This window comes from Archangium violaceum Cb vi76 (assembly GCF_000733295.1).
Lineage (GTDB): Bacteria > Myxococcota > Myxococcia > Myxococcales > Myxococcaceae > Archangium > Archangium violaceum.
In genome coordinates this window covers 56,542-111,443 of the sequence record NZ_JPMI01000079.1, presented here as the reverse complement: position 1 = coordinate 111,443, position 54,902 = coordinate 56,542, and the positions used below count along the sequence as shown (strand labels likewise).

Below are 54,902 nucleotides of genomic sequence, written 5' to 3'. Positions count from 1 at the left end.
CGAGCGGGACGCGCCGGGAGATGCGCCCCAACTGGTGCGGCAGCAGCGGCGCGTCGGTGGCCACCAGCACGATGATGGAGCCCATGCCCTCGGGGAGGGGGGGCGTGTCGAGGCTGGCGCTCTGGGCGCACGGGCGCATGTTGCCGATGAGCGGTGACGAGGGGGCCTCTCGGCCCGTGTAACAGGCCTGGAGGTCGCGGATCTCCTCGCCCACCGGAACGCCCTCCACCGAGAAGAGGCGCCGGCTGCCGTAGTTGCACTGCACCAGTACACCCAGCGTGTAGCCGCCCTGGGAATCGGGCAGCTTGCGCGAGGCCGTGCCGATGCCGCCCTTGAAACCGTGGCACATCATCCCCGTCCCGCCTCCCACGTTCCCCTCGGCCACCGGGCCGCCGCGCGCACCGTCGATGGTCTTCAGGGCGTGCTCCGGCTTGACGTGAAAGCCATAGATGTCGTTGAGGAAGCCGTCCCAGGTCTCCGCCACCACCGGCAGGCCGAGCTCCCACCCGAGGCCGCGCCGGGCCCCCCAGTCCACCACCGCGTCACGCACCACGCCCACGCTGGAGGTGTTGGTCAGCATGACGGGACCATTGAGCAGGCCCGACTCACCCACCCAGAGGGTGCCAGTCACCTCGCCATTGCCATTGAGCGCGTAGGAGGCGGCGAAGACGGGCTCGGCCATGCGCTCGCGTCCGCGAGGCAGCACCGCGGTGACGCCCGTGCGCACCGGCCCCTTGCCCACCGCGAGCTTGCCCTCTCCGGAGATGAGCGTCGTGTGGCCCACCTCCACCCCGGGCACGTCGGTGATGGCATTGGCGGGACCGGCCTTCCCTCCAAAGGTGATGCCCAGGCCGCGCGCGGCGGGGCTTCGCCAGGTCGGGCGTCACCGGAGCGGACGCCGCGGGGGTGGGCTTCGCGGGAGCGGAGGCGAGGGAGGGAGCAGCCTGGGACGACGCGGCGCAGCCCACCCCGGGGAGACAGAGGAGGAGCGCGGAGAGGAAGCGGGCAGGAAGGAAGGGTCTCATAGCGGGCGGAGGTACTCGGGTCCGGCGGGGAAGGAAAATCCCCCGGAAAATACCCCGTCAGGAATCCCGGGGCGTGGCGTCTCTTCACCATGAAAGGAGCGGTGACGATGCGGACGACGACGATGAAGCCGGGAATGATGAATCCGAAGCAGCCCAACAGCCATACCGGTTTCCACGACGTGCGCGTCAGTGCCTTGCCGGTCCCCTCCTCGCAGTCGCGGTATCGCCAGTACGGCGTGCCATACCCGAGCCTCTTTTGATGCTCCGCCTCCAGACGTGAGGCGGCGCGACGGAGGCCGGGCTCCCGAAAGGGTTCCCGGCCTCTCGCATTTCCAGCCTCACACCTCTGGGGACGTAGAGCGTTACGGAGACGCGCCGGCCTGTAGAGCCGGAGCCCTTGGCCCGCTGGGTTCGACTCCCAGCGTCCCCACTCGCAGTTCGCAGCTCTCTGACAACTGAATCGCAGTGGTGAAGCGCCGTCTGCCCTCACGAGAGGCGGCACACGCCTCCGTAGCTCATCGGTAGAGCACCCGCCTCTTAAGCGGGTGGCGAGGGTTCGAATCCCTCCGGAGGTACTCACGCGGGTGTCGTCCAGTGGCAGGACGCCGGTCTCCCATACCGGAAACACGGGTTCGAATCCCGTCACCCGCTCCACTTCATTCCGGGATGGTCCAATTGGCAGGGCAGCGGGCTCTGACCCCGCAGACGCAGGTTCGAACCCTGCTCCCGGATCTCTTCAATGCAACACTTCATGCAACACATTCCACAGTAGCTCAAGGGAAGAGCGGGCGCCTGTTAAGCGTCAGGTTGGGGGTTCGAATCCCTCCTGTGGAGCTTCCTCGGGATGTAGCTCAGCCTGGACGAGAGCGCGTGCTTGGGGTGCACGAGGCCGTCGGTTCGAATCCGGCCATCCCGACTCAGTCTGTCGCAGTGGTGATTGTCTTTCCTGGGTGTGGCTCAACTTGGTAGAGCGCGCGGTTCGGGTCCGCGAGGTTGCAGGTTCAAATCCTGTCACCCAGATGTGTCATGTTGGCTGAAGGCAAAGGGTGAGCCACCGGTCTGTGAATCCGGTTCCAGAGGGTTCGAGTCCCTCCAGCCGACCTTGAATGAATTGTCTGGCTCCGTAGCTCAGTTGGATGCAGAGCGCCCGGCTACGAACCGGGAGGCCGCAGGTTCGAGTCCTGCCGGAGCCGCTACTTCTTTCCGCCCCCGTAGCTCAGTTGGAGCAGAGCGCTCGGTTCCGAACCGAGAGGCCGCAGGTTCGAGTCCTGCCGGGGGCAACCGTTTCGATGCGGAGTGGGACCGGACGTCCCACCGGGCCTCATAAGCCTGGGCCGCAGGGTTCGACTCCCTGCTCCGCAACTGTCTCAAGCCGTCCTGGCGTAGGTGGTCCGCGCGCCCGTCTGAAGAGCGGGAGGACCAGGTTCGATTCCTGGGGCCGGCACTCGCAGCACCCGTTTTGCCCCTGTAGCTCAGCTGGCAGCAGCACCGGTTTCGTAAACCGGGGGTCGTCGGTTCGATCCCGACCGGGGGCACTCCTCACCTTCTTCACCCTTTCTCTTGCACGCCGAGCCAGCTGGAGACGGCACTGGTCCCACACACCAGGTCTGCTGGGTTCGATCCCCAGGGCGTGTACTGCAACAGGCTCCCCAACACGTCCGCGTGGCCCAATCGGGAGAGGCGGCTGGCTCAAACCCAGCTCACGTGCGAGTTCGACTCTCGCCGCGGACATACCCCCAAGAAGGACAACCGAGTCATGGAGACGCTGGTCCTCAACCAGTCGTATGAGCCCGTGGCACGGATCTCCTGGCAGCGCGCGATGATGCTGCTGTGGCAGGGGAAGGTCGAGGTGGTCGAGGAGTACGACGACCGCCTCGTCCGCTCCGTCACCCTGGAGATCCGCATGCCCTCTGTCATCCGCTTCCTGCGCGGCGAGCGGCGCAAGGGGCGCGGCATCAAGTTCAGCCGCGACAACGTGTACATGCGCGATGGCTGCAAGTGCCAGTACTGCGGCCGGAAGGTGTCGCGCCCCGAGGCCACGTATGACCACGTGGTGCCCCGGGCCCAGGGGGGCCGCACGACCTGGGAGAACATCGTGATCGCGTGTGTCCCCTGCAACCAGAAGAAGGGGGGCCGCACGCCGGTGCAGGCGGGGCTCAAGCTGCTCTCCACGCCGGAGAAGCCGCGCAAGCTCCCCGGCTCGGTGCAGCTGACGTTCGCCTACGAGAAGGGCATGCCCATCTCCTGGCGCAAGTTCCTCCGTGACGTCGCGTACTGGCACACGGAGCTCGAGGAGTGAGCGGCGGGTAGACGGGGGCCTCCAGAGGGGGCTCCCGGGCCCCGCTCCGTCACAGGAGCGGGTGCATGAACGGGGAGGCCAGAGGCGTCCCCGGCCCGTACGCCCCGCGCGCCGGCAGGCGGGAGCTGCTGCCGGCACATTTGCCTTCCGTATTCCGTCTCTCCTGGAAGTGTGAACTGGCGATGGCGCCAGGCCCCGTTGCTAGCGGGTGCGGACCGGTCGCCGGTCTGGGGTTCGAGTCCTCCGCCTTCCGTTCTGTAAAGAGCCCGTAAACCGTGAAAAGTTGGGGACCCGTCATTCCACCTCGCCGCTGACGCGCGGCGTAGTGATTCGACAGGGGCAGAAGGCGCATGGATGCGCGTTCACACCATCCCCACAGGGAGGAAGCCCATGGAATGGCTCGAGTTCGATCGTTTGTCTCCGGAGGTGGAGCAGCTCCTGGCGAACCAGGCCGCGCGCCTGAGCGCCACGGTGCCGCACCCCCTCCCGCCGAAGCAGGAAAGCGCCAGTACCCGGGCCCAGCGGCTCGAGGTCCTGCTGCGTCAGTGCCCCGCCTCCAACCCCTGGGGGCACCCGGTCGCGGAGTGCTGAGTCCAGCACGGGCGGCCAGGAACGGAAGGCCGGGGTCCACCACTGCGGTTCAGCACGTTAGAGTGCGGCCGCGCCCCTGAGGCGTTCCCGACCATGGCCACCAGGAAGAGCGAGGACAACGAGAGGCTCATCGACCGGGACCTGACCGCGCTGGCACGGGAGGGGAAGCTCCCGGCCGCGCACGGCGTGGACGGTCCGGTGATGGAGGTGCTGGGCCTCCTGACGCGAGGGGGCAAGCACCCGTTGCTCTCCGGCGATCCGGGCGTGGGCAAGTCCGCCCTGGTGCAGGAGGTGGCGCGGCGCATCATCGAGGGCCGCGTGGACGCGGAGCTCGCCAACGCGCGGATGGTGGAGGTGTCCGTCGCCAACATCCTGGCGCGCAGCACCCAGCGCCAGGCGGCCGAGAGCTTCGAGGAGCTGCTGGCCTGGCTCAGCCGTCACCCCTGCCCCATCGTGTACATCCGGGACCTGCCCGCGGTCATCGGCGGGCCGCTGGCCCCGGTGGCCTTCCGGGCCCTGCGCACGGGGGGCATCCGCTTCATCTTCGAGACCGAGCCCAAGCGCGTGCAGGAGCTGCTGCGCGCGGACGAGGCCTTCTCCGAGCGGCTCCACCTGGTGCCGCTCCAGGAGCCGCCGGCCGAGCGGGCCCGGTGGATACTGGGCCGGGTGGCCGAGGAGCTGGAGCGCGAGCTGCGCCTGCCCATCGATCCAGCGGCATGCGACCTGACGCTGCGGCTGGCCTCCAAGTTCCTGTTGGCCCAGAGGCTGCCGCGCAAGGCGATTGAATTGCTCAAGGAGACGGCCGCCGAGGCCTCCGGAGGAGCCAAGGACCGCGTGGGTCCCGAGGACGTCCTCACCCGCTTCTGCGCCACCACCCGGCTGCCGCGCTTCGTGGTGGACGACGCGATGGCGCTGGACCTGGAGGAGACGGAGCGCTTCTTCGGCGAGCGGCTGCTCGGGCAGACGGACGCGGTGCAGGCGGTGCTGCGCTCGGTGGCATTGCTCAAGGCGGGGTTGAACGATCCGCGCCGGCCGCTGGGCGTGTTCCTCTTCGCCGGACCCACGGGCGTGGGCAAGACGCAGCTCGCCAAGCTGCTGGCCGAGTACCTCTTCGGCTCGCAGGACAGGCTGGTCCGGCTCAACATGGCGGACTTCCCCAACGACGGCGACGAGAGCGTGCCCTTTGGTGCCTCGTGGGCGCCCGCGGTGGAGACGAAGCGCGGCGAGCTGACGGCGCTGCTGGAGGGGAAGGTGTTCACCGTGCTGCTGCTCGACGAGTTCGAGAAGGCCGCGCGGAGTGTGCACGACCGCTTCCTGCAGCTCTTCGACGAGGGCACCTTCGTGAACGGGGCGGGAGAAACCATCTCCTGCAACAACACGGTCATCGTGGCCACGTCGAACGTGGGCGCCGAGGTGTACCGGGAGCCGGCCATCGGCTTCATGGGCTCTCGCCGTCCCGAGGAACTCATCTCCGAGGTGGACCGGCGCATCGCCGAGGCCTTCCGCCCCGAGTTCCTCAACCGGTTCGACGCCATCTGCCACTTCCAGCCACTGACGAAGGTGGAGATCCGGAAGATCGCCCAGCGCGAAGTGGGCCGGGTGCTGGAGCGCGAGGGTATCCGTGCCCGCGGGCTGGACGTGGAGGTGACGCCAGCGGTGGTGGACCTGCTGGTGGACCGGGGCTACTCGCCGCAGTTCGGCGCGCGCTACCTGCAGCGGGAGATCGAGAAGACGCTGACCGCGGCGCTGGCGGTGGAGATCGCCCGCCGGCCGCTGCCGCCGGGAGCACCGGTGCGCGTGGAGACGCGGCCAGGCGGCAAGGTGGTGGCGGTGGCCGAGCTCTCCCCGCGCCCGCGTGAGGAGACGGCCCAGCTCGCACTGCCCACGGAGAAGTCGGTGTCGGCGGTGAAGCGGCGGCTGGACAAGAAGTCGCTGCTCAACGAGATGGACCGGCTGGTGGGACGGGCGCGGGCGCTGTCGGTGTCGGCGGACCGGCCGAGGCTGGAGGAGCGGCGCGCGGAGCTGCTGGCGGCGACGCAGGCGCCCAATTTGTGGGACGACCCGCAGCGCGCGGCGTCGACGCTGAGGGCATTCCGCTCGGTGGAGGCGCAGCTCAACGAGCTGGACCGGATGGAGGAGCGGACCACGTTCGCGCGGCGGCTGGTGCGCGAGGCGAAGGGCGAGGCACAGCTCGCGTCCGCGGCGAAGCAGGTGGAGGAGGTCGCGCGCGAGGTGCAGATGGCCGAGGTGCTCGGCGCCGCGGGGACGACGGACCACGGCGACGAGGCGCTGGTGGACATCTGCGCGAGCGAGACGGGCGAGGGCCAGGACGCATGGGTGCAGGAGCTGGCGACCATGTACCTGGGCTGGGCGGAGCGTCGCGGCTACGAGGCAATGGCGGTGGCGGAGGCGGAGGAGCCCTTCCGCGTGGTGGTGCGGATTGCCGGACCCGGGGCCTACGGCTACCTGGCGGGCGAGGCGGGGCTGCACCGGCGCATCGACGAGGAGAAGCGCCAGCGGGCCTACGTGCGGGTGCACCGGGGCGGACCGGTGGAGGAAGAGGAGAGCCTGGACGTGGAGGGCCGCGAGGTGAGGCGGCACGAGGGCACCTACGTCGCACGGGTGAAGACGGAAGTGACGGTGAAGGACGAGACCACGGGCCGGATGATGACGCTGGCGGGCGCGGGCGAGCTGGGCGAGATGAAGGACATCGCCTCGCGGGTGGTGAAGGGCCAGGGCGGCAGCAACACGGCGGACGAGGCCCGGCGCTACCACCTGGGCCGTGGCGCTCGGGTGGAGGACCCGCGCACGGGCGCTGGTACGCCACGCGTGAAGGACGTGCTGCGCGGCGAGCTGGACGTCTTCATCGCCGCGTGGATCTCCCGTCCGCCCACCTCGGGCCCCACGAGCGCCGTGAGCTGATTCCGAAGCACGAACACGGGAGAGCCTGCCGGACGCGAGCTCGTAAAACTTGTCCAACTGTTGGACAAGTTCGTGAAGAGCGCGACCGGGAGGTCCTCCGGCACCTCGGCCCGAGGCTCACGTAAGCTCGAGCACATGAGCCTTCCTTCCTATTCACTGCCGGGATGCGCTTCCTGGAGTCTGGCGGGCGTGATGGTAGCCCTGGCCCTACTGAGTGGCTGCCGCACCGTTCCCGTCCAGGTGTCTCCCCAGGCCCCCGAGCTGCGCTTCGGTGGCCGCGTGGACCGAGGAGACCCGAGTGGTCCCCGTCTCTCCTGGGGTGGCACGTCCCTGACCGTGCGATTCACCGGCACCTCCCTCGGGCTGCGTCTGCTCGACCTGCCCAAGGTCGAGGAGCTCGCCCCCAACCGCTTCCGCTTCAGCGTGGATGGTGCGCCCTTCCGTGACCTCTACGTCGGTGAGGGCCGCATGCTCTACCGCATCGCCGAGGGGCTCCCCGAGGGCGAGCACGTGCTGCGCCTGGAGAAGGAGACCGAGCCCGCGGTCGGAGAGACCCAGTTCCTCGGGCTCGAGCTCGACCCGGGGGCCCGGCTGCTACCCGCGCCTCCCGCCCCCACGCGCCGCATCGAGTTCGTCGGCGACTCGGGACTCACCGGCTTCGGCGTCGAGGGCAAGAACGAGCAGTGCAGCTTCAACGTGGAGACCCAGCGCAGCTCCCTCACCTGGCCCGCCCTCACCTCGCAAGCCCTCGGCGCCGAGGCCTCCATCGTCGCGTTCTCCGGCAAGGGTGTGGCCATCAACTTCGCCAACGACCCCACCCCCACCCTGCCCCAGCTCTACCTGCGCACCCTTCCCCATCGGGAGGACAGCCGCTGGGACTTCACCTCCTGGATACCCGATGCCGTGGTCATCCAGCTCGGCGCCAATGACTTCTGGAAGGAGCACCCCGGCGAGGAGCGTTTCCGCGATGCCTACCGCGCCCTCGTGGACGGCATCCGCGGCCGCTACCCCAGTGCCCACATCGTCTGCGTCCTGGCCTCCGGCATCACCGACACCCATCCCAAGGACGTCAAGGCGCGCAAGCACGCCCGTACCCTCATCTCCGGCGTGGTGGAGACCCTGCGCCAATCCGGAGACTCCCGCGTGCACTTCGCCGAGGTACCGCCCAACCTCGGCGACGAGGGACTCGGCTGTCTCTGGCATCCCAGCCGGAAGACCCACCAGCGGACCGCCGAGCAGATGACGCCCCTGCTGCGCGACCTGCTCGGCTGGAAGTAGCCCCAGCCCTCACGGAGCCGGCGGCGCGGGCGGCACGGCCGGCGAGGAGCCCGGGGTCATCAACGAGCCGCACATCGAGCCAGCCATCCACTGGCGCTCGCAGGCCTCGCGGATGAGCGGCTCGCGGAACTGCCAGAGCACCACGAAGACGATGAGGAGCCCGATGAGCAGCCACATGCCCGGCGAGCGCGGCTCCTCCTCGTCGTCCTCGCGCGCCGTCGCCAGGACCGACTGCAACACGTCCGTCCGGTCCACCTTCGCGTTCTTCGGCAGCCTCGGCCGGCGGGTGATGATCGCCGCCAGGCTCCGCGTGAGCATCAACCGGTCATTCAGCGCCCAGCCCGAGCCCTCCAGCAGCAGCGCCAGGTTGCGCTTGCGCAGCTTGAGCCACCCCAACAACCCCGAGGGCAGCATCACCGCGGCGGCCAGGATCATCGCCGCCGAGATGACGTCGAACACGGTGAGCGACCTCACCTGCGACACGATGAACGCCAGGGACGAGCCCACCGCCGCGAACGCGATGCCCGTCGCCGCGATGAAGCCACCCGGACCCGCCGCCGGAGCCGCCGCGGGCGCTGCCGGAGCCGGCGCTACCGGCGCCGCCTGCGTCCCCTGCGCGTATCCCTTCTCCAGCGACTCATCGAGCGTCTTCTCTCCGGCCGCCGCCATCCCCTCGATCTTGCTGGAGATGAACTTGCCGATCCGCCCGAAGGGCATCGTCATCGCCTCCCACAGGGACACGGGCTGACGGATGACCTGCGTCACCACGGCGTCGTACTCGCGGCCCTCCACGTCGTAGAAGACGCCGCGCTTGCCCACCGCCAGCCCATCGCTCCGCCCTCGCGTGGCGGGCACCGCCACCTCGTAGCTCGCCTCTCCATCCTTCGCCGCCACCTGCACGTAGAGCGTGCACGTGGTGCCCTGGCTCGTCAGCGCCGCGTGCGCCGCCCGGTTCGTCACCAGCACCGACAGCCTGTACCTCCGCCCCCCGAGGATGAGCGTCCCCTTCTCCATCAGCGCCCGCCGCTTCATCTGGTACAGGTCCGGCATGCTGATGAAGTTGTTGGCGAACGTCAGCAGCCAGCGCTGGTAGAGGATCAACCGCTCCAGCTCGTCCACCGCGTCCAGCTTCTCTTTCAGCGCCAGGTCCGCCCGGCACGCCGCCTCCAGCGCCTCGAGCTCGGACTCGGGGATGCCCGCCAGGCCGTCCACCAGTCCGCGCAACGGGCTCGCCTCCAGCCGCGCCTGCCACGCCAGGATGGCGTCGGCCTTCGTGAGCAGCTCGCGCCACGCCGAGTCCGCCAGCGTCGCCAGGTCCCCCGTGAGCGGCACCGCCACGTCCTTCCGGAACGCCTCGAGCCGCTCGAAGGCCTGGCCCCGGTACAACCGCGACCAACGCAACGCGCCCCCAGGCTCGGGAGGCGCCACCGGCAGCTCCGACACCACCCGCGCCAGCGCCTGCGTGTCCCCGAGCGACTCCTGCACCCGCCCCGGCTCCAGCTTGAGGCTCGAGACGGCCTCCGGCTGCGCCGCCACCAGCCGGCACTGCAGGTAGTACGTGTCCAGCAGCGGCCGGATCTCCTGGATGCGCCGCGCGTGCTCCACGCTCCGCTCGCCCCACACCAGCACGAATCCCTTCTGCGCCAGGTGCGCCAGCAGCGCGCTCCGCTCCTCGCGGAAGTGCTGGAGCATGGGCAGGTCCACCCCCGCCTGCCCCGCTCGATTCTTCACCTCGGGGAAGCAGGCCATGAGCTTCACGGCCAGAGCGCGCGACGGCTCGGGCAGGAAGGCCGGGGCGACAATCCCATCCCCGTTCTGCCCCGCCTCCTGTAGCGCCTTCTCGCTGGTGCGCACCTGCTCCAACGTGATGCGCGTCCGGTCCCCCGCCTTCAGCGTCTCCAGCAGGATGCCCGCCACGTCCCGCGGCTTCGTGCCCGCCTCGGAGAGCGCGTCCAGCGCGAGCACGTCGCTCGCCGTATCCGCTCCCTGGTACGACTTCAGCATCTTCGCCGTGAACTCGACGGCGGCGCGCAGCTCGTGCACCCGGATGCGCTTGTTCCCATCCGTGTCGACGAACGCGAGGAACCTCGGGTCACACTGGAGTCCCTCGAGTGGACAGGCCGTGGCCAGCCACTGGGTCTCCGGAATCTTCACGGCATCCACCAGCACTTCGAAGGAGGGAATGGAGACCTGCAGCGAGCCGCCATACCGGCGATACACGAGGGGGCGCGTCATGACGTCCACCAGAACACAGCTGCCCGCCTGGTGGGGAAGCGGTTTCAACCCGAGCGCGGACTGTTCGCTCTCCTGCTCCCTCGCTCCCCCGCCATGCCTCGACCTCCTTGCATCTCGTCCCCGCACGGGGCATGTCTCAGGGTGTGAGCCAAGAGCACCAGCAGACCGGGCCAGGTGGCGCGAACGCGGCACAGGACGAGGGCATCTTCAGCGCCTATTCGAAGCAGGAGCCTCGGCGCCCCAAGCGCCTGCTGCTGCTATACCCCGCCGCGGCGCTGTTCCTCTTCCTGGCGGGCAAGTGGTTCGTGGCCATGCAACCCGCGGCCACCCCCTACCGCGTGGATACGGCCTGGGGTCTCCGGCAGGTGAACAAGGGCATGTCGCCGCAGGAGGTCTCCGGCCTCCTCGGCCAGCCCACCAGCAAGGAGCGCCGCGGCAACCAGGAGTGCTACCAATACGGGAAGCCCACCATCCAGGAGCCCTCCTTCGTCCTGCACGTCGTCTGCTACGAGGACGGCAAGCTCATCGAGGTGTCCCAGAAGCGCTACAACTCCTGGGTCGTCACGCAGGACATGGCCATCTCCCCCGCCCCGCTCGAGTACGAGCTCCCGGTCGAGGAGGAGAAGCCCGCCACCCCGGCCCCCCCGCACGCCGGCCGTCGCCGACCAGAAGCCGCTGTAACCGCTCGCGCCGCCGGCTCGGCGCTTGTTCCACCCTGCGTCACCCGCCGTGCGATGATGGGAACCCTCCTCCAACCCACCGGAGCAGGGTGACATGCGCTGGCTCCACTCGGTGCTCTTCTGGTCGTTCTTCGTGGCGAGCTCCGCCGTCCTCTTCTGCGTGGCGCTCGTCCTCTTCCTGGTGACGTGGCCCTTCGACCGCGACGGGCGCGTGCTGCACCTGTTCTCCTGCGGCTGGGCGCAGCTCTACTTCTGGGTGAACCCCGGCTGGCGGCTGCGCATCCAGGGCCGTGAGCGCCTGCCCTGGCACGGGCCCGCGGTGCTGGTGTCCAACCACCAGTCCCTGGGCGACATCCTCGTGCTCTTCGGCCTCTACCGGCCCTTCAAGTGGGTCTCCAAGGCCAGCAACTTCAAGCTGCCGTTCCTCGGCTGGAACATGTACCTCAACCGCTACGTGGGGCTGGTGCGCGGGGACAAGGAGAGCATCGCGAGGATGATGGCCGGGTGCGAGCGCTGGTTGGAGCGGGGCATCCCGGTGCTCCTCTTCCCCGAGGGCACGCGCTCGCCGGACAACCAGATGCGGCCCTTCAAGGACGGCGCCTTCCGGCTGGCTCATGCCAAGGGCTGCCCGCTCATCCCCATGGTCCTCACCGGCACGGGTGACACCCTGCCCAAGCACGGGCTGCTCCTCCGCTTCCGGGCGGACTGCGAGGTGAGCGTCCTCGAGCCCGTGGACCCGCGCGCCTTCCCCGACCCGGCCGCGCTGCGCGACCACGTGTACGGCCTCATGCAGCGGGAGAAGGACCGCCTCGAGTCCGGGGCCCCCGCCCCCGGTTAGAGCTCCCTGGGGAGCCGGCGCGCCACCTCGAGCAGCAGGACGCGGTGGCTCTCGTGGTCCACCTCGTAGACCGCGATCGCGTCATCCACCACCACCGAGGGCGCGGAGACCGGGCGCCCGGCCACCCTCACCGTTTCGGAGCGGCCCGGGTGAAGTCCCTTGGCGAGGGCCGTGGCGACTGCATCCAGTTCATCCCGGATGCGCCGGTATGTCTCCAGCGACAGGTGGGCGAGCTGATTCCACGCGGAGGGGCTGATTTCGACGGTGTACACGGTGCGAAGACCTGTGGGTTTATCCTCCCTATATTATTTGAGCACCAACAAGGCCAGTCCACTTCCGGAGAAGTCCAGCGCGGATGAGAGGGGAGTTCAGGGGTGAACGCTCCTGGCTCCAGGCGATGGGCACTGGAAGTTTCCATTCTCCTTGGCGCGCGGGTGGACCCGCACCAGGGGTGGCACCCACCGGGAAGCGTCGTGACACCCACCCCCCCGAAGACGGGGGCGCCTGCCGGATGAAGTACACTTCCCTCATGCATCATCCGGCAGCGGACGTACGGGCAATCCCAGCCACCGTGTCCGACTGAGCCGGGGTGAGGCACCCGCTACAGCTTGGCGCCGCATCTCACGGGAGGCGGCGGTCCTCCCCACCGGACTGGAGCGTGCGCCATGCGTATCGATGCTCTTCGGGCACTGACCTGCCTGCTGCTGCTGTGGGGCTGTACCGAAGTGGGGCACCCCCCCGCGAGCCTCCCCTGGCGACAAGTGGAAGCGGCCGCGGTGCCCGCCCGTTTCACGGACACGCTCGTCACCGATGAGCTCGACGCGGCGACGTCCATGGCCATCGCACCGGATGGGCGCCTCTTCGTCTGCGAGCAGGACGGCCGGCTCCTGCTCATCCAGGACGGGAAGCTGCTGAGCGTGCCCTTCCTCACGGTGGACACGGATGACAACGGCGAGCGGGGCCTGCTCGGCGTGGCGTTCGATCCGGACTTCCCCAGCCAGCCGTACGTGTATGTCTATTACACGGCCACCACGCCCCAGAAGCACAACCGCGTCAGCCGCTTCACCGCCAATGGCAACCAGGCCGTGCCCGGCAGCGAGCGCATCCTGTTCGAGCTCCCGCCCCTGGGAGCCAGCAACCACAACGGGGGCGCCCTCCACTTCGGGCCCGGCGGCAAGCTCTACGTGGCCGTGGGGGACAACACGCGCTCGGAGCTGGCGCCGAGGCTCGACTCGTTGATGGGCAAGGTGCTGCGGCTGGAGAAGGACGGCAGCATCCCCACGGACAACCCCTTCTTCACGCGCACCACGGGCAGCAACCGGGCCATCTGGGCCATCGGCCTGCGCAACCCCTTCAGCCTCGCCGTGCAACCGGGCACCGGCCGCATCTTCATCAACGACGTGGGGGCCGGCGACTGGGAGGAGATCAACGACGGCATCGCCGGCTCCAACTATGGCTGGCCGGACACCGAGGGACCCACCCCGGACCCGCGCTACCGCACCCCGCTGTTCGCCTACCGGCACGGCTCGGGCACCAGCAACGGCTGCGCCATCACCGCGGGCGTCTTCTACAACCCGGCCCAACGCCAGTTCCCCACGGAGTACACGGGACGCTACTTCTTCTCCGACTACTGCAACGGGTGGATCCGCACGTATGACCCCAAGGATGGCGCCGTCGCCGTCTTCGCCACGGGCCTGGATGCGCCCGTGGACCTCGACGTGGGGCCGGACGGCAGCCTCTACTACCTGGACCGCGCGGAGGACGAGGTGCGCCGCATCCGCTACACGGCCACCAACGAGGCGCCCACCCTCACGAGCCAGCCCACGAGCCTGACGCTACAGCCAGGCAAGCCCGCCACCTTCACGGTGGGAGCCTCCGGAACGCCGCCGCTGCGCTACCAGTGGCTGCGCAATGACGCCAATCTCCCGGGAGCCACGGCCGCGAGCCTCGCGCTGCCCGCGGTGGCACTGTCGGACTCGGGGGCCCGCTTCCGGGTGCGGGTAGCCAACGACTTCGGCTCGGTGCTGAGCAACGAGGTCACCCTCACCGTGAGGAGCAACACCACGCCCGTGGCCACCTTCCTCCAGCCCACGGACGGGACGCTCTACAGCGCGGGGAACGTCATCACCTACGAGGGCCGGGGCACCGACGCCGAGGACGGGACGCTGCCGGACAGCGCCTTCACCTGGCAGGTGGACTTCCACCATGACGAGCACATGCACCCCTTCGTGCCGGCCACGCGCGGGGTGAGGAGTGGACGGTTCACCGTGCCGGACCGGGGCGAGACGGCCGCCAACGTGTGGTACCGCATCCACCTGCGGGTGGAGGACTCCGGCGGGGCCGTCCATGAGCTCTTCCGGGACATACGGCCCCGGAAGGTGAAGCTGCGGATGAACACCGAGCCCGCGGGGCTGCGGGTGACGCTCGACGGGCAACCCCAGCCCACGCCGCTGGAGGTGGAGACGGTGGCGGGCGTGGTGCGCGCCCTCGGGGCCGTCTCGCCCCAGGAGAAGGACGGGAAGACGTACGTCTTCGACCGCTGGAGCCACGGAGGGGACGCGAGCCAGGAGGTCCGGCCCACGGTGGACTCGCGGTACACGGCGGTGTTCCGGGAGTCGAGCGCCCCCGCCAACGGCCTGCGGGCGCAGTACTTCGACACGGCCGACTTCAAGGACCTGAAGCTGGAGCGGGTGGACCCCACCGTGGACTTCCGCTGGTACGAGGACTCGCCGGACCCGGCCCTGGACACCGACACCTTCTCGGTGCGCTGGACGGGGAGTGTGCTGCCCCTGTACTCGGAGACCTACACCTTCTACACCCAGTCCAATGACGGGGTCCGGCTCTGGGTGGATGGCAAGCTGCTCATCGACGACTGGACGGTCCACGTCACCACCGAGAACCGGGGCACCGTGACGCTGCAGGCCGGCCGGGCCCATGCGATCCAGCTGGAGTTCTTCGAGCAGATGGGCGTGGCCCTCATGCGGCTGCACTGGGCGAGCCCCAGCCAGGACAAGCAGATCATCCCCCCGGAGCGGCTCCGGCCGGGGGCTCCCTAGCCGGGGAGCGGGCGGACGGGCATCTCTCCCATTGATTCGCGCCCCGGATTGCGGCACCAAGCGCCTTTCTCCTCGCAGCGAGGTACCGCCATTCCCAGCACGCACCTGACCTTCCCGTCCGCCGACGCCCACCGGAGCTGGCTGGAGCACCAGTCCGCCCTGCCGCGCGGCTTCCGCGTCGGTCGCACGCGCCTCGAGTTCATGCCCGCCGAGGTGGCCAGGCCGGCGAAGATGAACCTCACGCTGCTGGTGCTCGACGAGCCGACGCCCTCGTTCGCGGCGGTGTTCACGAAGAACGCCTTCCCGGGAGCGCCGGTGCGCATCGGCCGCGAGCGGCTGGAGGAGCCCACGCTGGGCGCGGTGGTGGTGAACAACAAGGTGAGCAACGTGTGCGCGCCCGGAGGCGTCGAGGCCTCCGAGCGGCTGTGCGCGGCGGTGGCCGGCAAGCTGGGGCTGAGCGCCTCGCAGGTGCTGCCCTGCTCGACGGGCGTCATCGGCTGGCGGCTGCCGGTGGATGCCCTGGTGGACGCGGTGCCCCAGGCCGTCTCGTCGCTCGCGGGCGGCTCTGTGCTGCCCGCCGCCGAGGGCATCATGACGACGGACCTGTACGCCAAGGTCCGCCGGGCCCAGGTGGGCAGCGGGAGCATCGTGGGCATCGCCAAGGGCGCGGGGATGATCGAGCCCAACCTGGCCACCATGCTCGTCTTCCTGATGACGGACGTGGACGTGCCGCGAGACGCCCTGCGCGCGGCGCTGCGCTCGGTGTCCGCCAGGACGTTCGGCTGCATCAGCGTGGACAGCGACACGAGCACCTCGGACACGGTGGCGCTGCTGTCGTCGCGCAAGGTGCCCTGCCCCAGCCTGAAGGAGTTCGAGGCCGCGCTGGAGCAGGTGTGCGCCGACCTGGCCGAGGACATCGTGCGCAACGGCGAGGGCGTGCACCACGTCATGCGCGTGCACGTGCACGGCGCGCCGGGCGAGGACGTGGCCCGGGGCATCGGCAAGTCGGTGGTGAACTCACCGCTGTTCCAGTGCGCGGTGAACGGGAACGACCCGAACGTGGGCCGGCTGGTGGCGGCGATCGGCAAGTACGTGGGCGCGCACCACCCCGAGGTGGACCTGTCGCGCTGCACCCTGCGCATGGGAGGCCGCGTCATCATGGAGCACGGCGCCTTCCGGCTCGACAACGAGACGGAGAAGGCCCTGGTGGCGCACATGAAGGGCGCCGAGCTCTATACGAGCGTGCCGCCCGCGGATGGGCTCACCTTCCGCCCGCCGGTGACGTTCCCTCCGCACGAGCAGTCAGTGGAGATCGACGTGGACCTGGGTGTTGGCACGGCGGCGTGCACGGTGCTCGGCGCGGACCGCAGCCACGAGTACATCAGCGAGAACGCGGACTACCGCAGCTGAGCCGCCCCGCCTACGCGGCCCACCCGACTTCCTTCTCGCTCCAGGCCCACAGCCGCTCCGCGGACTCGCGGTCCTGGGCCTTCTTCGACACGGGCGCGCGCTTCTTCCTGTAGAAGTACTCACCCGAGACGGAAGCCACCTCGTCACTCGCCGCCAGATACACGGATGTCTCGGCGCCCTGCTCCGGCGTCAGGAAGAAGTGCCCGAGGAACGCCATGACGGACCTGCCGAACCCCGTCCGCCGATCCACCCCGAAGTTGGACCCCACCGCTCCCGGGTGCAGGCAGTTGGCGGTGACGGCCGTGCCCCGGAGCCGCTCCGCGAGCGCCTTCGTGAACAGGATGTTGGCGAGCTTGGACTGCGAATAGGCCCTCCACACACCGAAGTTCCGCGTCAGGTGCGGATCCTCCCAGTGGATGGACCCCACCTTGTGCGCGCCCGAGGACACATTGATGATCCGCCCCTGCGGTGCCCGGCGCAGCTGCTCCAGCAACAGGTTCGTCAGCAGGAAGTGGCCGAGGTGATTGACCCCCAGCTGCGACTCGAACCCGTCCCGCGTCGTCTCCCGCTTCACGGTGATGACGCCCGCGTTGTTGACCAACACCTCCACCACGGGGTGCCGGCCCTGGAGCTCGCGAGCGAAATTCCGGATGCTCTCCAACGAGCCCAGGTCGCACAGCATGAGCTCGAGCTTGTCCGAGCCACTGTGCTGCCTGGCCTCCTTCAGCGCCTGCTCGCCGCGCGAGGCACTGCGGCAGGCCATGACGACGGTGGCACCCCTTCGGGCCAGCTCCGTCGCGGTGGCGAGCCCCACGCCCGAATTGGCACCGGTCACGACAACGGTCTTCTCTTTCATCTGGCGGTCCCGCCTCCCTCGCGGCTTCACCGGTGGGCTCCATCCACCGGCGCCGGGGGAGGCGAGTCTTGGAGGGGAAAGGGGGCAGGCGCAAGCCGTGCCGCCCGCCGCCTACTGCATGGAAGGAGCGGACGGTTGCGCCTCGCGCCGCGCGTAGTCAGCCATGCCCTCGAAATCCAACAGCAGGCAGGTCTCGCTCCCCATCACCCACGCATCATGCCCGGGTGGGATGTAGGCCACGTCCCCCGCGGTGAGCAGGGCCCGGGTACCATCATCCATGACGACCTCCATGCTCCCGGAGACGACGTAACAGGAGTGGGCGGACTGGCAGCTCCGCGTCCCCGCGATGGGCTGGACGTCCTTCGACCACTTCCACCCCGGCTCGAACACCCCCATCCCGATGTTGCTGCCACCGAGGTGGAGCAGATCCAGATGCCCGTGCCCGAGGAAGGGCCGCCGTTCATCGGGCTGAGCGAACTTCTTGATGACGAGTGAACTCATGGCGTGTGCCTCCTCGGGAGAAGATGGGGTCGCCTCCTGGCTGCACGCAGGAGCCAGGGAAGCTAGGGTGAGGCCCCATGGACGAGCTCGTCATCACCAACGGCCTCTTCTTCGATGGACATGGCAGTCCGCCCCGCGTGCGGCACCTGGGCATCCGTGACGGACGGGTGACGGCCATCAGCGAGTCTCCCCTGCCCTCGGGGCCGGACACGCGCGTCATCGACGCCACGGGCCGCTGGGTGATGCCCGGCTTCATCGACCTGCACACCCACTACGACGCCGAGGTGGAGCTGGCCCCCTCGCTCTCCGAGTCCGTGCGCCATGGCATCACCTCGGTGATGGTGGGCAGTTGCTCGCTGAGCCTCGCCGTGGGCACGCCCGAGGACCTCGCCGACCAGTTCTGCCGGGTGGAGGCCATCCCCTACGACACGGTGCGCTCACTGCTCGAGCGCAAGAAGGACTGGGAGACGCTCGGCGAGTACTTCACGCACCTGGACCAGCTGCCGCTGGGACCCAACGTGGGCTCCTTCGTGGGCCACTCGGCCATCCGAGCGCACGCCATGGGGCTGGAGCGCAGCCTGGATGACACGGTGAAGCCCTCGTCCGGAGAGCTGGCGCGGATGGAGGCCCTGCTGCGCGAGGGGCTCGACGAGGGCTACGCCGGGCTCTCCATCATGACGCTGCCGTGGGACAAGATTGGCGGCAGCCGGAGCATCCGCAGCCGTCCCCTGCCCTCCACCTTCGCGAGCTGGTCCGAGTACCGCCGCTTCACGCGCATCCTCCGTGAGCGCAACCGCGTCTTCCAGGGCGTGCCCAACATCACCACCAAGGTGAACGTCCTCCTCTTCCTGTGGGAGAGCGTGGGGCTGCTACGCCAGCCGCTGAAGACGACGGTCATCTCCATGATGGACACGCGCGCCACCCGGGGCCTGCACCGGCAGATCGGCCTGCTGTCGCGCTTCTTCAACCGGATTCTCAAGGCGGACTTCCGCTGGCAGGCACTGCCGGAGATCTTCGACCTGTGGTCGGACGGAATCGATCTGGTGGTCTTCGAGGAGTTCGGCGCGGGAGCGGCGGCGCTGCACCTCCAGGACGCGGTGGAGCGCAGGCGGTTGTTGGAGGACGCGAAGTACCGGGAGTGGTTCAAGCGGCAGTGGAAGAGCCGGCTGCTGCCCAAGGTGTTCCACCGGGATTTCAACCAGTCCCGGGTGCTGAAGGCGCCGGACGCGTCGCTGGTGGGCCGCTCGTTCATGGACATCGCCCGGGAGCGGGGACAGGACGTGGTGGACACCTTCCTGGACCTGGTGGCGCGCCACGGCACGGAGCTGCGGTGGTACACGGTGATGGCCAATGACCGGCCGCGCGAGCTGGAGTCCATCGTGAGCCACCCGGACGTGCTCATCGGCTTCTCGGACGCGGGGGCCCACCTGCGCAACATGGCGCACTACAACTTCCCGCTGCGGATGCTGCGGCTGGTGCGCGAGGCGGAACGGCGCGGCGAGCCGGTGATGCCGATGGAGCGCGCGGTGCACCGGCTCACGGGGGAGATCGCCGACTGGCTGGGGTTGGACGCCGGGAGGCTCGCACCGGGCAAGAGGGCCGACGTGGTGGTGGTGGACCCGGAGCGGCTCGGAGAAGGGCTGGACGTCCCCCAGGAGTCCTCGATGGAGGGCTTCGACGGCTTCGTGCGGCTGGTGAACCAGAACGGGGGCGCCGTGGAGACGGTGCTCATCAACGGCCGGCTCGCGGTGGACGGAGGCGCGGCCACGCCCGCGCTGGGCAGGGAGCGGGGCTTCGGGCGCGTGCTGCGCGTTCAGTAGCCGAAGACCTGCTTGTCCTTGCCCCTGGCGAGCAGTGCGTCTTCCTCGCGCTGCTTCTGCTGGACCTGGCCCTGCCCCTTGGCCCACTCCGCGTCGAGCTCGGCGGAGATCTCCGCCCAGTCCGGGGTCTTCTTGGAGTAGGCCTTGATGGTGCGAATCAGCTCTCCGGCATGCTCACGCGCCAGGGGATGGCCGAGCAGCTCGGCACGGCGCATCGCGCGGATGGCGAGGTTCTTGTGGCCACTCCACGCCAGCGAGATGCCCAGGCTGAACCACAGGTGCGGGCTCTTGTCGCCACTGCCGAAGCGGATGATCCCCACGAGCCCTTGCAGGACGTCCTTGGGGAGCTCGGGACGCTCCTTCCGCGGAGCGGTCTTCTTCGGATTCATGACGAAGAGGTAGCGGTCCGGCTCGAGCGGAAGGCCGAGGAATTCCTCCTTCTGGATGAGCTCGGGAGTCGCGGCCAGCCGCTGCAGATACTCGATGGCCTTCACCTGGTATTTCTCGCGGCCGAAGTGGGCGTCCGGGTTGAGGACCAGGGCGCGGCGCAACTCCTCGAGTGCGCGCGGGTAGTCGCCCGCGTGGGCATGAAAGGTCCCGAGGTTGGCCACCGTCGTGTACAGGCCGGGGAAGCGCTTCTCCTTGGCCTCCATGGTCGCGATGGCCTCCTGGGTGCGGCCGAGCTTCTCGTAGGCCACCGCGAGGTCATCGTACCGCTCGGGCTTCACGTCCTCCCGCTCCAGCAGCGGGAGCGTGTAGGCCACCTTGCGCTCATAGAAGGTGGCCGAGTGCTTGAGGATCTTCCCACGCACTACGGCGGCCACCTCATCGAGACCGATGGACTCTTCCTTGAGGGTGTCGCTGTCCCACAGGCACGCGAGGGCCGGCGGCACGAACAACAGGAGGACGGCGGGGACGACAAGGAGCGAACAAGCGAACTTCATGATGAATCCTCCCAGCTGAGCCCTATCCCCTCTCCCCTCGGGAGAGGGTCAGGGTGAGGGTATCTGTCCCCGTTCTTCAACCCGTGGCCCACATTGTGAACAGGGAGTTCAACCCGGGATTCGAGGCACCCTCACCCCGTCCCTCTCCCGGAGGGCGAGGGGAAATGGCCGCGTTGTCCCTGAAGGGGGTTAGATCTTCCGCATCCGGACGCGGCGCACCCGGTGGTCCGGGCCCTTCACGAGGATGAGCCGCGCGCGTGAGCGGGTGGGCGCGATGTTCTGCGCCAGATTGGGACCGTTGATCTCCCCCCACACGGACTCGGCGCGGGCGATGGCCTGCTCCTCGGTGAGCTCGGCGAAACGCCGGAAGAAGGAGCGCTCGTCGCGGAACGCCGTCTGCCTCAGGTTGAGGAACCGGTCCACGTACCAGCGGCGGATGTCCTGCTCGTGCGCGTCCACGTAGATGGAGAAGTCGAAGAAGTCCGACAGGAAGGTGTGCGGCAGCTTCCCGCCCTCCACCGGCCCCGTCTGCAGCACGTTGAGCCCCTCGAGGATGACGATGTCCGGCCGGCGCAGCTTCACCGCCCCGTCGGGGACGATGTCGTAGACGAGGTGCGAGTACACGGGCGCGAACACCTCGCTCCGGCCGGACTTGAGCTCGGCGACGAAGCGCACCAGGGCGCGCCGGTCGTAGCTCTCCGGGAAGCCCTTGCGGTGCATGAGGTTGCGCTCGGTGAGCACGCGGTTGGGGTACAGGAACCCATCCGTGGTGACGAGCTCCACGTGCGGATGGTCCGGCCACCGGGACAGCAGCGCCTGGAGGATGCGCGCCGTGGTGCTCTTGCCCACCGCGACGCTGCCCGCGATGCCGATGATGAAGGGCACCTTCTGGGTGAAGCCGCCGAGGAACGCATGCTGCGCCGCCCAGAGGCTCTGCGTCGCGGCCACGTGCAGGTTGAGCAGCCGGGACAGCGGCAGGTAGACGTCCGCCACCTCCTCGAGGTCCAGGTGCTCCCCGAGCCCGCGCAGGCCCTCGACCTCCTCCGCGCTGAGGGGCAGCGGCGTCGCGGCGCGCAGGGCCCGCCACGCCTCGCGCTCGAAGTCGACGAACATGGACGCGCTCTGGTGCTTGGGTGCGGACATGGGGCCGTCCTCCCTGACGGCATCTCCATCCTAACCAGGCGTCGGGCGCAGGACGGAATCCTCGTGAACTGTCCGCCCCTCTACCTCTGGAACATCCCGGAGTGACTGTTGAGCAACACGGTGGCGAATCGGTCTTACGCGAATTACCCGGATAGCTGCATTTAAGACCAAGGCCGGTTTCCGAAAGCACCCGGCCACCACAGCGGAGGGGACGATGGAAACCACAGTGACCCGGGGGGCATACGCCCTCCGTCGAAGCGCCTCGGTGCTGCTGTTGCTCGCCGCCATGGCCTGCGGCCCGGTGGACGAAGTTCCCGAGCCCCAGGAAGAGCCCGCCCGCCAGCAGTGGGCGCTCGAGACCACCAATGGGGAGACGCTCAACGGACTGGCCTTCAATGGCCTCGCCTTCAACGGACTGGCCTTCAATGGCCTCGCCATCAACGGGCTGAACAGCCCCGAGTTCTCGTCGTGGTTCGACCAGGACGACACGCTGGCCGCGATGGTGATGCACTACGTGGTCGCCTGTGCCATGCACGGAGGCGAGACACGCACGTACACGGACAGCAAGGGGACAACATATGTCTGGGAGGGCTCGCTGGGGCTGACACCGGCCTGGGCCAGCGGACAGCCAGCGACGATGACCGAGCAGCAGCTCATCTCCGCGTGCCTGGCCGCCCACGTCAACAAGTTCGGGCGCAGCGTGACCATCTCCGTGCAGGGCAGGAACGCACTGGGAGAACCCATCGCCACCACGCCGGCGGAGTTGCAGGAGTTCTCGCAGCGGGAGGGCTGCTTCTTCGGCAACCTCTTCACGGACGAGGGCGTCTTCGCTGGCAACGACGACACGCCGCTGGGCAGCAACGAGAGCAGCGTGCGGGCGTGTGCCCTGGGCAAGCCCGGAGACTGCACGCCCATCGTCCAGGCCGGCAGCTGCGCCGCGAGCTGCACGCGCGACCCCACGGACACGTACTACACGCAGTGCACGCGCAACGGCATCACCTACGCCCCCATCACCACCCGCATCCACCCCCAGGACATCTACACGTGCGGTGACCTCGAGTGCCAGTTCACCGAGACCTGTGGCGCCGGCCTCACCACCACGCATTGCGCCCTGGATTGCGGCATCTGTCTGCGCTGAGTCCCGCGCGCCGCCTCGCACCTGTGGCACAGTCGTGCACGTGAACCGCTCGACGCTCCTCCTGTGGCTGCTCCTGTCCTGTGCCGTGGCCTGCTCGCGCAAGACGGAGCTCAATGCGCTCGGACTCCAATACGAGCCCCCCTCGGGCATGGCCCTGCGCGCCGAGGAGCCGGGTCCACCGGCCGTGGCCCGCTTCGAGGCAGGCCTGGAGCTGCGCTCGGTACAGGGCACGCCGCCCAAGGTGGACGCGCCGCCGGAGGAGGTGCTGGGGGCCGCGGGCATTCCCGTGCCGGACAAGCGGCTGAACGCCACGAGCGGCACGCTCCCCGCGGGCCCGGTGGCGCGCTACGAGTTCCAGCAAGGCACGTCGCGGACCCTCGTGTACTTCCTGCCTCTCGAGGGCCGCGCCGTGTTCGTCCTCTACACCGCGCCGGAGCGCGACTACGGGCCCGGTTCGGCCCGGGTGGAGCGCTCGCTCTCCACGCTGAAGCCCACGCGCTGAGTCAGCGGCGAGGGGTGACTACGCGGAGTTCGAGCTCCCGCCCCCCAACTCGGAGCCGCACGGAATCACCGCTGGACCCGATGGCGCGCTGTGGTTCGCACTGGAGCGCGGCAGCATCGGACGCCTCTTCCTGAGGTAGCTACCGGGAGAACTCCTCGCGGCTCGCCGGCTGTACGCCCCCTCTGTCGGCGAGCCGCATCGACTCCTCGTAGAACCGGGAGAACGACCAGCCCGTGGTGAACGTGAAGGGCCGCATGGCGCTCAGCACGTCATACAAGCCGTAGTGCTGCCACTCCCACGTCACCGCCGTCAGCGCCAACATCCGCTTCCCCACCAACTCCCGCATCGCCTGCGTCTCGGCCCGGCTCACCCCGTTGCTCTCCAGAAACCGCAGCGCTCCCTCCTGAAGCTCGGGCGAGAACTCCGTGTCGAGGAACTCCTCCAGGATGAACGACCAGACATCGTTCCTCCGGACGAACGGGATGCCATGCTGGCTCGCGAAGTCCGCCAGCTCCCCCGCCTGCTCCGCCGGAACGAAGAGGTACTCGCCCTCGCGCGTTCGCACCGCCGGTGGAAACCACCCGGCACACACCTCGCTCAGCGCCTCGGCGGGAACGCGCGTGGGCCGCGCTCCCCGTGGAAAGGGATAGCCCTCGAGTACCAGGGCTCCAGGCTCGAAGCGGGCACGCCAGCGTGTCGCGACCATGTGATTCCCCTTCCCGGGCTTCCCTCGCCGTCCTCCCTCCTGGGAGTATGCGCCCGTCATGTCCCTGCCGCGATTCCTCCTGCTGCTGTCCGTCCTCGCCACGCTGCCCGCCCGCGCCGGGGAGGCCGGTGTCACGCTGACCGAGCCTCCCTCCTGGGTGGAGCCCACCCGGGTGGATACCGGGCGGCCGTTGCGCGAGCAGGACGCCGTCTCGGGCCTCCACGTGCTGCTGTCCGAGGAGCAGGTGCGCGTCTCGCCCGAGATGACCGAGCGCTTCGTCCGCCAGGTGCGGCGCGTGGCCAGCAGCCGCGGCGTGGAGACGGGCTCCAAGCTGGAGGTGAAGTTCTCCAACACCCACGACCGTCTGCGCCTGCACGGCGTGTGGCGAACCCGCGACGGCGTGCGCACCCAGTTGCTGCGCGCCGAGGACGTGAAGGTCATCCAGCAGGAAGAGCGGCTGGACATGAACATCTACAGCGACGAGCGCACCGCCCTCGCCTTCCTCCAGGACGTGCGCGCGGGAGACCTCCTCGAGGAGTCCTGGACGGTGGAGGAAGACCCCCTGATCTTCCGGGGCCATTACCTGGACAGCATCTCCCTGGCGGCGCAGGTGCCCGTGGTCCACTACGTCCACCGGCTGCTCGCCCCCGCGGACCTGAAGCTCCACTTCAAGGCCCACGGCACCACGGCGGCGGAGCCCACGGTGCGCGAGGTGGGAGGCCTGCGCGAGTACCGGTGGGAGCGCGAGGACATGCCCACCTTCACCGGGGAGGACGGCGTCCCCGCGGACCTGGCCGTCTGGCCCCACGTCCAGGTGAGCAGCTTCCAGAGCTGGGCAGACGTGGCCTCCTGGGGGCTCGCGCTGCAGGACGGGCTGGAGGGCTCGCCCGAGCTGACGGCACTGGCCGAATCCTGGCGCGCCCTTCCCACCGAGGAGGCGCGCTTCCTCGCCGCGGTGCGCTTCGTCCAGGACGAGGTGCGCTACCTGGGCATCGAGCTCGGCCCCAACACCCACCAGCCGCATGCTCCGGGCCAGGTGCTCGCCCAGCGCTTCGGGGACTGCAAGGACAAGGCCCTGCTGCTGGCCACCCTGCTGCGCCCCCTGGGCATCACCGCCCACATGGCCCTGGTGAACTCCCGCAGCCAGGGCGGCGTCAGCGCCCAACTGCCCTCGCCCTACGCCTTCAACCACGCCATCGTGCGCGCCCAGGTGGCCGGGCGCACCGAGTGGGTGGATGCCACCATGACCCATCAGCGGGGCCGGCTCGGCGCGCGCAGCCCGCTGCCCTATGCCCGGGCGCTCGTGCTCGCGCCCGGCACCACCGCCCTGGAGGCCATTCCCCTCCCGCCGCCCGCGGGGCCGGAGCTGGATGCCCACTCCGTGCTCTCGGTGAAGGACGACGGCACCGGGACGCTCGCCATCACCACCCGCTACACGCGCACGGAGGCGGACGGGGCCCGCTCGTGGCTGGCCAGCATGTCCGCGGAGCAGCTCACCACCCGCACCCTCGACCTGCGCCGCGCCCTCTTCCCCAAGCTCACGGCCGAGGGCACTCCGCGCGTCCAGGACGACACGGACGCCAACACCATCACGCTGGAGGAGCACTACAAGCTCGAGGACGCCTGGGCCAACGGAGGGCTGAGCGTCGCCGCCACGCAGGTGAGCCGGGAGCTGGCCCTCCCCCGCCGCACCGAGGGCCGGGTCCACCCCGTGGAGGTCGACCATCCTGTCCACCTCCGCGTGCGGTGGGAGGTCCACGTGGGCTCCCTGCTGAACGTCGCTCCGTCGGAGAAGACGGTGGAGGGCCCTGCCTCCCGCCTGGAGATGTCCGTGGTCCCCCGGTTCGGCGGCTTCACCTACCAGGTGGAGTACCGGAGTCTGGCGGACCGGGTGGCGCCGGACGCGCTGGCCCGGCACGTCGAGGCGGTGAAGGAGATGGGCTCGCGGCTCGGCATCTCCTTCGCCGCGCCGATGGGGATCGTCTCCGCGTCGTCCTCGCCGAAGGACATGCAGCTCTCGCGCACCACGAGCCTGGCCATCAGCGGCGTGTTCCTGGTGGTGGTGGGTGCCCTGGTGCTGGGCATCCCCCGGCGGTTCCGCCAGTTCCTGCGCGAGCGCAAGGCCCGGCGCGCCTCGCCTCCTCCCCCTCCCGTGCGTCACCTGCGCGAGCGGGAGCAGGGCACGGCCGTGATGATCGTGGAGAGCCTGGACCAGGCCGACCAGCGCATCCGGAGCGAGCGCTGCTCCTGCGGTGGCTCCTTCGAGCGTGTGCCGGACGCCCTGCAGTTGCGGCACACGGGAAGCGACGGCCGGGCCATCACCGTCCTCCGCGTGCGCTGCACGTCCTGCCGCGCGCCCCAGTTCCTCTCCTTCGACGTACGGCCCAACTGAACAGGAGCTCCACCCATGCGAACCCATCGAGCCAGCCGGACCGCCGTGAAGGTGGGCCGCTTCATGGCGGTGCTCGCCCGCCAGCCCCGGCTCGCCCCGCTGTTGCCGAAGGGGGCCGCCGAGGCCATGGAGCGGCTCATGCTGCACACGGGCCTGCTGAAGCCCTGGATGCTCCGGCTCTACGGCGCGCGCTGGTACAGCCGCATGATGACCTCCATCGAGCAGGCGACCACCCCGGGGCAGGTGCTGAGTATCGGGTTGCGCAAGCGCTTCATGGATGACGAGACCCGCGCCGCGCTCGCGGAGGGAAAGCGGCAGGTGCTCGTCGTCGGAGCGGGGCTCGACACGTTGTGCTGGCGGCTGGCCCGCGAGTACCCGGACGTCACGTTCATCGAGCTGGACCATCCCGCCTCCCAGGCGATGAAGCGCGAGGCGCTGGAGGGCATGGGACCGCTGCCGCCGAACCTGCACCTGGTGGGCGTGGACCTGTCCCGCACGCCCCTGGAGGAGGGCCTCTCCCAGACCGGGGTGTGGCGAAAGGACGTCCCGAGCGTCGTCATCGCCGAGGCCGTGCTGATGTACCTGGAGGAGGTCCACGTCTCGGCCTTCCTCGAGGCGCTGCACCGGAGCACCGGACCCGGAAGCCGGCTGCTGTGCACCTGCTTCCGCTGGGAAACGCAGGGGCGGCCCACCATGGGTGCGGGCACGCGACACCTGATCGCGGACTCACTCCGGCTCGCGGGCGAACCGCTCCTGTGGATCGTCCGGGACGAGGAGCTCGGTCCGTTCCTCGCGCGGCACGGCTTCCGGCAGGACGCCTCACCGGAGCGCGTGGAGCTCCATCGCCGCTACCTGGTGCCCGCGGGCCTCCCCGAAGTGCCAGTGTCCTTGTTCGAGTTCCCCGTCGTGGCCGACAGGGAGTGAAGCACTCCGCACGCGCAGCGGTGGCAGGCATGCGCTCATCCCAGGGCACCACTGGACGAATCGCCTCACTCTCCCCACCCTCCCGTACCAACGAAGACATGGGAGGTTGGGGATGCGTGCGTGGCGTAGCGCGGTACTGCTCTGCTCACTGGCGATAGGTTGTGGCGGAGGGCTCCCGGAAGAAGCCATCCAGGAAGACGAGCGGCCGCAAGCCCGCTCACCGGGGGAGGAAGGGGCCGATGCACCGGAGGCCCAGTGGGGCCGGGTGGAGCTGGGGACCGCGAACCTCGTCCGGGACATCTTCCCACCGCCCGGCGACGTGCCGCCCTGGCTCACCCCGAGCCCGTCGAGCCTGGTGGAGTTCCGCGGAAGGCTCTACTTCGCCGCCAACTTCGAGGACGGCCGTGGGGCCTTGTGGAGGAGTGATGGGAGCGGCTCGAGCACCGTGCCGGTGAAGGAGTTCCCCGCGCCGCCGAGTTCCACCTCCCCGGTGCCCGTGTCGGAGCTGACGCGCGTGGACACGCGGCTCTTCTTCGTGGCGGGTGATGCGGCCCACGGCGGAGAGCTGTGGGTCAGCGATGGCTCCACCGGGGGCACGAAGCTCGTGAAGGATCTCACGCCGGGGCCGGGAGACACGCTGCCCTACAACCTCACGGCCCTGGGCAAGACGCTGCTGTTCTTCCGCTTCGTCCCCGGGACGTTGGATGCGCCCGGGCGCACCGAGCTGTGGCGGAGTGATGGCACCGAGGCCGGCACGGTGCGGGTGCGGGACATGGGGCCCGACTCGTCGCTGATCTCCTCGCAGGTGCTCGTGGGGAGCACGCTCTTCTTCGTCTTCTCGGATCCGGTGAACGGCACCGAGCTGTGGAAGACGGATGGCACCGAGGCCGGCACGGCGCTCGTCCGGGACCTGCGGCCGGGAGCCGACAGCTCGAATCCGTTCTACCTGCGCGCCGTGGGCCGGGAGGTCTTCTTCCTCACGCAGACCTCGGATGGGATGAGCGAGCTGTGGAGGACGGATGGCTCGAGCAGTGGCACGGTGCGCGTGGAGGCGTTTCCTCCGGGTCCGGACACGTACAATCCGCGGCTGCTCGGGGTGGTGGGCGGACGCTGCCTGTACCTCACGCTCACCAACCTGTCAGACCATCGGCTGTACCTGTACAGGTTCCGGGTGGACGAGGCGGGCGTGGTGTCCAAGCGGCGCATCGCGGTGCTGCCCAATCCCTTCGCCGGACAGCCCGACGCGGACCCGTACATCACGAGCTTCACCGTCGCGGGCAGCAAGCTCTTCTTCGGAGTCGCCATCTCCACCTCGGGCCCAGCGCCGAGGGACGTGCAGCTCTGGGTGACGGATGGAACGGGCGCCGGAACGAAGCTGCTGCACCGGCCGCTGAGCATGTCCGACGAGTTCGAGACGCAGCTCTACACGCTGGATGACCGCATCCTGTTCAGCGGCATCGGCGAGGGCACGGGGCTGGAGCTCTGGGTGAGTGATGGGACGCAACAGGGAACGCGGATGCTGCAGGACGTCCATGCGGGGCCTGGCTCCTCGTACCCGAGCGGCTTCACCCGCGTGGGCACCTCCGTCTTCTTCGTCGCGGAGGACGCCACGCATGGGAGCGAATTGTGGGTGCTCCCGCCGCGGAGCTCCCTGGCCTCGCAGTAGTCCCGAGCCCCTGATGTGAAGCAGGCCCGGGACCGACTCCGAGGCCCGGGCCTACGCGCGCAGCAGGCTCCGCACGCCGAGCACCGTGTATGCCGCCGACAGTCCCGCCATCACCGACTGGGAGATGACGGCGGCGGGCCGCTCGAGCTTCTCTCCACGCAGCAACGCGGGCAGCAGGCGGAGTCCTCGCGCGGCCCCCAGGAAACCGAGCAGCCCGACGAGCGCCGGGCCGCCCAGCACCCACCGTGGGGAGGACATGCGGCGTGACAGCACGCCCAGCCCGAGCGCCGCCGAGCCGAACCCCGCGGGGATGAGCGCCGTCTTGTGTTGCCTGCCCGTCGCGAGGAATCCCCCCACGCCGAGCGTCGTCAGCAGCGAGCCATACCCCAGTGTCCAGTTCTCCATGCGGCACCTCCTCGATTCCGGATCGCCCCGGCTCGCGGAATGTGCACATGGCCCGGGCCCGATGCCCGGGGGCCTCACCAGGTCATGCTCGCCTTCGCGGCGGGGGCGGCCGGCTCCGCGGCCACGGGCTGCTCCAGATCGCGGAACCCCTCCTTCTTGGCGCGGACGCGGTAGTTGCCCTTGTCCACGTTCTTGAACCGGTAGTTGCCCTGCTCGGTGGTCCGAGTCGACTGCACGACACGGCCCTGCTCGTCCACGAGCTCCATGAGCGTATTCGCCGACTGGCCCTGGCCCGCCTTGAGGGAGAGCTGTCCTTCGATCTCCCCGTAGCGCTGGCGCTGCTTCGTCTCGCTGTCGTGGAAGAAGAGGGCGCTCTCGGTCTGCAGCACCTTGCCCCCCGCGTTCTTGTACGCGAGCCGGGCCTGGTACCGCCCGCGCGGCTTCACCTTGCCGTCATTGCCCTTGCCGTCCCACGCGAGCTCCACCGCCCCCATCTCCCCCTTCTTCGTCAGGGAGAACACCCTGGCCTTCGGCTTCGCCTCGCTGCCCTCTCCCACTTCCCAGACCTCCAGCTCGATGGAGCCACCGGCGGCCGGGTCCGCGATGTTGCGGAACGTGACGAGCGTGCGCTGCGAGGCCTCGTCGAAGTTCGCGCCCACCTGGGTCATGAAGACATTACCCGCGAACACCTCGAAACGCCGGCGGCTCGTCTGCCCCTTCGCGTTGGTCGCCACCACGTCCAGCACGTGCTTGCCATCCTTCAGGCCCGCGGTGCGCCACGCATACGCGAGCTTCCCGCCACACGCCGTGTGCACCGGCAGGTCGTCCACGAGCAGCTCGAGCCGGGCGATTCCACCGGCCTGGTTGTCCGTGGCCTCCACCTGGATGTTCATCGAGTCGGTGACGTGCTGGCCATCCACGAGCCCGTTCACGGCGATGCTCGCGACGTCCACCGTGACGAGCCCGAGCACGGCCCACATGGTCTCCGCCTTCTCCGCGCCGCCCTGGTCGCTCTTGTACGTCGTCCACGCGCCCGTCTTGGCCTGGCGCTGCACCAGGTAGCGCATGGCGCGGGAGATGGGTGCATCCGAGTCCGAGTAGCCCGCGAGCTTGAGGGCATACACCGTCTGGCCCGTGGCGAACGCGTCACTCTTGCCCTTCACCAGCCCCCAGCCACCGTCCTGGTTCTGCCGCTCGAGGAGCATCCGCTGGAGCCGGAGCGAGCCGGGCTCGGCGCGGCCCACGCCCGCGGCATTCAGGCCGAGGAGCGCGAAGTTGATGTCCTGGAGGTAGACGTCGGCGCCCGAGCGCTGCCACTGGGCGGAGGTGGAGGTGAGGAACGACTCGGCCTTGCGCAGCGGCGCGAGCCACTTCGCGTCCGCGGTCCTCGCATGGGCCTGACGCCACGTCTGGGCGGCCTGGAAGGTCGTCTGCATGGTGCCGCCCGTCACCGGCCGGCGGGCGTCGTCATCCGGGATGCCGCCGTTCTTCGCCTGCAGCGAGACGAGCTCCTTGGCGTACAGCAGCAGGTCATCGGTGAACTTCGCGTCCACCCACCGGTCGTAGCGGGCCCAGGCCGAGCCCTCGAAGGCGGCGCCCGTCACCCGGCCGCCCGCCGTGACGCCGAGCTTGAGGGCCTTGACCATCGCGTCGATGTCCTTCGGGGCGACGTCGTACTGGTGGTTCCTGGCGGCCGTGAGGGCCTCGAGGGTGACGGCCTGGACGTGGCAGCCGAAGCACTGGTGCCGCGCCGTCCACTCGGCGCTGGAGCGGGAGAGATAGCCGAGCCCCTTGTGGGCGGCCTCGCGGACCTTCGGGTCCCCCCGGGACGCGGCCGACTGCTGGGGCTGGACCTGGCACTTCACGGGTGGAGCGGTGGGCGTCGGGGCATTGGGCGTCTGAGCGGACGCGGGGATGGACAGCGCCAGGCAAAGCGCGGCCAGGGCCGAGCGGGCCATGGGACCTCCAGGGGAGTGGGAATGGCCTGTGAACGAATGGCGCGGAAAATGGGTCTACATTCCCCGTGGAATCGGCCAGCACCGAGCCCCACCTCGAGACATGGTCCAACAGTCGGACCAGTTGCTCCCCATCGCCGCCGGAGCCTCTCCCCCTGACAGGACTTCCTCCTCCTGGCTTAGTCCCCCACCCGGGTGAGCGTGGCGTTCTGGAAGAAGGAGCCCGGGTACCGCCTTCCCCACGCCGTGGCCGTCGCCGAGCCCGCCATGTCGAACCGGCCACTCCCGCCCGAGAGCGAGAACGTTCCGCGCGTGAGGGTCACCGTGACGCTCAGGCCGTTGTCACCGGGGTACGTGCAGGAGGCGCCCGGCCGGAGGACGGCCCGGTCCCCCTCGATGTCCGCGAGCAGCGAGCACCGTCCCGCCGCATCGGTGAGGAGGAGCTCCGAGGCCGTGCCCTCCGAGACACGGAAGGTGTCCAGGACCTGGGCGGAGGAGTGGCCGATGTCCTGGATGCTGAAGTAGGCGGTGCCCGTCACCGCGTAGACACCATGGAGCCGCTGACCGGAGGAGCCACAGCCCAGAAGGGCGAACAGGAGGAAGGCAATCGCTCGACGCATGCGCCGCGTCTGTGCAGAAGCCCTGCCACTCCTCCGGCGAGGCCTGTTCCGAGCGACACGCACGGCGAGCCGCTCCCTCGTCCGTCCAGGAAGCGGGATGGGCATCGCGCCCACGGGCCGCACACCGTCAGCCCGGTCAGCAGGCCCAGGTGGGCGATGCCCTCGAATCGCGAGAACCGCAACAACAGGAAGCCTCCCGCAACCGCCGCCGAGGTGACGTACATCGTCCGCCCGCACTCGTAGTCGACTACGATCGATGTAGTCGCATGTGCGACTCCACTCGTAGTCGACTACGACTGAACCTCGAGTCCGCCGTCCTCAAGGCTTGCAGACGCAGCACATGGGGCACGTTACCGGCTGACTGGGCGGAAGGGTGCACGCGCCCGTCTCCGAGGTGACGGTGCAGCCCAGACCGGGGACGGTAGCGAGGATACCCGAGCTGTTCCTGCAGAGTCCGTCACAGGAGTTTCTGCAGATTCCAGGTGGACGGATCGGATCGGGTACAGTGCCATCTCCGCAAGCGGAGAACGAATGCACCGAGGGCCCTGGATCCCCCTTGTCGCCCTTGTCCCCCTTGTCGCCCTTGTCCCCCTTCGGTCCCTGCGGCCCGATCGGCGGCACTCCGACCCATTTGCCCTGACCATCGATGACCGGCAGGCCACCGACCGCGTAGCCACCCGGTGAATTGAACACGGCCGGGACCAGGTCTCCCGAGATCACGCCATTCGTGATGGTGGCGCCGTTGTGGAACAGGGCCGTGTCGAAGACGAGAGGAAAAATCGGTGCCGACAGGCCGGTTTCCACGTGGGCGCCGTTCTTGCGGTACCTCACCACGCCGCCCTCGACGGCGACGCGTAGGATGTCTCCGGACGCGTAGCTGCCGATGGGCCGGGTCACTCCACCTTCGATGGCCGAGAGAGTGCCGAAACGGCTGAGATAGAACCCATAGTCGATGTCCGCGAAGGACAGACTGCCATCATCCCGGCTGAGGCCGCCCACACGGTCGGTCGTGGTCTCGGTCACCCTGAACTCCACGAAACCGTCCCCCGAGGCAATGGCCCTGGTCGAGCTGGCTCCCGCGTTCCAGCCCTCCCCGGGAAGGTTCCTGGTCAAACTGTTCCCCGAGACGGAAACACCCGCCGTGTTCGTCCACTGCACGTTCTCGGTCGCGGCCAGGGCCGGCGCGGCCAGACACACCAACCCCAGACCCAGGGCCACCTTCGAAAGAATTCGAATTGTCATTGCACGACTCCTTGAAGACTCATCAATTCTAATTTTGGAATGAATTCACGGCTCCGCCCTGCTCGAACGCCGGTCGAAACCGGATGCTCCTGGCACCGCCGGAGGAGCGCTTCCTGAGGGCGCAGGAGAAGCGATGAGTGGGCTCCGCGCGGATGTGACGGCGGCTCGCGCCAGTTCGTGCTCCGGACGCCCCTGCAACAGGCTGGCTCATCGAGAACTCGCGCGAGCATGACCGTCACTCCGAGAGACTCTCGGTCATGGGGGCCCCAAGGGCTCGCTACACCAGAGCCTGATTACCTCCCGGTCCCTCAACGTGTCGGGCACGTATCCGAGGGAGGCCCCCTTCTCCACGGCCGTGAGACAGAGCTCCCGGTCTCGCAAGGCGAAGGGAACGTATTGCAGGGACCCACCATCGCGCGCCACGGCCAGGCGGCACAGCTCCGCGGCGCTCCTCGGGAACGAAGCACAAGGGCATGCCCCACTCGGTGATGGCCGAGCGGAGTCTCTCGACAGGAAGGGTGCCCACGTCCTGGGCCAGGGGATCAAGGGCGAGAACGAGGCTCTGGAGCCCCGCCGCCTCGAGCCGGAGGAAGAAGGGCGCGAGCACCTCCACTAGAGCCGCAGCACCCACTCCAGGTGCGGCTTGCCCGCCATGCCACCGGCGGCCCAGCTCCGCTCCGGCCCGTGCTCGCGGGCCAGGAACTCCCGGAGCAGCGCCGCCGCATGGACCCCGCGAAGGTGTTCGAGACGCGTCATCCGCCTCAGTCGAGGAAGAAGTCCTGCATCGGCTCGGTGCCGGGCTTCACCAGGTACTTGGAGAAGTCCTTCACGCCCGTCTCTCGGAGCAGGTCCTCGTCGATGAAGAAGTTGCCGGTGCTCGAGCGGCTGTCACGGGTGAGGATGACGTGGGCCGCGTCGGCCATGATCTCCGGAGTACGGCTGGCCTCCATCATGTCCTGGCCGCCGATCATGTTGATGGCCGCGGTGGCGATGACGGTGCGCGGCCAGAGCGCGTTGAAGGCCACGCCCTTGTCCCGGAACTCCTCCGCCATGCCGAGCACGCACATGCTCATGCCGTACTTGGCCATGGTGTAGGCCACGTGGTTCTCGAACCACTTGGGCTTCATGTTGAGCGGCGGCGACAGGGTGAGGACGTGCGGGTTCTTCGCCTTGAGCAGCTCGGGCAGACAGGCCTGGGTGGTGGCGTAGGTGCCACGCACGTTGACGCCGAACATCAGGTCGAACTTCTTCATCGGCGTCTCCAGCGTGCCCGTCAGGCTGATGGCGCTGGCGTTGTTCACGAGGATGTCGATGCCGCCAAAGCGCTCCACCGTCTGCTTCACCGCGGCGTGGAGTTGATCCTCGAAACGGATGTCCACCATCAGGGGCAGTGCCTTGCCACCGGCCTTCTCGATCTCCTCGGCGGCCGAATAGATGGTGCCAGGCAGCTTCGGGTGGGGCTCGGCCGTCTTGGCGGCGATGACGACGTTGGCGCCGTCCTGGGCCGCGCGCTTCGCGATGGCCAGGCCGATACCGCGGCTCGCGCCGGTGATGAACAGGGTCTTCCCCTTCAGCGTGCTCACAGAGGATCCTTTCTCCCGCCCGGAGGAGCGGGACATCCAGCCCCTTGCGTACTTCGTCCCGGCGGAGAGCGCCAGCGGCTCGGACGGTGTGCGACGCGAGGGCGGTTTGACGGAAGCGCCTTCGTGGCTACGTTGAGGTCCGATGTCCAGTCCTCTGCACCACATGGCTCGCTGGCTGAGGCTGGCGCTGGCGTGCCTCGCGCTCGTCGGGGCCAGTGCGTCGGCGCACACGCCCCCGGCCGCCACGGCCGTGGTGGCCGTCCTGCTCGAGCGGAGCGAGTCCGAGAGGCCCCATGTCGTCGCCCGGGCTCCCGTGCATCGTGGGCAGGAGGGCTCGGAGGGTGTGCGGCGCATCTCGCGTCCGCTCTCCATCGGAGGCATCCGCGAGGCCCGTGCGCCAGGGCCACCGCGCCGCCTCTTCCTCACGCATCGCGCGCTCCTCCACTGAGCCGCTCCGGGGTCCCGTTCCTGGAGTGTCTCTTCGATGGAGGAGTCCGTCATGACCTTGCTTCCCAAGGCCGTGCGCACCTTCGTGCGCGCCAGCCTGCGCCTTGCCTTTCGTGTGCTCCGCTTCCTGTTCATCCTGGGCCTGGTGGCCCTGCCCTCGCCCCTGACGGCCTGGATCGTCGTCATCCTGGAGCCCCTGCGCCGCAACCTGCCGGCCGAGGTACTCCGGAAGGAGGAGGAACCCCCGCCCCCCTAGACCCTCACCCCAGCCCTCTCCCAGGGGGAGAGGGAGTGGGCGGGCGATTCCTGAGGCCGCCTGCCCCTTCGTGGCCATATATGTAGACGCATGCTCCACGTGATTCCCCTCGGAGGACTCGGCGAGATTGGCCTCAACGCGATGGTCATCGCCTGCCGTGGGGAGATGCTCCTCATCGACTGCGGGCTGATGTTCCCCCCCATGGGCACCCTGGGCGTGGACATCATCCTCCCGGACTTCACCTACCTCCGGCGGAACGCCTCCCTGCTCAAGGGCATCCTCCTCACCCATGGTCACGAGGACCACGTCGGCGCCCTGCCCTTCCTGCTCAACGAGGTGCCCGTCCCCGTCTACGGCACCCGCTTCACGCTCGGGATGGTGCGCCACCGGCTCCGCGAGCTGGGCGTGGAGGCGGACCTGCGGGAGATAGAGCCCCGCAACCCCTTCCCCGTGGGCGCCCACTTCAAGGTCGAGGCCACCCGCGTCACCCACACCGTGCCCGACGCCGTGGGCTACGTCGTCCACACCCCCGAGGGCCCCCTCATCCACACCGGCGACTTCAAGCTGGACCCGGACCCCATCGACGGCCTGCGCACCGACCTGGAGCGCTGGGGCGAGCTCGGTGACCAGGGCGTGCTCTGCCTCCTGTCCGACTCCACCAACTCCGAGCGCACCCACGAGACGGGCAGCGAGCGCGAGGTGGAGCAGACCTTCGAGCGGCTCTTCCGCGACGTGTCCGGCCGCATCGTGGTGAGCATGTTCGCCTCCAACCTGCACCGCATCCACCACGTGCTGGACCTGGCGCGGACGCTGGAGCGCAAGGTGGTGACGATGGGGCGCAGCATGATGCGCAACATCGAGATGGCCCGGGAGCTCGGCTTCCTCCCCTCCGTCACCGACGGGCTCTTCGTCCCGCTCGAGGACGCGGCCAGACTCCCCCCGGAGCGCCTGTTGGTGCTCGCCACCGGCTCCCAGGCCGAGCCCCGCGCCGGCCTCTCCCAGCTCGCCGCCGGGGACGGCCCCCTTCGCCTGGGCCCGGGGGACCTCGTCGTCCTCAGTGCCCGCGCCATCCCCGGCAACGAGCGCGCCGTGTCCGGCCTCATCGACCAGCTCCTCTGGCGCGGCGCCCGCGTCGTCTACCCGGACCTGGAGCCGGGCATTCACGTGTCCGGCCACGCCAGCCAACCCCAGCAGCGGCGGGTGCTGGACCTGGTGCGCCCCAAGAACTTCGTCCCCATCCACGGCGAGCTGCACCACCTCCACCGACACCTGGCCACCGCCAAGGAATCCGGGCTCTCCCCCGACCAGCTCCTGCTGGCCCACGATGGGGATCTGCTCGTCTTCGAGGAGGGCCGGGGCCGCTTCTCGGGCAGCGTCCAGACCGGCCGCATCTACCAGGACCGGTTCGGCCAGGGTGTGGTGACCCCCGACATCCTCCAGGAGCGCACCCGCATCGCCGAGACGGGCATCATCGTGGCGGCCCTGGTAATCGAACGGGCCAGCCTGTCCGTCCTGGCGGGCCCCCAGCTGTCCGGACAGGGGCTCAACCTGGACGAGCAGGTCCTGCTGCCCCGGGTGGCCGAGGACGCCCGGGCCTTCTTCCTGGAGATGTCCCAGCAACTCCGGGGGGATGACGCCCGGGTGCGGGAGGAGCTGGCCAAGGCGGTGCGCCGGGCCTTCAAGCTGTATACATCCAAGCGGCCCGTCGTGGTGCCGATGGTCATCAAGGTGTGATAAGGGCGCGAACCGACATGCCTTCCTTCGACGTCGTCTCCAAAATCGACATTGCCGAGCTGGACAACGCGGTCAACCAGGCCAAGAAGGAGATCTCCACCCGTTACGACTTCCAAGGCGTCAACGGGGACATCGTGCTCGCGCCGGATAGAACCTCCATCACGGTGAAGGCCAACAGCGAGGACAAGGTCCAGGCCGCCAAGGAAGTCCTGCTCTCCAAGCTGGCCAAGCGCGGCATCTCGCTGCTGGCGCTGGAGTACGAGCCCATCGAGAAGACGGGCCTGTCCAACGTGAAGCAGCTCATCAAGCTGCAGCAGGGCATTCCGGTGGAGAAGTCCAAGGAGCTGGTGAAGCTGCTCAAGGACTCCAAGATGAAGGTGCAGGGCTCCATCCAGGCGGATCAGCTCCGGGTGACGGGCAAGAACAAGGACGACCTGCAGGCCGCCATCGCCCTCTTCCGGAAGGAAGCGGACAAGCTGAAGCTCGACATGCAGTTCACCAACTTCCGGGACTAGCCGTGCGCTCACTCGTCGTTTCCGCCCTCCTCTGGGCGCTCGTGCCAGGGGCCACCTTCGCCCAGGAGAAGGAGCAGGCCCCCGCGAAGCCCCGCACGGTGAAGTCCGTGCCCTCGCTGGCGCGCGCGCCGAAGCTCGACGGCAACCTCAAGGACTTCCCCGCCACGCTCACCGTGAAGCCGCCGGCCTCCGTGGACGCGAGCGCCTCGTTCACCGCTCGCGCCGGGTGGCGCAAGGACACCCTCTTCGTGGGGGTGGAGGCCACGGACGATCAGCTCCAGGCCAAGGATCTGCTCACCCTCACCGTCTTCTTCCCGGACGCCGGCACCACCGCCAGCGGCCACATCTTCCGCTTCGCCTTCGACGGCAAGCGGGCCTCGCCGCCGGAGAGCGGTACCTCCCGGTACGCCCAGGAGCTGGTGGAAGTGGGCGTGAAGCGCAAGGACAACACCCTGGCGCTCGAGGTGGCCATCCCCGCCCGGGCCCTGCCGCGCTTCCCCGCCGAGGGGCCGCTCACCTTCGATCTGTGCCTCACCTACGAGGACGTGGACGCGGAGGGCTCCACCCCCCCGGCCGTCTCCAACTGCAAGGGTGGCGCCATGGAGGGCGAGGCCCTCCGGCTGCCGGACGACTTCCGCAAGGGCCTCAAGCTGAAGCCGCCCCAGGACGTCATCGGGCTCGAGGGCCAGCCGGACGGCTGGCTGGGCTACGGCATCCTCCACTACCCGAACTGGGTGGAGGCGGACGAGCCCCTCACGCCCGAGCTGCTGGAGGTGCTGGTGGCTCCCAAGACGGTGGACGCGGCGTCGGCGGGGGTGAACGTCCCCAAGACGCTCCTGCTGCCGAATGGAAAGACCCTGCTGGTGGTGTTGTCGGGCGAGAGCCCCTACACCGCCAATGGCACGTGTGACGCGGACAAGGAATTGCGCCTGGGCCTCTACATGGTGAAGGGGAAGACGGCGCAACGGGTGCTCGAGTGGCCGGCCGCTACCTGTGCACTGGGACGAGCCACCTCGGTGGTGCTCGATGAAGAGGGCGCGTTGAGCATCCGTTACTCGAACGGCCCGACCATCAACTTTGCTTGGAGTGGCGACCACTTCGAGCGGACCGAACTCGGAAAGCGGTAAGGTACAGCTGTGCAGAATCCCCCAGAGACCAAGAGCCTCTACATGATGACCCTCGGCTGCCCGAAGAACCGGGTGGACTCCGAGGTGATGCTCGGCACCCTCAAGCAGCGGGGTTACTCGCTGGTACAGGACCCCGCCGCGGCCCAGGTCATCGTCGTCAATACCTGTGCCTTCATCGGGCCCGCCAAGCAGGAGTCGGTGGACTCCATCCTGGAGATGGCCGAGTACAAGAAGTCGGGGGAGTGCAGCACCCTCGTCGTCACCGGTTGCCTCTCGCAGCGCTACGGCGCCGAGCTCTCCAAGGAGATGCCCGAGGTGGACCACTTCCTCGGCACGAGCGCCTACGCCCAGATTGGCGATCTGCTCGCCGCCGAGGCCAGCCCGCGCCAGGTGATTCCGGATCCGGACTACATCCACGACGCGCAGACGCCGCGCGAGAACTCGATGCCGTCCTACACGGCATACCTGAAGATCTCCGAGGGCTGCGACAACGCGTGCGCCTTCTGCATCATCCCCACGCTGCGCGGTGGCCAGCGCTCGCGCCCCATCGCGGACGTCGTCGCCGAGGCCCAGCGCCTGTCCGAGCAGGGCGTGCAGGAGCTGAACCTCGTGGCGCAGGATCTGACGGCCTACGGGCATGACCTGCCCGGCAAGCCCAAGCTGCATGACCTGCTGCGCGAGCTGGTGAAGGTGGACGTGAAGTGGATCCGCCTGCACTACGCCTACCCGCGCGTCTTCACCGACGAGCTCATCGAGCTGATGGCGACGGAGAAGAAGATCGCCCGGTACCTGGACATGCCGCTGCAGCACGCGAGCGACAAGCTGCTGCTGTCGATGAAGCGCGGCCGGGACAGCAAGTTCCTCAAGGAGCTGCTGACGAAGCTGCGCGCCCGGGTGCCGGGGCTGGTGATGCGCACCTCGATGATCGTCGGCCTGCCCGGCGAGACCGAGGAGGACTTCGAGCTGCTCAAGGAGTTCGTGAAGGAGCAGCGCTTCGAGCGGCTCGGCGTGTTCCAGTACTCGGACGAGGAAGGCACGGCGGCGTACGAGTACGAGAACAAGGTGCCGAAGCAGACCATCGAGCGCCGGTGGCGCGAGGTGATGGCCATCCAGAAGCGCATCAACCGCGAGCAGAACAAGAAGCTCGTGGGGCAGCGCATCGAGGTCCTGGTGGAGGGCCCGAGCGAGGAGTCCGAGCACCTGCTGGTGGGCCGCCACGAGGGCCAGGCGCCGGAGATCGACGGACTGGTCTACATCAACGACGGTCTGGCCTACCCGGGCGAGTTCGTCACCGTGGAGGTGACGGAGGCGCACGACTACGACCTGATCGCCAAGGTGGTCGAGCGCCCCAACCCGAAGGATCGCGTGCACAAGCCGCGCGAGGCCTTCCCCATGCCCGTGGTGACGTCGCAGCGCTGACGTCCCCCAGGACAGGCTAGACAAGCCCAACGGGCTATCGGCAAGGCGGTCCTCCTCCAGGGGGCCGCCTTTTTTGATGTGTGTGCCAGGGAGAGACAGAACAAGGTATGATGAGGGTCCGCTGGAGGGGGGAAGCTCCGTGCCACACGCAAACATCGAGAACGAGACGCCCTTCGCTTTCGAGCAGGTGTACGTTGCCGACGAGCATGGGCGCCCGCTCCTCACGTTGGTGGTGAAGGCTACCTACGACATTCATGGAGAGGAGTTGCGACTTGCCCCGAAGCAGGTTCCGGTCAACCTGGGTGGTGAGTCCTGGGGCGAGCCGGGCGAGTCCAGCTACAAATATGAGCCGGAGTGCGCCTTCACCAAGCTCACGACGGATGTAGCCCTCATTGGGCATGCGTACCCTCTCCAGAAGAGCGCCACCGAGGTATGGGTGGCCCTACAGGTGGGTCCGCTGAAGAAGATGGTGCGAGTGGTGGGGGAGCGGACCTGGTTCAAGAGCATGGGCAAGGTCTCCATGACGAAGCCGCTGCCCTTCGAGCGAATGCCCCTGACCTGGGAGCGCGCCTTCGGCGGCTGGGACCGGACGGATACACAAAAGCCTGCATTCGAGCCGCGTAACCCCGTGGGCGTGGGTTTCCGGGCCAGCCCTCGCCACTTTGAAGAGGGTTTGAAACTGCCCAATCTTGAGGACCCGGAAGCGCCCCTGCGCGAGTTCGGCCAGCGGGTGACGCCCGTGGGTTTTGGCTTCACCTCCCCGCACTGGCAGCCACGTGCAGCCTACGCGGGCACCTATGACGAAGCCTGGAACAAGACGCGCAAGCCACTGCTGCCCAGGGACTTCGACCAGCGCTTCTTCAACGCCGCGGCACCAGGTCTCATCGCTCCCAGCCATCTCAAGGGCGGTGAACCCGTCATCATCGCGAACGCATCACCCAAGGGCCGCCTCGCCTTTTCTCTCCCGCGCCAGACACCTCCTGCCGTGACAATCCGGATGGGTGGCAGCATCACGCCGCAACTGCACCTCGATACCGTCATCCTCGACACGGATGCCCATCAGGTCCTGCTGCTGTGGCGAGGATTCGTCCTTTTGGACAGGGGTCCGCACGACGTCCGGGGCATCTCCATGCGGCTCGTATAGAATCCATTCAAATACTCGGGGGATCGGCCATGGCGAACACCGTCGGCGTCAACAAGCTCTCCGTCGTGACAAAGGACAGCAACGGCATCACCACGGCCTTCCCGGACGTCTGCAAGACGCCCAGTCCAGGCGGCCCCATCCCCATCCCCTACCCCAACATCGCGAAGTCCTCGGACACCGCGAAAGCCAGCGAGACGGTGACGGTGGAGGGCAAGCCGCTCTGCCTGAAGGACTCCAACTTCAGCACCAGCACCGGAGACGAGGCTGGCACCGCAGGGGGTGGTGTGGCCTCGAGCAAGACCAAGGGCAAGGCCGAGTTCGTCAACTTCTCCTTCGACGTGAAGGTGGAAGGCAAGAACGTCGCCCGTGCCCTCGACTTGATGTTGCACAACGACAAGAACACCCCGCCCTTCCCCTTGATCCAGCCTCCCGTGGTGGGGAGCGGCGAGAAGGAGGAGAAGAACAAGTGCCCCTGCTGTAGGAAACCGCGTTAGCGCCACTGCCTCGGTACTCCGAGATGTATCCACACACCACACCAGATTGGGAACTCTACGAGGCTCACCTCGACGAGGCGGAGTTTCTCGAAATCCAGTGGGAGCGCGCGCTCAGCGCTCCGGACCGGCGCTGGCCCGACGTGGCCTCCCGCGAAGCACGCTTCCTCGCCCACGTGGACGCGCTCGCGCTGGGTGGGAGAGCCGTGGCCCAACGCCTGCTGAGACCTGCCCTGGAGTCGGAAGAAGCGTCACGCGTGACGTCCGCCGCGCTGGCCCTCCTCGTAGACGGTGGCGAGGCCGCTCGTGATGCCGTGCTGAGCGCGTTCCTGGAAGGGTCTCCCGAGCCACGCCCCGCTCTGCGGCGTGCCCTGGAACTGTGCGAGCGTGACGACCTCCTGCCCCGGCTCATGGTGCCTCTGCACTCGACAGGGGCCGAGCCGGACGTCCTGGCTGCGGTGCTCGAAGTGCTCGCCGCCCGGGGACAAGGCCCGGGGGTCCCCCTTGAAGGGTTCCTGTCCCACCCGGAGCCACGAGTCGTGGCAGCCGCCTGCCGTGTCCTACCACACCCGGCGGGTGTCCCGCCCACCCAGCCCGTGCTCCAGCGACTGATGGCGGCCCTGGACTCTCCCGTGCCCGCCGTGCGTGACGCGGCCCTGGTGGCGGGAATGATTCAGGGCCTGCGCGCCGCATGGCTCCGGTGCCGACAGGTGGTGGGCTCACGAGATACGCCAGACCGCCTCCCCTTGATGCTCCTGGCCATGGGAGGAGACGAGAGGGAGCTGGAGCTGCTCTTCAAGCGACTCGAGGAGCCCAGGCTCCGAACGGACGTGGCCTGGGCCCTGGGCCATTCCGGGCGGGTGGCCGCGATCGAGCGCTGCCTGGAACTGCTCGACGATGCGGACGCTGGCGTGGTCCGTCTGGCCACGGAGTCCCTCGCCACCATGACCGGATTCCCCCTGGAAGGGGGCCACGTGGAGCAGGAGGAGACCTCCCACGAGGAGGCGGAGACGCCGGACGCAACCGTGGAGCAGGAGGTGGAGAAGACGCTGCCAAGAGCGACTCCTGCCGCCGCGCGCACGTGGTGGACGAAGGAGCGGGAGCGTTTCGTCTCGGGGACCCGCTACCTGGGCGGAGTGCCTTTCAGCATCAAGGCCCTGGTACGAGCCTTCGGAACAATGCCGGCACGGCGCTGGTCCGCACTGACACTGGAGTTGGCCATCCGTAGCCGAGGCCGAGGCATCGTCACGCCTCGCGCCCTCAGCGCCCAGCGCCAGCAACAGCTCACCCGGCTCACGGGATTCGCGCCACGTGGTGAGCAGACCTTCTCCGCTTTTCTTGACCTGTGAGCGCCCCACCCCGCCCTGATCCCCAAATGACCCGCCCGCCTCCGACCCCAGCCCAGGACACCTCCGCCCCGCCTGTCATCCACCGACAGCTGCGAGCGCTCGTCGAGACGATGGGGATGGGCTCCGCGCTGGGGCCACACATCCAGGCTTGCGCGGCATTCCGGGCGGGCCTGGACCGCATGCGGGGCGCGAGGGACTTCCACTACTTCGCGGGAGAGGAGAACGAGAAGCTCGAGCTGAGAGTGGCCGCGCTGCCAGTGGCCACCTTCGGCTTTTCGGGTGTGGGGCGGCTGGTGGCCATCGCCTGCGAGACGTTCCAGGACTTGCGTGAGCGACTGGCTCCGGCGGCCATCACGCGTGAGACCCCCCTCTTCCTCGCTCTGCCGGACCCGCTGGACCTGGGCATTCCCGTCTCACCCGAGCTGGAGCGGAACGAGGAGCGGCGCCTGGAGTCGCTATGCCGGCGGGTGCTCTCCCTCACCTTCGAGAACCTGGGCTGGACCTGGCCGGGGGGTGCATGGAAAGCCATGCCCGGCGGGCATACGGCATTCGCCAGGGCACTCCAGGCCGCTGGGGCGTACCTGGCCGGCCGGCCCGGGGGCAGTTGCGTGGTGGCGGCAGTGGACAGCCTGTTGGACCCCCAGCTCCTCGAGCCGATGCTGCTGCAGCGGCGCTTGAAGACCGAGGACAACCCCGTGGGAATCATCCCTGGCGAGGCGGGTGTGGCGCTCCTCCTGCGCGCCGCGGATCGTCTACCGGTGGCCGACCTGCGCTCCCGGGCGCTCATCCGGGGCGTGAGCCTGACAGCGCCCCCGGATGAGGAGCTGCCTCCAGACGGCCGTGCCCTGGCCGCCTGCGTGCGCGCACTCCTTCCCGCCCAGGAGCTCGAGACCGAGCCCTTCTGGGTGAGCGATCATACCGGAGAGGAAGAGCGCGCCCTGGAGTGGGGAAACCTCCAGGTGCTGCTCAAGGGGGAACCCCCTCATTGGGGGACATTCGACGCCTGGTTCCCCGTCATGGGTTTTGGCGACACGGGAGCCGTCTCGGGAGGAGTGGGGCTGTGCCTGGCGGCGCGAGCCCTGGAGCGCGGCTACGCACCAGCGCGCTCGATCCTTGTCCTGTCGGCAGCCGAGGACGGCGGGCGCTCCGCCATCCTGTTGACCTCGAGCGTGTGAAGAAAAGGAGCAACGGGCTATGGCCAAGAAGAATGACAAGCTCAAGGACTTCGAGGATCCGCAGAAGCTCCAAGACGGGGAGAGCGAGATCTTCAACCCGGATCTCTCCGCCAAGGCAGGCAACTTCCCCGAGCTGGATGACGCCAACTATCCGCAGAAGCTCATCCAGGAACTCAAGAAGAAGAAGGACGAGAACGACAAGGAGGCGGACAACTGCCCTCCAGAGCGGCCCCCCCAGACGTACCTGCGGGGTTTCCACAAGTACCGCACGGCGGCCTATATCCACGACCAGAAGGGCGGACACAACGGGGATGGCCACTTCAAGAAGTGGCCCGACTACGGCACACAGGTGCTGGAGGACGCCAGTTACGCCGAGATCATCACTCCCGAGCAACTCGCTCTCTTGAAGGAGCAATCCGCGTGGGAGGAGCACGCCGCCTTCCCGATGAATGGCTTACAGGGGAAATACAGCCGGAAGAGTGAGCGCTTCCTGATCACCCACGTCCGTCAGCACAAGTTCAAGAGCGTCGCCGTGGGAAAGAACAACGTTCGTGATCGGATCGTAACGGGCCAACACAAGCCTTATCGCTGGACGGCGCACCATCTCATCCCGCATGAGTTGCTCCAGCTCAAGGCCGGCAAGAAGAAACAGGGGCTCGAAAACGACGAATACGACTTGCTGATCCAGTCCGGCTACGACATCAACAACGGCCATAATGGCATCATCATCCCTGGAACGGACTGGGGTGTGCCCTTCCACTGTATCATCCGGCACTGCGGCAACCATGCGGCATATACCACGTACGCCAAGGAACTCATCACCGACGTCATCTCCGGCCTCCAAGCGCTAGCGGATGAGCCCCCAACGGACCACAAATCAGCACTGGCCAATGTCCTCCAGAAACTAACCGACGCCGAGGATGAACTCTGGCTCCACGTCATCAATCTAGGCAAGCAACACGTCCCATCGGCACTGAAAGGAGAGAAAATCTCCGCTCCCCAGGTGACCCAACGCAAGGGCAAGAAGACATTCTCGAACTTCGCCATCCTCAATTGACACACCGGCCATGACCACTGATTACTGGGTTTTGAAAGGCGACCACTCCAGCGCCGTCATTGACGCACTCCCAGAGGGAGGCCCTCGGCTCTATCTGCTGACCCGAGGAGAGTCCTTGGGGGAGCGCTTCCCAGTCGGAGCCAAGCTGCAGTTCTCCGAAGATTTCGCCCAACTCCGGAAGCTCTACGACTTCGTCACCAACACCCTGCGAACGCTTTTCGTCTCCGAGAAAGTGAAGCAGGTCCTGGAGCATCTGGGCGCAAACAATTGTGAGTTCATTCCTGTCACCATCCTCAACCACAAGGGAAAGGTGGCCAGTTCAAGCCACTACCTGCTCAACATCCTAGGCAGTGAAGATGCCATCGACATGGAGAAGTCTGTTTGTGTCATGGATGCGATGAAACCGGACCAGATATTCGGCATCCGACAACTCGTATTGAAGCGTGAAGGGCTCTCTCCCGAGGCGCTCATCTTCCGAGCAAAGAGCAAGATGAACGAGTACTTTATCAGCCAGAAGCTGCACGAAGCCTTTCAGCGCGAAGGCATCACCGGCTACCGCGTCTTCCCCGCCGATGGCTGGGACGGGGTGAACATCTGAGGGGAACGGGCCGGCCGTCATGGAAATCAACTACCGGGGAATGCGTGAGGACTCCGAGGCGGCGCTCGACCGGCTGCTGCCACGAATCCACCCCCGCGCCCCTCGCGACAACCTCGTCCGGAACGTGGACGAACTGTGCCTGCGCTACCACACGCTCGGAGTAGCCAGCCTGCTGCTGGACGGTCATCCGCGAGACTTCTTCCTGGCGCTGGGGCGCGCAGCGGAGAATTGGCGCCGGTTGCTCGTCCATCTGCGCACGCGCGGCGAGCGGCTTCCCCCAGCGACATCCCACACTCCGCTCCTGGGGGCGGTGGCCGCCAGCCACTGGGAACTCGCCCGTGGCATCGTCATGGCCTCGGCGACCGAGCGCCAGGCGGACATCGACGAGTATGAGGACGACTTCGACTGGGCCCTCCTGCTGCAGCAACTCATTGCTCCCGCCGAGAGAGCCCCCGGCCGGACAGAAGCACTCATCACCCAGCTCGAGCGCTCCGGCGCCGACACCTACGGCGAGCGGCTGGAGGTAGCACGAACGCTGCAAGGCCATGAGGCCCAGGCCTTCTTCGACGCTTTCGAACAGGTGCTACTGGCCCACGAGGAACAGACCGAAGAACTCGCCTCGAAGTCCACCACCCCGTTCGAGCGCTTCGCACCGTACCGGTACCTCTGGCTTGAGGGGCTCGCTCTGCTGCGACTCGGAGAGCGCGCCGGGTTCACAAGGGAGGACCGCATCCGATATTGTCCTCCACTGGCCCGTTTGCGGATGCACGTTCCCATCGACGAGGACTGGCTCATTCCCCTGGCATCTTGAGCGGTATGCCTGCCCCAATCCTCCGACGCGGTAGGATTTACCGATGTGCCAACCCGCCGTAGAAACGTGCTGGAGATGCCGATGAGCACACGCCCAGACACGCTCAAGCCCGAGCCCCACCCGGAATCCGATGCTCCCGAACCCATCTGGGGCAGCGTGGAAGGGTGGATTGCCGGAGTGGACTCAGCGGGGCGTCCGCTCGTGGATTTCGAGGAAAACACCGCGGAGCCCATCCCCGCGCGCTCAGCCGTCGCACTCGACGCCCAGACAGTCCGGGACGCCATCTCCATCCGGCGCAAGGTCGTGCTGACTTTCGAGAGGGGAGACCCGCGCCGGCCCTTCCTCCTCGCCCTCCTCCACGAGCCCAGCCCGACGCCGCTCGTGGACGCGCTACTCGCGGCCATGACCGAGCCGCCCGCGCCACCTGTCGAGGCCCGTACCGACGGCCAGCCATCCACTGTGGAACTCCAGGGGAAGCATGAGGTGTCGCTGGCGTGTGGAGCTGCTCGTGTCACCCTCACACGGGACGAGGTCGTGCTCCAATGCGGAGAGGCCAGTATTGCCCTGCAACGCAACGGCAAGGTCGTCATCCGTGGGGCCACCGTGGAGACACGCGCCCGAGGCACGCACCGCATCAAGGCCGGCTCGGTCGACATCAACTGAGCAAGGCCGAACCCTCCTCAGCGCCGCTCCAGGCGGAGCCACGAGCCCGCGCGCCCGGTCTCCTCGAAGCCCTCGAGGGTTCCGGGCAGCGGCGCATCCCCGTACACCAGCAGGGCGCGGAAGGGCGCCAGCTGCTCCGCGGAGCCCGCGTCCATCCATTGGGGCAGCGACTGGCCCGGACGGAAGCGCACCGGTTGGTGATCCGCATCGGCGAAGAAGTGGTGCCCCACCCCGCCCTGCGTCGCCGTCCACCACTGGCCCAGGTGCTCCAGGTAGACGAGGCGGCTTCCCTGGGCCCGGTTTCCCACGAGAGAGACGTAGCCGTGCACTCCCGGCGGCGGAGGGCTCGCCACCAGTGTCTCGAGTCCCGCCACCTCCAGCTTGAAGCGCCAGTGGTAGCGCGCCGTCTCCGCGAGTGACGCCACCACCACGAGCAGCAACAGGATTCGCAGCCGCCGCTCGATGCGCACCGGGTCCACCAGCACGAGGGCGACGATGCCCGCGAGCACGGGCAGGCGCACGTGGATGAGCCATGCGCCCGAGAGCGCCTTGGGCGTCACCAGGAAGAGGGCCCCCAACGCGAGGAAGAGCACCCAGGGCGCCCGAGGCTCCTCGCGCCGGTGGCGCAGGTACGCCGCCACGAACACCAGCGTCACCAGCACCGGGCCGATGACGGCGAGACGGCCCTCGGGGCGGTAGTTGCGCAGCAGCCAGTTGAAGTGGGAGCCCCAGCCATAGTCCGTGGCCATGTGGTTGCCGGGGGTGACGGCCCTCGATGCGAGCGTCAGCACGCGGGTCGCACAGAGCGCCAGGGGAAGCGCGAGCCCCGCGGCGGCGAGACCTATCGCCCGTCTCCGGTCATCGGAGGTGAGTGCGAGCGCGGCCACGCCGACACCGAGGGCTCCGAAGGCCACGAGGTGAGAGAGCATCGTCGCCGTGGACAGGAGCGCGAGCCCCACCACCGCCCCCACCGTGCGTCCGGAGCCGCGCAGCGCGTGCAGGTAGAGCGCGAGCGACAGCAGGGCCAGCGGCAGGGAGAAGAGGCTCGGCAGGAAGCCGTACCAATAGGAGATGTTGAAGGCGAGCGGGAGCCCGAACACCACCGTCCACGCGGGCCGGTGCAGGACGCGAGTGAACGCCAGGTGGGCCAGGGGAAAGAGCATCAAGGCCGTCCACGCGGCCAGCCGCGCCGCGAAGGCCCCATTCGTCAGCAGCGTCACCGGCAGGAAGAGCCAGATGGGCAGCCCGTAGCCGAGCGGGAAGTGCGCCTCGTAGTAAGTGGATACCTGGGGGTTGCCCCGGAGCAGTTCCGCGAGTGTCTGCATCTGGGCCGCGTGGGCGGGCAGATCCACGGCGGGAGGAATGCCGCTCACGCACCACGCGGCGAAGCTCCCCCAGGCCACCAACAGGAGGACGATCTTCCAGGACTCGCGCGGGGGGGCAGGTGAGGCCTGCGGCTCTCGGGACATTCCGGCCCGCCTTATACCGCTTCCAGAGGGGAACCCGGGGTCCGTGGCACCCTCACCCCGACCCTCTCCCGGAGGGCGAGGGGAAATGGGGGGACAGGGGTTAGCGCGGGTCCTCGGGCTCCTGCTCGCGCTCCTTCTTCGTCGGCGGCTTCGACGTCTTGCTCCGCTGGGGCACCGCCACCGCGTCTCCCAGTGGCGTCGGCTGGCACTCACATACCGTGCGCCGCGTGCTCCCCTGGTGCACGAAGATGCACGCGTTCGGGCACTCCTGGAGCTGCCCTTCCTCGAACAGCGCCAGCGCGTACCCGCGCACCGACTTCAAGGCCTCGGCGCACTCCGGCATCGTCTGCGTCAGCCTCGGCCATGGCACCAGGTGTTGGGTCGTCACACCCCGGCTCGTGGGTGAGAATGAGAACCCCACCTGGCAGTCCAGCGCCAGCGGCTTGCCGTCCTCGCCCAGTGGCTCCACGTGCACCCGCCCGCCCTCGGGCAGGTCGCGGAACACCGCGCTCGTGAGGGCCATCCGGCCGTCCGCCCCCCTCCGCACGTGCAGCCCGAAGCAGGATTCCTCACGCGCCTCCTCCGGATTCTGGGAGCCCGGACGCGCGCAACGCTGGCGGCCCTCGGCGGCCTGCACGCGCGGCTGGCGCAGCACCAGCGTGTCCCCCTGCACATCCACCGTGGCGCGGAAGCGGCCCCAGACGTCCGGCCCCAGCCGGCCCAGCGTGGTCGGGTTCCTCCAACCCACTCCGGCCTCCAGCACCAGGGGCGTCACCCCCACGCCCGACGTCACCTCCACCGCGTCCACCAGGTAGGCCCTCGGCGGCAGGTTGGCGGCCGTCTCCAGCGCCTGGAATCCCCGCGCCTCGGAGGCCCCCATCGCCAGCCGCGAGAAGGGCTCGCGCGAGCCCAGCACGAAGGGCCCCGTGAGGGCCGACTCTCCCTGCGTCACCCGCGCCGCCAGCAGTGGCCAGTCACCCACCGGGTCCCTCGCGAGCTCGAGCCAGTGCACCTCCTCGGCGGGATCCCCACCGTCAGCGGCCGCGTCGGCGAGGTGCTCCGCGCGCGGGCGAGACTTCTCGAAGGTGATCTCCCGGCGCAGCGGGTCCACCGTGAACGCATAGGCGGCGAGCACATCGGCCCCCAGCGTCACCGCGCAGGCCCGCTCATCGGTGAGCCCCATGCCCCGAGGCCCCAGGTTGATGCCGCCCACGCGCAGGCCCGGCAGGCGCACCAGGGGCCAGTCACGCAGGGTCCCGGGCACGCCGTAGACATCCGGCACGCGCGCCGAGCCCATCACGGGCGGAGGCGGTTTCTTCTCATCCCAGCAGGCCGAGGACACCGCCGAGAGCCCCCGGGCCACGTCCAGCACCACCGGCACCGGACGCCCATTCAGCTTCCCCTCCACCACCAGCCGCAGATTCGGCGAGGGCAGCAGCGGCAACGTCTGGCCCACGAGACTGCCCGGGGCCTCGGGCGCGGCGGGGCCCGCCCCCCGGAGACACCCGGCGAGCAACAACAGCAGGGCCCCGAGACGCGCGCTCCGCATCGGCTACTTCCGCGGCTTGGTGAAGTCGTCGATGCGCGTCCCCTCGGGCGGGTTGATCTTGAAGGCATCCGCCCCGACGCCCACGTTCGTCTTCAGGTTGAGGAAGGCGATGGCGTTCTCGCTGCCGTCCGGATCCACCACCGTGCTCTTCAGCACCTGCGCCGTCTTCGGGTCCACCTCCAGGCGCACCTGCTGGAAGCGCGGATCCGGCTTGAGGGGATCCAGCACCAGGAGCGTGCCCTTGCAGTCCTTGCACGCGCCCTTGCTGATGGAGAACTCGTCCGCCAGCTTGCCCTGGCCGAAGAGGAACGTCACCGACGCGGAAAGCTGGCTGGTGTCGATGCGGCCCACGCTCAGCGTCTGCGCCTCGGGGTCGTACGCGTACACCTTCTCGCCGGCCAGCACGAAGGTGCGCGTGGAGGGCTTCAGGTACTCCCAGCGCATCAGGCCCGGCTTCTTGTAGATGACCGTGCCCGTGGAGGACTGCGTGCGCCGCAGGACCTTGTACTTGTAGTCCTGCTTGAACTCGGCCGAGAAGTCCTGCGTCTTCTCGTAGAAGGCCTGCATCCGCTCCACCAGTTCCTTCACCTCGGGAGCGATCTTCTTCTCGGCGGACTTGGGGGCCGCGGCGGCCTTTGGCGCTTCCGCCTTGGGAGCGGCCGGAGCAGGGGCCGGCTGAGCGGGCGCCTGGGCGACCACCTGGTGGGCAACGGTGGTGGGCACCGGAGCAATCACCGGCGCGGCGAGCAGGGTCACGAGCAGCTTCTCGAGGTACATGGCTTGAGCTCTCTCCAGGCGGGCGAGCCGCCCGCGAATCCAACTGTACCTACAGACGGGGCACCCGGCCCGGCATTCAAGGCTTGGAGGGGGGCGCCTTCTTGAAGATGCGCTTCCGCTGTTTCACAGCGAGCATATAGAAGCGGTCACGCAGCACCTGGGCCTCGGCCTCGGTGAGGTCTCCCACACGCCCGAGGTGCTCCTCGCGCCAGGAGATGACCCGGGTGACACAGGCCGACACGGCGGCGGAGATGTTCAGACTCTGGCTGAAGCCGCGCATCGGAATCCAGAAGGTGCCGTCCGAACCGTCCAGCACCTCCTGGCTCACCCCTTCACGCTCGTTGCCGAAGACGAGGGCGATCTTCGAGTCGAAACGCATCGAGTACAGGCTGGTGGCGTCCTCGCGAATGGCCGAGGCGTAGAGGGAGAAGCCCCGCGACTTGAGGTGCTCGCGGCACGAGGCGAAGTCCTTGTAGAGCTTCACGTCGAGCCACTTGTCGCACCCCTGCCCCACCCGCGAGTTGGGCATGAAGGGCGCCGCGGGGTTGACGATGACATGCACCTCCTGGAGGCCATTGGCCTCGCAGGTGCGCAACACCGCGGCGATGTTGAAGCTGTCCTCCAGCCGGTCCAGCACGATGGTGAAGGTGCGCGTGCGCTGTGAGATGACCTTGTCGATCTTCTCCTTGCGCACATCGAGCAACAGGGACTCCGCGTCGATCGGAGCCTTCTCGAGCTTCTCGTAACGGGGGCCGCCACCAGCCATCGTGTCAGGACCTCCGGGCCCGCTTCGGCGCGGCCTTCTTCGCCGCCGCCCTGCGAGCCGGTGCCTTCTTCACCGCGGCCTTCTTCGCCGCCGCCTTCTTGGCCGGGGCCTTCTTCGCCGGGGCCTTCTTCGCGGGCGCCTTCTTCGCCGCCGCTGCCTTCTTGGCCGGGGCCTTCTTCGCCGCCGGAGCCTTCTTCGCCGCCGGAGCCTTCTTCGCGGGCGCCTTCTTCGCCGCCGCGGCCCTCTTCGCGGGCGCCTTCTTCGCGGGCGCCGCCTTCTCCGCCGCCGCGGCCTTCTTCGCGGGGGCCGGAGCGGCCTTCTTCTCCGCCCGGGGCTTGGGCGGCGGCTCCACGTGCAGCTTGTCCGTGCGGCCGGTGAAGAGCACCTCGGCCACCGCGTCCAGCAGCGGCTGCATGCCCAGGCCCGTGGCGCACGAGACGGGGAACACGGCGATGCCGCGCTTGCGCATCTCCTCCGTCACCTTCTCGAGCCGCTCCTGCGCGTGCGGCAGATCCAGCTTGTTGGCGGCCACCACCTGGGGCTTTCGCGACAGCTCCTCGCTGTACTTGCGCAGCTCCTCGTTGAGGACGTCGAAGTCCTTGAGCGGCTCGCGGTCCTCGACCTCGGTGCCCATGTCCAGCAGGTGGATGAGCACCTTGCAGCGCTCCACGTGCCGCAGGAACTGGTGCCCCAGCCCCACGCCCTCGCTGGCGCCCTCGATGATTCCGGGGATGTCCGCCATCACGAAGGACAGGCCGTCCTTGTACTGGACCAGGCCCAGGTTGGGCACCAGCGTGGTGAACGGGTAGTCGGCGATCTTCGGCCGCGCCCGGCTCACGATGGAGATGAGCGTGCTCTTGCCCGCGTTGGGGTAGCCCAGCAGCCCCACGTCCGCCAGCAGCTTCAGCTCCAGCCGCAGGGTGCGCTCCTCGCCCTTGGTGCCGTCCTGGGCGAAGCGCGGCGTCTGCCGCGTGGAGGTGGCGAAGTTCATGTTGCCCAACCCGCCCCGGCCGCCCTTGCACACCACCGTGCGCTCGCCGGCCGTGTTCAGGTCCGCCATCACCTCCTCGGTGTCCACGTCGCGGATGATCGTCCCCACCGGCACCTTGAGGATCAGATCCTCGGACGAGCGGCCATTGCAGTCGCTGCCCATCCCGTTCTCGCCATTCCTGGCCCGGTGGTGCTGCTGGTAGCGGTAGTCCAGCAGCGTGGTGAGCTGCGGATCGGCCTCGAAGATGACCGAGCCACCGTCTCCACCGTCGCCCCCGTTGGGGCCGCCGCGATCGACGTACTTCTCCCGGCGGAAGGCAACGGCCCCGTTGCCCCCGTCTCCGGCCTTCACGAAGATGCGGACTTCATCGACGAATTTCATCCCAGACCCCAGAAATGCGGAACGGGCCGCCTCCATGTCCCACGCCAGGAGGCGTATGGACCGGGAGCGACCCGCTCACGAGGCAAACAGGGAACCGGCCAGGGCCCGTTCCCCTTTCAGACGACGCGCGGACTAGGCGCTCGTCTGCGCCGGGTGCACGGAGACCTTCTTGCGGTCCCGGCCCTGGCGCTCGTACTTCACCACTCCGTCCACCGTGGCGAACAGGGTGTAGTCACGACCGAGCTTCACGTTGGCGCCCGGGTGGATCACCGTGCCGAGCTGCCGCACGAGGATGCTCCCCGCGCTGACAGTCTCGCCGGCGAACACCTTCACGCCGCGGTACTTCGGATTGGAATCGCGACCGTTGCGCGAAGAACCTTGTCCCTTTTTATGAGCCATGACACCGATTCCTGATGAGGCCGGCGCGCCTCACAGCGCTCCGGAAAGTTGTGACCCGGACTAGCCGGAGATGGAGGTCACCTTGACCTCGGTGTAGGGCTGACGGTGGCCACGGCGGCGCGTCCAGCCCTCCTTCTCCTTGCGGAAGTGCAGCACCTTGCGGTGCTTGTCCTGGGCAAGGATCTTGCCCACGACCCTGGCGCCCGACACGGTCGGACGGCCCACCTTGGGGCTGTCCGAACCACCGAGCATCAGGACTTCGTTGAAGGTCACCTCGGCGCCGACGTCTCCCGTGACCTTCTCGATCCGGAGCACGTCGCCCTCGGCCACGCGGTACTGCTTCCCGCCCGTGCGAATGACTGCGTACATCGTTGAACCCCTGAGTTTTGTTCCGGGTTGATTCAACCCGTGAAAGGCCGGCGTGCATTTCGGACGTGAAAAACCGTCCTACGATGCAAAGGTCGCCCGATCTACGGGAGAAGGACAGGGGAGTCAAGGCAGATAGCACGCGGTGGCGCACGGAGTGCACTCCCGGAGCCCCCACCCCTCGCCCTGCCCACCCGTGGACAGGCGGTGCTCCCCAGCCCGCCCGGCCGCCTGCCCCGCCGCTAGGCTGGGCCCTCCCCTTCTACAAGGAGTGCTCCCGATGCGGAAGTCCGGATGGATGCTCGCCCCCCTGGCCGCCGCGGTGCTCCTGGGCGGGTGCCGGAGCACCGCCTGCGAGGATCTGGCGGCGGCCTATGCGGAGGTGGCCCGGAAGTCCCAGGCCTGCGTGGAGCAGGCCCCCCTGCCCGCCTTCGAGGCCGGCCGGTGCGAGCAGAACCTCCAGGAGTGCGACGGGGAAGACCTGGAGCGGCTCCAGGCCCAGGTGGAGTGCTACGAGCGGCTCGGCACCTGCCAGCTCGAGCAACAGGAGCCCTTCTTCCAGGCCCTCACCGCCTGTGACAGCGGCGGCAACGCCCTCAGCAACGCGTGCGAGGCGGCCATCTTCTAGCCCGGTGGCTCCTGGACGAGCCCAGAAGCCAGCCGGACCGCGGACCGCCTAGCAGCCCG

General features: G+C 68.6%; 52 protein-coding genes, 14 tRNA genes and 1 pseudogene (2 of these 67 only partly in view). 44 read left to right on the top strand and 23 right to left on the bottom strand.

All coding sequences use genetic code 11. The features are described from left to right. Window positions 1-865, bottom strand: a pseudogene (locus Q664_RS13065) (DmpA family aminopeptidase); its annotated part reaches 308 nt to the left of the window's first position; the annotation flags it as partial. A 249-nt stretch (window positions 866-1,114) separates the two neighbouring features. Between Q664_RS13065 and Q664_RS59000 the strand changes: the two are divergent. The 19 genes from Q664_RS59000 (at window position 1,115) to Q664_RS12985 (ending at window position 8,115) form a co-directional block, all read left to right on the top strand. Next, window positions 1,115-1,285, top strand: a complete 171-nt coding sequence (locus Q664_RS59000) for a hypothetical protein (RefSeq protein ID WP_160174397.1) — start codon at window positions 1,115-1,117, stop codon at window positions 1,283-1,285. Between the two features lie 88 nt (window positions 1,286-1,373). Then, window positions 1,374-1,455 (top strand) — tRNA-Tyr (locus tag Q664_RS13060). A gap of 74 nt (window positions 1,456-1,529) precedes the next feature. Beyond that, window positions 1,530-1,600 (top strand) — tRNA-Lys (locus tag Q664_RS13055). Window positions 1,601-1,605: 5 nt separating this feature from the next. After that, a tRNA-Gly gene (locus Q664_RS13050) sits at window positions 1,606-1,679 on the top strand. A 6-nt stretch (window positions 1,680-1,685) separates the two neighbouring features. Then, window positions 1,686-1,757, top strand: a tRNA-Gln gene (locus tag Q664_RS13045). 30 nt (window positions 1,758-1,787) lie between these two features. After that, window positions 1,788-1,859: transfer RNA gene (locus Q664_RS13040), tRNA-Asn, on the top strand. A 6-nt stretch (window positions 1,860-1,865) separates the two neighbouring features. Next, window positions 1,866-1,941: transfer RNA gene (locus Q664_RS13035), tRNA-Pro, on the top strand. Between the two features lie 30 nt (window positions 1,942-1,971). Continuing rightward, a tRNA-Pro gene (locus Q664_RS13030) sits at window positions 1,972-2,045 on the top strand. A gap of 9 nt (window positions 2,046-2,054) precedes the next feature. After that, window positions 2,055-2,126, top strand: a tRNA-His gene (locus Q664_RS57660). A gap of 16 nt (window positions 2,127-2,142) precedes the next feature. After that, window positions 2,143-2,218: transfer RNA gene (locus Q664_RS13025), tRNA-Arg, on the top strand. Between the two features lie 12 nt (window positions 2,219-2,230). Then, window positions 2,231-2,305, top strand: a tRNA-Arg gene (locus tag Q664_RS13020). Between the two features lie 10 nt (window positions 2,306-2,315). Then, window positions 2,316-2,387: transfer RNA gene (locus tag Q664_RS57655), tRNA-Met, on the top strand. Window positions 2,388-2,396: 9 nt separating this feature from the next. After that, a tRNA-Phe gene (locus tag Q664_RS13015) sits at window positions 2,397-2,469 on the top strand. A 17-nt stretch (window positions 2,470-2,486) separates the two neighbouring features. Beyond that, window positions 2,487-2,560 (top strand) — tRNA-Thr (locus Q664_RS13010). Between the two features lie 121 nt (window positions 2,561-2,681). Then, window positions 2,682-2,756: transfer RNA gene (locus Q664_RS13005), tRNA-Leu, on the top strand. 25 nt (window positions 2,757-2,781) lie between these two features. Continuing rightward, window positions 2,782-3,324: an HNH endonuclease gene (locus tag Q664_RS13000; protein ID WP_043394176.1), complete on the top strand. Its 543-nt coding sequence runs from the start codon at window positions 2,782-2,784 to the stop codon at window positions 3,322-3,324. A gap of 390 nt (window positions 3,325-3,714) precedes the next feature. Continuing rightward, the gene (locus Q664_RS12995; protein ID WP_043394174.1) at window positions 3,715-3,915 is read left to right on the top strand and encodes a hypothetical protein; all 201 of its coding nucleotides are present in this window, start codon (window positions 3,715-3,717) and stop codon (window positions 3,913-3,915) included. Between the two features lie 93 nt (window positions 3,916-4,008). Then, window positions 4,009-6,837, top strand: a complete 2,829-nt coding sequence (locus tag Q664_RS12990) for an AAA family ATPase (protein ID WP_043394172.1) — start codon at window positions 4,009-4,011, stop codon at window positions 6,835-6,837. Between the two features lie 192 nt (window positions 6,838-7,029). Continuing rightward, window positions 7,030-8,115, top strand: a complete 1,086-nt coding sequence (locus tag Q664_RS12985) for an SGNH/GDSL hydrolase family protein (RefSeq protein ID WP_052518030.1) — start codon at window positions 7,030-7,032, stop codon at window positions 8,113-8,115. 9 nt (window positions 8,116-8,124) lie between these two features. Here the strand turns inward: Q664_RS12985 and Q664_RS12980 are convergent, their stop codons facing one another. Next, window positions 8,125-10,350, bottom strand: coding sequence for a hypothetical protein (locus Q664_RS12980; RefSeq protein WP_043394277.1), 2,226 nt, complete (start codon window positions 10,348-10,350; stop codon window positions 8,125-8,127). 143 nt (window positions 10,351-10,493) lie between these two features. Between Q664_RS12980 and Q664_RS12975 the strand changes: the two genes are divergently transcribed. Continuing rightward, entirely contained in the window at window positions 10,494-11,123 is a 630-nt protein-coding gene (locus tag Q664_RS12975; RefSeq protein WP_152622068.1) for a hypothetical protein, read from the top strand. A gap of 1 nt (window position 11,124) precedes the next feature. Next, a complete protein-coding gene (locus Q664_RS12970; protein WP_043394168.1) occupies window positions 11,125-11,868 on the top strand; it encodes a lysophospholipid acyltransferase family protein in 744 nt (247 codons plus the stop codon). On the opposite strand, the gene Q664_RS12965 is transcribed toward Q664_RS12970, so the two are convergent. Continuing rightward, the gene (locus tag Q664_RS12965) at window positions 11,865-12,140 is read right to left on the bottom strand and encodes a type II toxin-antitoxin system RelE family toxin (RefSeq protein WP_043394166.1); all 276 of its coding nucleotides are present in this window, start codon (window positions 12,138-12,140) and stop codon (window positions 11,865-11,867) included. The genes Q664_RS12970 and Q664_RS12965 overlap by 4 nt on opposite strands. Window positions 12,141-12,533: 393 nt before the next feature. On the opposite strand from Q664_RS12965, the gene Q664_RS51995 reads away from it, so the two are divergent. Beyond that, window positions 12,534-14,924, top strand: coding sequence for a PQQ-dependent sugar dehydrogenase (locus Q664_RS51995; RefSeq protein WP_084609819.1), 2,391 nt, complete (start codon window positions 12,534-12,536; stop codon window positions 14,922-14,924). 48 nt (window positions 14,925-14,972) lie between these two features. Next, window positions 14,973-16,334, top strand: a complete 1,362-nt coding sequence (gene argJ, locus Q664_RS12955) for a bifunctional glutamate N-acetyltransferase/amino-acid acetyltransferase ArgJ (protein WP_235216675.1) — start codon at window positions 14,973-14,975, stop codon at window positions 16,332-16,334. A gap of 10 nt (window positions 16,335-16,344) precedes the next feature. On the opposite strand, the gene Q664_RS12950 is transcribed toward argJ, so the two are convergent. Continuing rightward, window positions 16,345-17,190: an SDR family oxidoreductase gene (locus tag Q664_RS12950; protein WP_043394164.1), complete on the bottom strand. Its 846-nt coding sequence runs from the start codon at window positions 17,188-17,190 to the stop codon at window positions 16,345-16,347. A 111-nt stretch (window positions 17,191-17,301) separates the two neighbouring features. Continuing rightward, window positions 17,302-17,691 (bottom strand): cupin domain-containing protein, encoded by a 390-nt coding sequence (locus Q664_RS12945; protein WP_043394162.1) that lies wholly within the window; start codon window positions 17,689-17,691, stop codon window positions 17,302-17,304. 77 nt (window positions 17,692-17,768) lie between these two features. On the opposite strand from Q664_RS12945, the gene Q664_RS12940 reads away from it, so the two are divergent. Next, window positions 17,769-19,511: an N-acyl-D-amino-acid deacylase family protein gene (locus Q664_RS12940; RefSeq protein ID WP_043394160.1), complete on the top strand. Its 1,743-nt coding sequence runs from the start codon at window positions 17,769-17,771 to the stop codon at window positions 19,509-19,511. Here the strand turns inward: Q664_RS12940 and Q664_RS12935 are convergent. Next, window positions 19,505-20,455 (bottom strand): tetratricopeptide repeat protein, encoded by a 951-nt coding sequence (locus Q664_RS12935; protein ID WP_043394158.1) that lies wholly within the window; start codon window positions 20,453-20,455, stop codon window positions 19,505-19,507. The genes Q664_RS12940 and Q664_RS12935 overlap by 7 nt on opposite strands. A gap of 189 nt (window positions 20,456-20,644) precedes the next feature. Then, window positions 20,645-21,598, bottom strand: a complete 954-nt coding sequence (coaA, locus tag Q664_RS12930) for a type I pantothenate kinase (protein ID WP_043394157.1) — start codon at window positions 21,596-21,598, stop codon at window positions 20,645-20,647. A 214-nt stretch (window positions 21,599-21,812) separates the two neighbouring features. On the opposite strand from coaA, the gene Q664_RS12925 reads away from it, so the two are divergent. Beyond that, the gene (locus Q664_RS12925; protein WP_084609818.1) at window positions 21,813-22,736 is read left to right on the top strand and encodes a hypothetical protein; all 924 of its coding nucleotides are present in this window, start codon (window positions 21,813-21,815) and stop codon (window positions 22,734-22,736) included. Between the two features lie 40 nt (window positions 22,737-22,776). Then, window positions 22,777-23,238, top strand: coding sequence for a hypothetical protein (locus tag Q664_RS12920; protein WP_043394270.1), 462 nt, complete (start codon window positions 22,777-22,779; stop codon window positions 23,236-23,238). Between the two features lie 139 nt (window positions 23,239-23,377). Here the strand turns inward: Q664_RS12920 and Q664_RS12915 are convergent, their stop codons facing one another. After that, on the bottom strand, window positions 23,378-23,944 hold the full coding sequence (locus Q664_RS12915; protein WP_152622067.1) for a hypothetical protein: 567 nt from the start codon (window positions 23,942-23,944) through the stop codon (window positions 23,378-23,380). Between the two features lie 58 nt (window positions 23,945-24,002). Between Q664_RS12915 and Q664_RS12910 the strand changes: the two genes are divergently transcribed. The 3 genes from Q664_RS12910 to Q664_RS12900 all read left to right on the top strand — a co-directional run bounded on the left by Q664_RS12910 (window position 24,003) and on the right by Q664_RS12900 (window position 28,926). Further along, complete coding sequence (locus tag Q664_RS12910) at window positions 24,003-26,336, top strand: DUF3857 domain-containing protein (protein ID WP_043394154.1); 2,334 nt, start codon at window positions 24,003-24,005, stop codon at window positions 26,334-26,336. 15 nt (window positions 26,337-26,351) lie between these two features. After that, window positions 26,352-27,260, top strand: coding sequence for a class I SAM-dependent methyltransferase (locus Q664_RS51990; protein WP_052518028.1), 909 nt, complete (start codon window positions 26,352-26,354; stop codon window positions 27,258-27,260). A 112-nt stretch (window positions 27,261-27,372) separates the two neighbouring features. Then, window positions 27,373-28,926, top strand: a complete 1,554-nt coding sequence (locus tag Q664_RS12900) for an ELWxxDGT repeat protein (RefSeq protein ID WP_043394151.1) — start codon at window positions 27,373-27,375, stop codon at window positions 28,924-28,926. 51 nt (window positions 28,927-28,977) lie between these two features. Here the strand turns inward: Q664_RS12900 and Q664_RS12895 are convergent, their stop codons facing one another. The 7 genes from Q664_RS12895 to Q664_RS12875 all read right to left on the bottom strand — a co-directional run bounded on the left by Q664_RS12895 (window position 28,978) and on the right by Q664_RS12875 (window position 34,731). Further along, entirely contained in the window at window positions 28,978-29,331 is a 354-nt protein-coding gene (locus Q664_RS12895; protein WP_043394149.1) for a hypothetical protein, read from the bottom strand. A 74-nt stretch (window positions 29,332-29,405) separates the two neighbouring features. After that, entirely contained in the window at window positions 29,406-31,289 is a 1,884-nt protein-coding gene (locus tag Q664_RS12890; RefSeq protein WP_043394147.1) for a carboxypeptidase regulatory-like domain-containing protein, read from the bottom strand. A 176-nt stretch (window positions 31,290-31,465) separates the two neighbouring features. After that, window positions 31,466-31,906, bottom strand: a complete 441-nt coding sequence (locus Q664_RS12885; RefSeq protein WP_043394145.1) for a hypothetical protein — start codon at window positions 31,904-31,906, stop codon at window positions 31,466-31,468. A 318-nt stretch (window positions 31,907-32,224) separates the two neighbouring features. After that, the gene (locus Q664_RS12880) at window positions 32,225-33,148 is read right to left on the bottom strand and encodes a hypothetical protein (RefSeq protein WP_152622066.1); all 924 of its coding nucleotides are present in this window, start codon (window positions 33,146-33,148) and stop codon (window positions 32,225-32,227) included. Window positions 33,149-33,403: 255 nt separating this feature from the next. Beyond that, the gene (locus Q664_RS62915; protein WP_369406330.1) at window positions 33,404-33,694 is read right to left on the bottom strand and encodes a DUF4116 domain-containing protein; all 291 of its coding nucleotides are present in this window, start codon (window positions 33,692-33,694) and stop codon (window positions 33,404-33,406) included. A gap of 66 nt (window positions 33,695-33,760) precedes the next feature. Then, entirely contained in the window at window positions 33,761-33,904 is a 144-nt protein-coding gene (locus Q664_RS58995) for a hypothetical protein (RefSeq protein ID WP_160174396.1), read from the bottom strand. Between the two features lie 5 nt (window positions 33,905-33,909). After that, the gene (locus Q664_RS12875) at window positions 33,910-34,731 is read right to left on the bottom strand and encodes an SDR family oxidoreductase (protein WP_043394141.1); all 822 of its coding nucleotides are present in this window, start codon (window positions 34,729-34,731) and stop codon (window positions 33,910-33,912) included. A gap of 142 nt (window positions 34,732-34,873) precedes the next feature. Here Q664_RS12875 and Q664_RS12870 point away from each other — a divergent pair, with 142 nt between their 5' ends. From Q664_RS12870 to Q664_RS12805, 14 genes are all read left to right on the top strand, one after another. Further along, window positions 34,874-35,179, top strand: coding sequence for a hypothetical protein (locus Q664_RS12870; RefSeq protein WP_043394139.1), 306 nt, complete (start codon window positions 34,874-34,876; stop codon window positions 35,177-35,179). 51 nt (window positions 35,180-35,230) lie between these two features. Next, window positions 35,231-35,434, top strand: coding sequence for a hypothetical protein (locus Q664_RS12865; RefSeq protein ID WP_152622065.1), 204 nt, complete (start codon window positions 35,231-35,233; stop codon window positions 35,432-35,434). Between the two features lie 90 nt (window positions 35,435-35,524). After that, window positions 35,525-37,168, top strand: a complete 1,644-nt coding sequence (locus Q664_RS12860; protein WP_043394133.1) for a ribonuclease J — start codon at window positions 35,525-35,527, stop codon at window positions 37,166-37,168. Between the two features lie 17 nt (window positions 37,169-37,185). Further along, complete coding sequence (locus Q664_RS12855; RefSeq protein WP_043394131.1) at window positions 37,186-37,683, top strand: YajQ family cyclic di-GMP-binding protein; 498 nt, start codon at window positions 37,186-37,188, stop codon at window positions 37,681-37,683. Between the two features lie 2 nt (window positions 37,684-37,685). Then, window positions 37,686-38,810 (top strand): DOMON domain-containing protein, encoded by a 1,125-nt coding sequence (locus Q664_RS12850; RefSeq protein WP_043394129.1) that lies wholly within the window; start codon window positions 37,686-37,688, stop codon window positions 38,808-38,810. A 45-nt stretch (window positions 38,811-38,855) separates the two neighbouring features. Then, window positions 38,856-40,229, top strand: a complete 1,374-nt coding sequence (rimO, locus tag Q664_RS12845) for a 30S ribosomal protein S12 methylthiotransferase RimO (protein WP_235216681.1) — start codon at window positions 38,856-38,858, stop codon at window positions 40,227-40,229. Window positions 40,230-40,368: 139 nt separating this feature from the next. Next, a complete protein-coding gene (locus Q664_RS12840) occupies window positions 40,369-41,373 on the top strand; it encodes a DUF2169 family type VI secretion system accessory protein (protein ID WP_043394127.1) in 1,005 nt (334 codons plus the stop codon). A 29-nt stretch (window positions 41,374-41,402) separates the two neighbouring features. Continuing rightward, on the top strand, window positions 41,403-41,867 hold the full coding sequence (locus Q664_RS12835; RefSeq protein WP_043394125.1) for a DUF4150 domain-containing protein: 465 nt from the start codon (window positions 41,403-41,405) through the stop codon (window positions 41,865-41,867). A 23-nt stretch (window positions 41,868-41,890) separates the two neighbouring features. Further along, complete coding sequence (locus Q664_RS12830; protein ID WP_052518025.1) at window positions 41,891-43,213, top strand: TIGR02270 family protein; 1,323 nt, start codon at window positions 41,891-41,893, stop codon at window positions 43,211-43,213. Between the two features lie 26 nt (window positions 43,214-43,239). Further along, a complete protein-coding gene (locus tag Q664_RS12825; protein WP_152622064.1) occupies window positions 43,240-44,388 on the top strand; it encodes a hypothetical protein in 1,149 nt (382 codons plus the stop codon). Between the two features lie 19 nt (window positions 44,389-44,407). Next, window positions 44,408-45,445: an AHH domain-containing protein gene (locus Q664_RS12820; protein ID WP_043394121.1), complete on the top strand. Its 1,038-nt coding sequence runs from the start codon at window positions 44,408-44,410 to the stop codon at window positions 45,443-45,445. Window positions 45,446-45,455: 10 nt separating this feature from the next. Next, a complete protein-coding gene (locus tag Q664_RS12815; protein ID WP_043394119.1) occupies window positions 45,456-46,043 on the top strand; it encodes an imm11 family protein in 588 nt (195 codons plus the stop codon). Window positions 46,044-46,062: 19 nt separating this feature from the next. After that, complete coding sequence (locus Q664_RS12810; RefSeq protein WP_152622063.1) at window positions 46,063-46,854, top strand: hypothetical protein; 792 nt, start codon at window positions 46,063-46,065, stop codon at window positions 46,852-46,854. Window positions 46,855-46,935: 81 nt separating this feature from the next. Further along, complete coding sequence (locus Q664_RS12805; RefSeq protein ID WP_043394115.1) at window positions 46,936-47,517, top strand: DUF6484 domain-containing protein; 582 nt, start codon at window positions 46,936-46,938, stop codon at window positions 47,515-47,517. 17 nt (window positions 47,518-47,534) lie between these two features. On the opposite strand, the gene Q664_RS12800 is transcribed toward Q664_RS12805, so the two are convergent. From Q664_RS12800 to rplU, 7 genes are all read right to left on the bottom strand, one after another. Beyond that, window positions 47,535-48,986 carry a hypothetical protein gene (locus Q664_RS12800; RefSeq protein WP_043394113.1) on the bottom strand — a complete coding sequence of 484 codons (1,452 nt, stop codon included), beginning with the start codon at window positions 48,984-48,986 and terminating at the stop codon, window positions 47,535-47,537. A 100-nt stretch (window positions 48,987-49,086) separates the two neighbouring features. Beyond that, the gene (locus Q664_RS12795; protein ID WP_043394111.1) at window positions 49,087-50,535 is read right to left on the bottom strand and encodes a hypothetical protein; all 1,449 of its coding nucleotides are present in this window, start codon (window positions 50,533-50,535) and stop codon (window positions 49,087-49,089) included. 3 nt (window positions 50,536-50,538) lie between these two features. Continuing rightward, window positions 50,539-51,312, bottom strand: a complete 774-nt coding sequence (lolA, locus tag Q664_RS12790) for an outer membrane lipoprotein periplasmic chaperone LolA (protein ID WP_043394109.1) — start codon at window positions 51,310-51,312, stop codon at window positions 50,539-50,541. A 76-nt stretch (window positions 51,313-51,388) separates the two neighbouring features. Next, a complete protein-coding gene (locus Q664_RS12785) occupies window positions 51,389-52,078 on the bottom strand; it encodes a TrmH family RNA methyltransferase (RefSeq protein ID WP_043394107.1) in 690 nt (229 codons plus the stop codon). Between the two features lie 4 nt (window positions 52,079-52,082). Beyond that, the gene (obgE, locus tag Q664_RS12780) at window positions 52,083-53,450 is read right to left on the bottom strand and encodes a GTPase ObgE (RefSeq protein WP_043394104.1); all 1,368 of its coding nucleotides are present in this window, start codon (window positions 53,448-53,450) and stop codon (window positions 52,083-52,085) included. Window positions 53,451-53,582: 132 nt separating this feature from the next. Next, on the bottom strand, window positions 53,583-53,849 hold the full coding sequence (rpmA, locus tag Q664_RS12775; protein WP_043394103.1) for a 50S ribosomal protein L27: 267 nt from the start codon (window positions 53,847-53,849) through the stop codon (window positions 53,583-53,585). 60 nt (window positions 53,850-53,909) lie between these two features. Then, a complete protein-coding gene (gene rplU / locus Q664_RS12770) occupies window positions 53,910-54,218 on the bottom strand; it encodes a 50S ribosomal protein L21 (RefSeq protein WP_043394101.1) in 309 nt (102 codons plus the stop codon). Window positions 54,219-54,495: 277 nt separating this feature from the next. Between rplU and Q664_RS12765 the strand changes: the two genes are divergently transcribed. Next, the gene (locus tag Q664_RS12765; RefSeq protein WP_043394098.1) at window positions 54,496-54,843 is read left to right on the top strand and encodes a hypothetical protein; all 348 of its coding nucleotides are present in this window, start codon (window positions 54,496-54,498) and stop codon (window positions 54,841-54,843) included. A gap of 48 nt (window positions 54,844-54,891) precedes the next feature. Here Q664_RS12765 and Q664_RS12760 read toward each other — a convergent pair whose 3' ends face one another. Beyond that, window positions 54,892-54,902, bottom strand: partial view of a hypothetical protein gene (locus Q664_RS12760; protein ID WP_043394096.1) — the 3' portion only. 268 nt of this gene lie beyond the right edge of the window; only the last 11 of its 279 coding nucleotides appear in the window; the start codon falls outside the window, past its right edge; the stop codon is at window positions 54,892-54,894.

Bases quoted from the DNA above. Each gene is read 5' to 3' on its own strand.
- Q664_RS51995 (WP_084609819.1), top strand. From the start codon at position 12,534: ATGCGTATCGATGCTCTTCGGGCACTGACCTGCCTGCTGCTGCTGTGG.
- Q664_RS12815 (WP_043394119.1), top strand. From the start codon at position 45,456: ATGACCACTGATTACTGGGTTTTGAAAGGCGACCACTCCAGCGCCGTC.
- Q664_RS12865 (WP_152622065.1), top strand. From the start codon at position 35,231: ATGACCTTGCTTCCCAAGGCCGTGCGCACCTTCGTGCGCGCCAGCCTG.
- Q664_RS12765 (WP_043394098.1), top strand. From the start codon at position 54,496: ATGCGGAAGTCCGGATGGATGCTCGCCCCCCTGGCCGCCGCGGTGCTC.
- Q664_RS12900 (WP_043394151.1), top strand. From the start codon at position 27,373: ATGCGTGCGTGGCGTAGCGCGGTACTGCTCTGCTCACTGGCGATAGGT.
- coaA (WP_043394157.1), bottom strand. From the start codon at position 21,598: ATGTCCGCACCCAAGCACCAGAGCGCGTCCATGTTCGTCGACTTCGAG.
- Q664_RS12895 (WP_043394149.1), bottom strand. From the start codon at position 29,331: ATGGAGAACTGGACACTGGGGTATGGCTCGCTGCTGACGACGCTCGGC.
- Q664_RS12795 (WP_043394111.1), bottom strand. From the start codon at position 50,535: ATGCGGAGCGCGCGTCTCGGGGCCCTGCTGTTGTTGCTCGCCGGGTGT.
- Q664_RS12820 (WP_043394121.1), top strand. From the start codon at position 44,408: ATGGCCAAGAAGAATGACAAGCTCAAGGACTTCGAGGATCCGCAGAAG.
- Q664_RS12910 (WP_043394154.1), top strand. From the start codon at position 24,003: ATGTCCCTGCCGCGATTCCTCCTGCTGCTGTCCGTCCTCGCCACGCTG.
- Q664_RS12935 (WP_043394158.1), bottom strand. From the start codon at position 20,455: ATGAAGTTCGCTTGTTCGCTCCTTGTCGTCCCCGCCGTCCTCCTGTTG.
- Q664_RS12940 (WP_043394160.1), top strand. From the start codon at position 17,769: ATGGACGAGCTCGTCATCACCAACGGCCTCTTCTTCGATGGACATGGC.
- Q664_RS12805 (WP_043394115.1), top strand. From the start codon at position 46,936: ATGAGCACACGCCCAGACACGCTCAAGCCCGAGCCCCACCCGGAATCC.
- Q664_RS12860 (WP_043394133.1), top strand. From the start codon at position 35,525: ATGCTCCACGTGATTCCCCTCGGAGGACTCGGCGAGATTGGCCTCAAC.
- Q664_RS12970 (WP_043394168.1), top strand. From the start codon at position 11,125: ATGCGCTGGCTCCACTCGGTGCTCTTCTGGTCGTTCTTCGTGGCGAGC.
- Q664_RS12855 (WP_043394131.1), top strand. From the start codon at position 37,186: ATGCCTTCCTTCGACGTCGTCTCCAAAATCGACATTGCCGAGCTGGAC.
- Q664_RS12810 (WP_152622063.1), top strand. From the start codon at position 46,063: ATGGAAATCAACTACCGGGGAATGCGTGAGGACTCCGAGGCGGCGCTC.
- lolA (WP_043394109.1), bottom strand. From the start codon at position 51,312: ATGTACCTCGAGAAGCTGCTCGTGACCCTGCTCGCCGCGCCGGTGATT.
- Q664_RS13000 (WP_043394176.1), top strand. From the start codon at position 2,782: ATGGAGACGCTGGTCCTCAACCAGTCGTATGAGCCCGTGGCACGGATC.
- Q664_RS12995 (WP_043394174.1), top strand. From the start codon at position 3,715: ATGGAATGGCTCGAGTTCGATCGTTTGTCTCCGGAGGTGGAGCAGCTC.
- Q664_RS12830 (WP_052518025.1), top strand. From the start codon at position 41,891: ATGTATCCACACACCACACCAGATTGGGAACTCTACGAGGCTCACCTC.
- Q664_RS12915 (WP_152622067.1), bottom strand. From the start codon at position 23,944: ATGGTCGCGACACGCTGGCGTGCCCGCTTCGAGCCTGGAGCCCTGGTA.
- Q664_RS51990 (WP_052518028.1), top strand. From the start codon at position 26,352: ATGCGAACCCATCGAGCCAGCCGGACCGCCGTGAAGGTGGGCCGCTTC.
- Q664_RS12785 (WP_043394107.1), bottom strand. From the start codon at position 52,078: ATGGCTGGTGGCGGCCCCCGTTACGAGAAGCTCGAGAAGGCTCCGATC.
- Q664_RS12825 (WP_152622064.1), top strand. From the start codon at position 43,240: ATGACCCGCCCGCCTCCGACCCCAGCCCAGGACACCTCCGCCCCGCCT.
- Q664_RS12945 (WP_043394162.1), bottom strand. From the start codon at position 17,691: ATGAGTTCACTCGTCATCAAGAAGTTCGCTCAGCCCGATGAACGGCGG.
- Q664_RS12800 (WP_043394113.1), bottom strand. From the start codon at position 48,986: ATGTCCCGAGAGCCGCAGGCCTCACCTGCCCCCCCGCGCGAGTCCTGG.
- Q664_RS12925 (WP_084609818.1), top strand. From the start codon at position 21,813: ATGGAAACCACAGTGACCCGGGGGGCATACGCCCTCCGTCGAAGCGCC.
- Q664_RS12980 (WP_043394277.1), bottom strand. From the start codon at position 10,350: ATGACGCGCCCCCTCGTGTATCGCCGGTATGGCGGCTCGCTGCAGGTC.
- Q664_RS12835 (WP_043394125.1), top strand. From the start codon at position 41,403: ATGGCGAACACCGTCGGCGTCAACAAGCTCTCCGTCGTGACAAAGGAC.
- rpmA (WP_043394103.1), bottom strand. From the start codon at position 53,849: ATGGCTCATAAAAAGGGACAAGGTTCTTCGCGCAACGGTCGCGATTCC.
- Q664_RS12985 (WP_052518030.1), top strand. From the start codon at position 7,030: ATGGTAGCCCTGGCCCTACTGAGTGGCTGCCGCACCGTTCCCGTCCAG.
- Q664_RS12950 (WP_043394164.1), bottom strand. From the start codon at position 17,190: ATGAAAGAGAAGACCGTTGTCGTGACCGGTGCCAATTCGGGCGTGGGG.
- Q664_RS12885 (WP_043394145.1), bottom strand. From the start codon at position 31,906: ATGCGTCGAGCGATTGCCTTCCTCCTGTTCGCCCTTCTGGGCTGTGGC.
- rplU (WP_043394101.1), bottom strand. From the start codon at position 54,218: ATGTACGCAGTCATTCGCACGGGCGGGAAGCAGTACCGCGTGGCCGAG.
- Q664_RS12870 (WP_043394139.1), top strand. From the start codon at position 34,874: ATGTCCAGTCCTCTGCACCACATGGCTCGCTGGCTGAGGCTGGCGCTG.
- Q664_RS12990 (WP_043394172.1), top strand. From the start codon at position 4,009: ATGGCCACCAGGAAGAGCGAGGACAACGAGAGGCTCATCGACCGGGAC.
- Q664_RS12890 (WP_043394147.1), bottom strand. From the start codon at position 31,289: ATGGCCCGCTCGGCCCTGGCCGCGCTTTGCCTGGCGCTGTCCATCCCC.
- rimO (WP_235216681.1), top strand. From the start codon at position 38,856: ATGACCCTCGGCTGCCCGAAGAACCGGGTGGACTCCGAGGTGATGCTC.
- Q664_RS58995 (WP_160174396.1), bottom strand. From the start codon at position 33,904: ATGACGCGTCTCGAACACCTTCGCGGGGTCCATGCGGCGGCGCTGCTC.
- Q664_RS12880 (WP_152622066.1), bottom strand. From the start codon at position 33,148: ATGACAATTCGAATTCTTTCGAAGGTGGCCCTGGGTCTGGGGTTGGTG.
- obgE (WP_043394104.1), bottom strand. From the start codon at position 53,450: ATGAAATTCGTCGATGAAGTCCGCATCTTCGTGAAGGCCGGAGACGGG.
- Q664_RS59000 (WP_160174397.1), top strand. From the start codon at position 1,115: ATGAAAGGAGCGGTGACGATGCGGACGACGACGATGAAGCCGGGAATG.